General features: G+C 60.8%; 52 protein-coding genes and 1 pseudogene (1 of these 53 only partly in view). 28 read left to right on the top strand and 25 right to left on the bottom strand.

Annotation, left to right across the window (positions count from 1 at the left end; genetic code table 11):
• A protein-coding gene (locus DBR00_RS17930) for a HEAT repeat domain-containing protein (protein WP_108488624.1) crosses the window boundary here: on the top strand, positions 1-1,566 show its 3' portion. Its footprint begins 435 nt before the window's first position; the window shows 1,566 of its 2,001 coding nt (coding positions 436-2,001); its start codon lies off the left edge, out of view; the stop codon is at positions 1,564-1,566.
• Positions 1,567-1,932: 366 nt separating this feature from the next.
• On the opposite strand, the gene DBR00_RS17925 is transcribed toward DBR00_RS17930, so the two are convergent.
• The 13 genes from DBR00_RS17925 to DBR00_RS17860 form a co-directional block, all read right to left on the bottom strand.
• Positions 1,933-2,553, bottom strand: a complete 621-nt coding sequence (locus tag DBR00_RS17925; protein WP_108488625.1) for an L-2-amino-thiazoline-4-carboxylic acid hydrolase — start codon at positions 2,551-2,553, stop codon at positions 1,933-1,935.
• 34 nt (positions 2,554-2,587) lie between these two features.
• On the bottom strand, positions 2,588-3,130 hold the full coding sequence (locus tag DBR00_RS17920; RefSeq protein ID WP_108488626.1) for a DinB family protein: 543 nt from the start codon (positions 3,128-3,130) through the stop codon (positions 2,588-2,590).
• A gap of 28 nt (positions 3,131-3,158) precedes the next feature.
• Positions 3,159-3,467, bottom strand: a complete 309-nt coding sequence (locus DBR00_RS17915) for an NIPSNAP family protein (RefSeq protein ID WP_108488627.1) — start codon at positions 3,465-3,467, stop codon at positions 3,159-3,161.
• 71 nt (positions 3,468-3,538) lie between these two features.
• Complete coding sequence (locus tag DBR00_RS17910; RefSeq protein ID WP_108488628.1) at positions 3,539-4,513, bottom strand: endonuclease/exonuclease/phosphatase family protein; 975 nt, start codon at positions 4,511-4,513, stop codon at positions 3,539-3,541.
• Positions 4,514-4,662: 149 nt separating this feature from the next.
• Positions 4,663-5,832: a DUF418 domain-containing protein gene (locus DBR00_RS17905; RefSeq protein WP_108488629.1), complete on the bottom strand. Its 1,170-nt coding sequence runs from the start codon at positions 5,830-5,832 to the stop codon at positions 4,663-4,665.
• A gap of 578 nt (positions 5,833-6,410) precedes the next feature.
• Positions 6,411-6,617 carry a DUF2986 domain-containing protein gene (locus DBR00_RS17895; protein ID WP_108488630.1) on the bottom strand — a complete coding sequence of 69 codons (207 nt, stop codon included), beginning with the start codon at positions 6,615-6,617 and terminating at the stop codon, positions 6,411-6,413.
• Between the two features lie 139 nt (positions 6,618-6,756).
• A complete protein-coding gene (locus DBR00_RS17890; RefSeq protein ID WP_108488631.1) occupies positions 6,757-7,536 on the bottom strand; it encodes a BPL-N domain-containing protein in 780 nt (259 codons plus the stop codon).
• 269 nt (positions 7,537-7,805) lie between these two features.
• Positions 7,806-8,618, bottom strand: coding sequence for an effector binding domain-containing protein (locus DBR00_RS17885; RefSeq protein WP_108488632.1), 813 nt, complete (start codon positions 8,616-8,618; stop codon positions 7,806-7,808).
• A gap of 231 nt (positions 8,619-8,849) precedes the next feature.
• Positions 8,850-9,710 (bottom strand): glycine betaine ABC transporter substrate-binding protein, encoded by an 861-nt coding sequence (locus tag DBR00_RS17880; RefSeq protein WP_108488633.1) that lies wholly within the window; start codon positions 9,708-9,710, stop codon positions 8,850-8,852.
• 241 nt (positions 9,711-9,951) lie between these two features.
• A complete protein-coding gene (locus DBR00_RS17875; RefSeq protein ID WP_108488634.1) occupies positions 9,952-10,896 on the bottom strand; it encodes a choline ABC transporter substrate-binding protein in 945 nt (314 codons plus the stop codon).
• Positions 10,897-10,928: 32 nt separating this feature from the next.
• Positions 10,929-11,810 carry a proline/glycine betaine ABC transporter permease gene (locus DBR00_RS17870; protein WP_108488635.1) on the bottom strand — a complete coding sequence of 294 codons (882 nt, stop codon included), beginning with the start codon at positions 11,808-11,810 and terminating at the stop codon, positions 10,929-10,931.
• Positions 11,803-13,008 carry a glycine betaine/L-proline ABC transporter ATP-binding protein gene (locus tag DBR00_RS17865; RefSeq protein WP_108488636.1) on the bottom strand — a complete coding sequence of 402 codons (1,206 nt, stop codon included), beginning with the start codon at positions 13,006-13,008 and terminating at the stop codon, positions 11,803-11,805. The genes DBR00_RS17870 and DBR00_RS17865 overlap by 8 nt, the downstream gene beginning before the upstream one ends.
• A 798-nt stretch (positions 13,009-13,806) precedes the next feature.
• Positions 13,807-14,736 carry a choline ABC transporter substrate-binding protein gene (locus DBR00_RS17860; RefSeq protein WP_108489810.1) on the bottom strand — a complete coding sequence of 310 codons (930 nt, stop codon included), beginning with the start codon at positions 14,734-14,736 and terminating at the stop codon, positions 13,807-13,809.
• Between the two features lie 348 nt (positions 14,737-15,084).
• On the opposite strand from DBR00_RS17860, the gene DBR00_RS17855 reads away from it, so the two are divergent.
• Complete coding sequence (locus DBR00_RS17855; protein WP_108489808.1) at positions 15,085-16,464, top strand: L-serine ammonia-lyase; 1,380 nt, start codon at positions 15,085-15,087, stop codon at positions 16,462-16,464.
• A gap of 461 nt (positions 16,465-16,925) precedes the next feature.
• Positions 16,926-18,029: a GlxA family transcriptional regulator gene (locus tag DBR00_RS17850; protein ID WP_108489807.1), complete on the top strand. Its 1,104-nt coding sequence runs from the start codon at positions 16,926-16,928 to the stop codon at positions 18,027-18,029.
• A 385-nt stretch (positions 18,030-18,414) separates the two neighbouring features.
• Here the strand turns inward: DBR00_RS17850 and gbcB are convergent, their stop codons facing one another.
• Positions 18,415-19,515 (bottom strand): glycine-betaine demethylase subunit GbcB, encoded by a 1,101-nt coding sequence (gbcB, locus tag DBR00_RS17845; protein ID WP_108489806.1) that lies wholly within the window; start codon positions 19,513-19,515, stop codon positions 18,415-18,417.
• Positions 19,516-19,882: 367 nt separating this feature from the next.
• Here gbcB and gbcA point away from each other — a divergent pair, with 367 nt between their 5' ends.
• The 8 genes from gbcA to DBR00_RS17800 all read left to right on the top strand — a co-directional run bounded on the left by gbcA (position 19,883) and on the right by DBR00_RS17800 (position 30,479).
• Positions 19,883-21,175: a glycine-betaine demethylase subunit GbcA gene (gene gbcA, locus DBR00_RS17835; protein ID WP_108489804.1), complete on the top strand. Its 1,293-nt coding sequence runs from the start codon at positions 19,883-19,885 to the stop codon at positions 21,173-21,175.
• An 867-nt stretch (positions 21,176-22,042) separates the two neighbouring features.
• Positions 22,043-23,020: a dipeptidase gene (locus DBR00_RS17830; protein ID WP_108489803.1), complete on the top strand. Its 978-nt coding sequence runs from the start codon at positions 22,043-22,045 to the stop codon at positions 23,018-23,020.
• A 186-nt stretch (positions 23,021-23,206) separates the two neighbouring features.
• Positions 23,207-23,737 carry a DUF5943 domain-containing protein gene (locus DBR00_RS17825; protein WP_108489802.1) on the top strand — a complete coding sequence of 177 codons (531 nt, stop codon included), beginning with the start codon at positions 23,207-23,209 and terminating at the stop codon, positions 23,735-23,737.
• Between the two features lie 15 nt (positions 23,738-23,752).
• On the top strand, positions 23,753-25,813 hold the full coding sequence (gene dgcA, locus DBR00_RS17820; protein WP_108489801.1) for a dimethylglycine demethylation protein DgcA: 2,061 nt from the start codon (positions 23,753-23,755) through the stop codon (positions 25,811-25,813).
• A 171-nt stretch (positions 25,814-25,984) separates the two neighbouring features.
• Entirely contained in the window at positions 25,985-27,946 is a 1,962-nt protein-coding gene (dgcB, locus tag DBR00_RS17815; RefSeq protein ID WP_108538110.1) for a dimethylglycine demethylation protein DgcB, read from the top strand.
• Positions 27,947-28,109: 163 nt separating this feature from the next.
• Positions 28,110-29,333, top strand: a complete 1,224-nt coding sequence (locus DBR00_RS17810; RefSeq protein WP_108538093.1) for an electron transfer flavoprotein subunit alpha/FixB family protein — start codon at positions 28,110-28,112, stop codon at positions 29,331-29,333.
• A 95-nt stretch (positions 29,334-29,428) separates the two neighbouring features.
• A complete protein-coding gene (locus DBR00_RS17805; protein ID WP_108488764.1) occupies positions 29,429-30,202 on the top strand; it encodes an electron transfer flavoprotein subunit beta in 774 nt (257 codons plus the stop codon).
• Positions 30,203-30,227: 25 nt separating this feature from the next.
• Positions 30,228-30,479 carry a hypothetical protein gene (locus DBR00_RS17800; protein WP_090254976.1) on the top strand — a complete coding sequence of 84 codons (252 nt, stop codon included), beginning with the start codon at positions 30,228-30,230 and terminating at the stop codon, positions 30,477-30,479.
• Between the two features lie 42 nt (positions 30,480-30,521).
• On the opposite strand, the gene DBR00_RS17795 is transcribed toward DBR00_RS17800, so the two are convergent.
• On the bottom strand, positions 30,522-31,565 hold the full coding sequence (locus tag DBR00_RS17795) for a low specificity L-threonine aldolase (RefSeq protein WP_108538092.1): 1,044 nt from the start codon (positions 31,563-31,565) through the stop codon (positions 30,522-30,524).
• Positions 31,566-31,855: 290 nt separating this feature from the next.
• On the opposite strand from DBR00_RS17795, the gene glyA reads away from it, so the two are divergent.
• The 7 genes from glyA (at position 31,856) to fdhA (ending at position 40,964) form a co-directional block, all read left to right on the top strand.
• A complete protein-coding gene (gene glyA, locus DBR00_RS17790; RefSeq protein ID WP_108489270.1) occupies positions 31,856-33,109 on the top strand; it encodes a serine hydroxymethyltransferase in 1,254 nt (417 codons plus the stop codon).
• Positions 33,110-33,280: 171 nt separating this feature from the next.
• A complete protein-coding gene (locus tag DBR00_RS17785; protein WP_108538091.1) occupies positions 33,281-34,531 on the top strand; it encodes a sarcosine oxidase subunit beta family protein in 1,251 nt (416 codons plus the stop codon).
• A gap of 12 nt (positions 34,532-34,543) precedes the next feature.
• On the top strand, positions 34,544-34,870 hold the full coding sequence (locus DBR00_RS17780; protein WP_108485961.1) for a sarcosine oxidase subunit delta: 327 nt from the start codon (positions 34,544-34,546) through the stop codon (positions 34,868-34,870).
• The gene (locus tag DBR00_RS17775) at positions 34,867-37,887 is read left to right on the top strand and encodes a sarcosine oxidase subunit alpha (RefSeq protein WP_108485962.1); all 3,021 of its coding nucleotides are present in this window, start codon (positions 34,867-34,869) and stop codon (positions 37,885-37,887) included. The genes DBR00_RS17780 and DBR00_RS17775 overlap by 4 nt, the downstream gene beginning before the upstream one ends.
• Positions 37,880-38,512 carry a sarcosine oxidase subunit gamma gene (locus DBR00_RS17770; protein ID WP_108485963.1) on the top strand — a complete coding sequence of 211 codons (633 nt, stop codon included), beginning with the start codon at positions 37,880-37,882 and terminating at the stop codon, positions 38,510-38,512. Before DBR00_RS17775 ends, DBR00_RS17770 begins: the two co-directional genes overlap by 8 nt.
• A gap of 104 nt (positions 38,513-38,616) precedes the next feature.
• Positions 38,617-39,480: a formyltetrahydrofolate deformylase gene (gene purU, locus DBR00_RS17765; RefSeq protein ID WP_108485964.1), complete on the top strand. Its 864-nt coding sequence runs from the start codon at positions 38,617-38,619 to the stop codon at positions 39,478-39,480.
• Between the two features lie 284 nt (positions 39,481-39,764).
• Positions 39,765-40,964 (top strand): formaldehyde dehydrogenase, glutathione-independent, encoded by a 1,200-nt coding sequence (gene fdhA / locus DBR00_RS17760; protein ID WP_108485965.1) that lies wholly within the window; start codon positions 39,765-39,767, stop codon positions 40,962-40,964.
• A gap of 148 nt (positions 40,965-41,112) precedes the next feature.
• Here fdhA and DBR00_RS17755 read toward each other — a convergent pair whose 3' ends face one another.
• Positions 41,113-42,000, bottom strand: a complete 888-nt coding sequence (locus DBR00_RS17755; RefSeq protein WP_108485966.1) for an acyltransferase — start codon at positions 41,998-42,000, stop codon at positions 41,113-41,115.
• 178 nt (positions 42,001-42,178) lie between these two features.
• Between DBR00_RS17755 and DBR00_RS17750 the strand changes: the two genes are divergently transcribed.
• The 5 genes from DBR00_RS17750 to DBR00_RS17730 all read left to right on the top strand — a co-directional run bounded on the left by DBR00_RS17750 (position 42,179) and on the right by DBR00_RS17730 (position 48,458).
• Entirely contained in the window at positions 42,179-43,405 is a 1,227-nt protein-coding gene (locus DBR00_RS17750) for an HD-GYP domain-containing protein (RefSeq protein WP_108485967.1), read from the top strand.
• A 166-nt stretch (positions 43,406-43,571) separates the two neighbouring features.
• Complete coding sequence (locus DBR00_RS17745) at positions 43,572-45,602, top strand: methyl-accepting chemotaxis protein (RefSeq protein WP_108485968.1); 2,031 nt, start codon at positions 43,572-43,574, stop codon at positions 45,600-45,602.
• A gap of 139 nt (positions 45,603-45,741) precedes the next feature.
• Positions 45,742-46,440: a two-component system response regulator CreB gene (creB, locus tag DBR00_RS17740; protein WP_108485969.1), complete on the top strand. Its 699-nt coding sequence runs from the start codon at positions 45,742-45,744 to the stop codon at positions 46,438-46,440.
• Positions 46,440-47,873 (top strand): two-component system sensor histidine kinase CreC, encoded by a 1,434-nt coding sequence (gene creC / locus DBR00_RS17735; protein ID WP_108485970.1) that lies wholly within the window; start codon positions 46,440-46,442, stop codon positions 47,871-47,873. Before creB ends, creC begins: the two co-directional genes overlap by 1 nt.
• A gap of 147 nt (positions 47,874-48,020) precedes the next feature.
• Entirely contained in the window at positions 48,021-48,458 is a 438-nt protein-coding gene (locus DBR00_RS17730) for a CBS domain-containing protein (protein ID WP_108485971.1), read from the top strand.
• Between the two features lie 10 nt (positions 48,459-48,468).
• On the opposite strand, the gene DBR00_RS17725 is transcribed toward DBR00_RS17730, so the two are convergent.
• The 4 genes from DBR00_RS17725 to DBR00_RS17710 are packed head-to-tail and all read right to left on the bottom strand — an operon-like array spanning position 48,469 to position 50,537.
• Positions 48,469-48,978 carry a DinB family protein gene (locus DBR00_RS17725; RefSeq protein WP_218276635.1) on the bottom strand — a complete coding sequence of 170 codons (510 nt, stop codon included), beginning with the start codon at positions 48,976-48,978 and terminating at the stop codon, positions 48,469-48,471.
• The gene (locus tag DBR00_RS17720) at positions 48,975-49,232 is read right to left on the bottom strand and encodes a DUF2834 domain-containing protein (protein ID WP_108485973.1); all 258 of its coding nucleotides are present in this window, start codon (positions 49,230-49,232) and stop codon (positions 48,975-48,977) included. The genes DBR00_RS17725 and DBR00_RS17720 overlap by 4 nt, the downstream gene beginning before the upstream one ends.
• Positions 49,233-49,252: 20 nt before the next feature.
• Positions 49,253-50,086, bottom strand: a complete 834-nt coding sequence (locus tag DBR00_RS17715) for an alpha/beta hydrolase (protein WP_108485974.1) — start codon at positions 50,084-50,086, stop codon at positions 49,253-49,255.
• A gap of 10 nt (positions 50,087-50,096) precedes the next feature.
• Positions 50,097-50,537, bottom strand: coding sequence for a DUF2628 domain-containing protein (locus DBR00_RS17710; RefSeq protein ID WP_108485975.1), 441 nt, complete (start codon positions 50,535-50,537; stop codon positions 50,097-50,099).
• A 175-nt stretch (positions 50,538-50,712) separates the two neighbouring features.
• Here DBR00_RS17710 and creD point away from each other — a divergent pair, with 175 nt between their 5' ends.
• The 5 genes from creD to DBR00_RS17690 are packed head-to-tail and all read left to right on the top strand — an operon-like array spanning position 50,713 to position 53,361.
• Positions 50,713-52,062, top strand: coding sequence for a cell envelope integrity protein CreD (creD, locus tag DBR00_RS17705; RefSeq protein ID WP_108485976.1), 1,350 nt, complete (start codon positions 50,713-50,715; stop codon positions 52,060-52,062).
• A 46-nt stretch (positions 52,063-52,108) separates the two neighbouring features.
• Positions 52,109-52,411, top strand: coding sequence for a hypothetical protein (locus DBR00_RS17700; RefSeq protein ID WP_371920679.1), 303 nt, complete (start codon positions 52,109-52,111; stop codon positions 52,409-52,411).
• Positions 52,408-52,551 carry a hypothetical protein gene (locus DBR00_RS20690; RefSeq protein WP_158271578.1) on the top strand — a complete coding sequence of 48 codons (144 nt, stop codon included), beginning with the start codon at positions 52,408-52,410 and terminating at the stop codon, positions 52,549-52,551. Before DBR00_RS17700 ends, DBR00_RS20690 begins: the two co-directional genes overlap by 4 nt.
• Positions 52,548-52,814 (top strand): hypothetical protein, encoded by a 267-nt coding sequence (locus DBR00_RS17695; RefSeq protein ID WP_108485977.1) that lies wholly within the window; start codon positions 52,548-52,550, stop codon positions 52,812-52,814. Before DBR00_RS20690 ends, DBR00_RS17695 begins: the two co-directional genes overlap by 4 nt.
• A gap of 22 nt (positions 52,815-52,836) precedes the next feature.
• Positions 52,837-53,361: a hypothetical protein gene (locus DBR00_RS17690; RefSeq protein WP_108485978.1), complete on the top strand. Its 525-nt coding sequence runs from the start codon at positions 52,837-52,839 to the stop codon at positions 53,359-53,361.
• An 11-nt stretch (positions 53,362-53,372) separates the two neighbouring features.
• Here the strand turns inward: DBR00_RS17690 and DBR00_RS17685 are convergent, their stop codons facing one another.
• The 5 genes and pseudogenes from DBR00_RS17685 to DBR00_RS17670 form a co-directional block, all read right to left on the bottom strand.
• The gene (locus DBR00_RS17685) at positions 53,373-54,002 is read right to left on the bottom strand and encodes a glutathione S-transferase N-terminal domain-containing protein (RefSeq protein WP_108485979.1); all 630 of its coding nucleotides are present in this window, start codon (positions 54,000-54,002) and stop codon (positions 53,373-53,375) included.
• Positions 54,003-54,135: 133 nt separating this feature from the next.
• Entirely contained in the window at positions 54,136-55,794 is a 1,659-nt protein-coding gene (locus tag DBR00_RS17680) for a cation acetate symporter (RefSeq protein ID WP_108485980.1), read from the bottom strand.
• Entirely contained in the window at positions 55,791-56,102 is a 312-nt protein-coding gene (locus DBR00_RS17675) for a DUF485 domain-containing protein (protein WP_108485981.1), read from the bottom strand. The genes DBR00_RS17680 and DBR00_RS17675 overlap by 4 nt, the downstream gene beginning before the upstream one ends.
• Before the next feature lie 151 nt (positions 56,103-56,253).
• Positions 56,254-56,391, bottom strand: coding sequence for a hypothetical protein (locus tag DBR00_RS20745; protein WP_177480023.1), 138 nt, complete (start codon positions 56,389-56,391; stop codon positions 56,254-56,256).
• A 62-nt stretch (positions 56,392-56,453) separates the two neighbouring features.
• Positions 56,454-56,585 (bottom strand): annotated as a pseudogene (locus DBR00_RS17670) (PepSY domain-containing protein); the annotation flags it as partial.
• Between the last annotated feature and the right edge of the window lie 82 nt (positions 56,586-56,667).

Genomic DNA, 56,667 nt, shown 5'->3' with positions numbered 1-56,667 from the left:
TACGCCGCCGAGGCCATTGGCCAACATGCCGACGAGAGTTGGATAGCAGAGTTGCTAGAGGCCATCCGCGACCAGAAACGTGAAGAGCAGGAAAAGAAGAAAGATCTCTCAGAAGTCACCCGTACGCTATGCAAAATCATTATCGCCAAAGCTAGCTCCGCCAACCTTGACCTGCTGCTTAGCGGGTTGCAGGACAGCAACGGCACCTTGAGGGAAGCCTGTATCGAGGCCCTTGGGCGTGTAGGTGATAACTCCGCAGTACAACCGCTGCTGGAATTGCTTGAACTACCGCAAAGGGGCGTACGCTACCGATCAGGGGATCCCACAGCACATGATCTGCAATACGCCATAGTTCGTTCTCTGGGGCAGTTGGGCGACCTGCGTGCGGTGGCGCCGCTGCTGCAAATCAATACAGTGTTTTCGGCACAAGCATTGGGTCAGTTGCAGGCATACGAGGCGGTTCCCGAACTGGTGGCGGCCTTAGAGCTAGCCAAAGTGCCAAGCGATGCAAGTGACTTGGCCGAGGTGCTGACACAACTGGCTGGCCCCGGCGACCAGCAATGGCCGCGTATGGGCCTGCGCGCTGAGTCACTGAGGGTCCGTCGAGCAGCTGCTTTGGAGTTTTACCGCACAGCCCCCGATGATGCCGCCATCCATCTGCTGGAGATACTTGCGCAACTGGCGCCGAGCGATTCTATTGCAGTCGCTGCAGCGCTAGCTGAACTAGGCCGAGCGGAAGGCTTTCAGGGCCTGGGTCGGGCGCTCGATGACGACCCCCATCACTGGAATGCCAACGCAGTCGTCTATGCCTGCGAGCGCCTTATAGGGCCGCAGGTGCGGGTGCTGCTGTTAAGTCTGCTGCCGAGCATTCGCAACGAGTATGTGCAAACGCTGTGCTCTGCCCTAGCCACCCAGGGAGCCGAGGTTTTACCAGCGCTTATCAGCGCTGCGCAAGCCGCCAAGACCGATGTTCGTTACCGGTATGAGATGGCGATTTCAACATTTCGAGCCCCCGAGGTGGCCGAACTGCTCACCCCCCTGTTGATGCGTCACAACCCGTTGCGGGATGCCGCTTGGTTGGCTCTCTCTCAAACACCCAGCGCACAAACCACGGCGGCATTAAGCGCTGCCCTCAAGCAAGCTGATACGGCAGCCGATGCTCGCTTTATCACCAAGGTTCTGGCCCAGGTCGCCACCGCAGAAGCCATACCGGACCTATTGCTTGGGCTGGAACATGATGCAAACGCCGAGGAAATTTTCGATGCCTTGGGACGTCTGGCTAACGCTGAAGCAGTGCCCGCGTTGATCGAACAACTGACCAGTGGCAACAGCCTGCGCCGGAAAGGTGCGGCGACTGCGCTGGCGCAGATCGCCGATCACACTGCATCGTTACCTCTGTTTGAGTTATTGCTGACCGAGGAAAACCTGGAAGTGGTTGAGGCTGCAATGGCGGCCCTACTGCGCGTATGCAGGGTGGATGATGTTTGGCTACACGAGAACCTGAAAACACCTGGCACTCGTGCCTTTTTGGTGGTTTTAGCCGCTCAGTCAATTCACCACTCTTAAGGGGGATGGGCACTGCAAACGCCAACCTGTGTGACATCCGGAAAGAGGGTGCTGAGCGATTGACCGCTATTGGCCGATTCTGTTGAAAAAGTCGGTTTCTGAGAGAGCTACTTTTCGGCAGCTCAAAAACGCTCGATTTCGGCGTTGCTACGTAAAAATCAATACAGCTGCCTTCTGAGCGAACCAGATTTCAACGTCGCCCACACTCTTTCATGGGCAAAAATCGAGACGGGACTTTTTCAACAGAATCGGCCGGTTGTTGCCTGTCGCGACCGGCAGCAGTGGTTGTTCTCTGCCAGCTGCCGGTCAAATCCAATGCAAATGACTGGTCAGGTCGAATGCAAGTGGGTGGGTAAGTCTGTGCAATTACTCACGTGGCACGCTAAAACGGAAATCGCAGTGTGCGGCACCGCCGGCGAGGGTCTGCGTGCGTTGCAGGCTTACGCCCCAATCCTTGGCCATGCGGTAATCCAGACTGCACGCGGCAAAGTGGGTCAACTGCGGCGCACCCTGCTCACGCAGGTAACTGGCCAGCGGACACACCTGCACATCAAAGGCCACGCCAGCGGCGGCGGGCAGGTTTGTGCGGCGGAAAGGGCGGGTAAACACCAGGCTGAATAGCGCATCGAGCAGCCACTTGATGCGTGCCGGCAAGCGGCGGCTGCGCAGGCGCGACACCTTGAGCGCCAGGGCGCTGGCCGGGGTGAAGATCTGCCAGTTGATCTGCTCAATCCACTCGCCGGCCTGCTGCTGGCCAATGCCTTGCTCCTGCAGGGCGCGGTACAGCGCGCAATCCCACTGCATATAACGCAGCAGCAGATTCACTCCAGGCGAATGGCCTGCCCGCGAGCGTTGCATTTCTCCCTGTATTTCCAGGGTTCTGGCCCACACCGCTGACGCCGTGGCCGCAGGCAAACAAGCACCTGGCTGCGTCTGCGCCGCCCGGTGAAAGACGATGCGCGGGAGCAGCAGGGCGAGTGGCTTCATCGGTTGTCTTGGCTCTGGCGATTTGTTGAGCGCATTAGCGCGGCGCCACGTCGGCAATCAGCGCCAGTAAATCGGTCATGCCGATATCCTGCCCGGCCTGGAACAGCAAGGTGCTGGCCTGGCCGCGATGATGAGTCTGGTGATTGAAGAAGTGCAGCATCAGGCTGGCGTAAGGGCGATGCGCGGGCACGCCCTTCATATTGCCGTAGGCCAGCCCATGCTCCAGGTCCGGCTCGGTCAGCGCCGCTACCCAGTCGCTGATATGCCCATCCAGTCGGCTGCGCAATGTCTGCAACGAGGCGAGCGTGTCGAACAACAGCTGATCTAGCGCGACGGGCTGTTTCAGATCGTCCATTGCCTTGCGCAACTCAGCACACGCCGGGTGCTCGGCAAAGCGCTTGAGCCAGATGATATCGCCCACCGCAATATGGTTCAGCGTGCCGAGGATGGACGGGAAAAACGCCCCGCGATCCTCACTCAGCGCCTGCGGCGACAGCTTGCCGGCTGCGGCGTAGAGCTTGTCATTCATCCATGCGTTATAGCGGGCCAGTAACTGGAAATGGGCTAGTTGAGACATGGCGCTTAACTCGGCAATTAAGGTTCAGTCAGGCATCAAATACCGGGCGGAAAAAGGTGCGCTCGTTGCTGATGATGCACTGGGTCTCTTCCGCATAGTTAAAGGCCGCCAGGCACTCGGCGTCGGCAAAGGACTTGAGCCGGTATTGCTCGTACTCCGCCAGGCTGGGGAAGCTGAACATCGCCAGGCCAATATTGTTGGCCCCTTCCGAGGGCAGAAAGTAGCCGTGATGCGTACCGCCAAACTTCGCCACCAGGGCAATCCACAGCTTGCCGTAGTGCTCGAATTCCTCAAGTTTGCGCGGGTCGAGCACATAGCGGATATGACAGGTGATCATGCTGGTCCCTCAATGATTGGATTGGATTGCTGTGTGGCTGCAGGCGATTAGGCAAGGTAAACCTGTCGCCTTTATTTCTCTAGCGTCGGCACCAGGCGAACCAGCACCGGCAAATGATCCGAGCCCAACTGTGGGCCTACTTGGCGCGACACGACCGCCCAATGTTGCGTGACCAGCACCTGGTCGATAGGCAACCCGACCACGCCCTGCAGAACGGCCGGCCAGGTCGCGGCCAAACCGCTGGCGCGGCGCAAACCCAATTGCGCCAGCCCGCTGAAGGCCGACGACCAAGGCGTGGCATTCAGGTCGCCAGCTAATACCGTCGGTACGGCGCGGGCTGCAGCTTGCTTGGCCAGGGCTGCCAACTTGGTGTTACGCACGCTGTGATACTGCGGCGAAAGCGGCGGCATGGGGTGCAGAGCGATAATCCCGATCGGCTGGCCGTGCCACTGCAGCTGCGCCTCGATATGGGCAATGCCCTGCGCATCTTCGATCACCTCTACCTGCTGCAGCGGATGGCGCGACAGTACGGCGATACCAAAGGGGTTGTCCTGGGCAACGATGTGTTGATAGGGGTAATCGCCGAGGGCGTGCAAGCCTTGCGCATAGGCCGGGGAAACCTCCAACACCACCACCACATCCGGCTCTTCCTGGGCCAGCCAGGCGGCCAATGCCTGAGTGTTGCGGCTATCTAGATGAACATTGGCACTGGCCACGGCAAATACCTGGGCCTGCGGATCGCCAGCCGGTGCTGGTGCGGATGCCGTCAGCCAGGGCAGCGGCAGCGCCAACAACAACACGGCCCAGCGCTTATCACGGCAACAGGCCAGTCCGGCAAACACCACTAACCCGAGCAAGAACAGCCACTGCCAATGGCTGACCAGGTCGATCAACCAGGCCAGCGCACCTGCGGACCCCGCGAGAAGATTCGAGAGCCACGGCAGTAGCAGGCCGAGCAGGCAAAGCAGCGCCAGCGTATTAACGCGTCTGGCCCTGAAGGCGCTGCGGTTTGGCTTGGGCTTATCGGGTGTGCGCGTTGTGGCCATGTTCGGATATGCGTGTTCCCGGCAACTTATTAGGGATCATGGTTGAAGTGGCCTTGCCGCAGAAACGACTTGGTCTGAACGGACAATATTGATCCGGTTCATCGGCGGCGTGTCGCCTCCACCGCTTTAACCGAGTATTCGGCGGTATTTCAATTGCGTCGCCAAGCAGGAATCGCCGCAATGGTTATTGCGCGCAGCACCCATTCTCCTGGCCCATATAAATGATGTTTCAACCACCAGCGGCTGAATAGCAACTGAATGGCGAAAACAAAAGGCACAATCACAAGAACGATTAACGGCGAGAGTCGATCAATCAATCCAAACCCGTATCCGGTAAACAGGATGCCAAGGAGTAGGGATTGCCCAAGATAGTTCGTTAGCGCCATTTTCCCCATGGGGGCAAGTGCTTGCTCAATACGCTGCCCTGGCTTTGTCCGGAACAGCATGACTGCTGCCACTACGTAGGACGCTGTGAGTAAAGGTGCCGTCAACTGACCGAGCCCGAAGGCGATGATTTCATAGGCACCGCCGGGAGCGTAGGTTGTTGCCAGCGCGTAAGTGAGTGCTCCGACGATTCCAATTGGCAAAGCAACCAGAAAGATCCGCTGTGTGTGCATGTTGTATAGAGCAGGATTCTCGAAAAAACGGATACGGCCTGCCGCGAGGCCAAAGAAAAACATGGCCATTGCACTTGGACCCTGCAGCATAAACAGGGTCGCAATCGTCTCCAGCAAGTGAGTTGCGTGGTAGTTAAGCGTCGCCATCGCGTCACCAGTGAATGCAGCCCGTTTCGCGTTGGCACTGGTGAGGTCTGCGTCCATCACTGCGGCCTGAGTCATTGCAGCGATCCCGAGCAGTATCCATAGCACGCCCATGGTCACGACTAACACGACGCCGATCTTCGCCGCACGACCAGGTGGGAAACCCCGACAGGCTAAAAGTATCAACCCTAATAGTGCGTAGATAGAGAGTATCTCGCCGTAGTAGAGGCAGGCTCCGTGCACTAGACCGATTGCGAGCAGTCCGCTCTGGCGCCGCAGCATTCGTGGGAAGAATGCGCGTTCAGCCCGTTCGGCTGATGCCATTTGTAGGGTAAAGCTGTAGCCAAATAGAAAGGAAAATAATAAGTAGAATTTGGTTTCAAAAAACAGCGAGATGGAAAAACGAACCGCTTGATCAACCCCTGATACATAAACGGGATTGGACTGTGTTGTGGTGTAGTAGGGGTCGGCGAAAGCCCATATGTTCACCGCAAGAATTCCGAGTAGGGCGAATCCCCGCAACGCGTCGATATTAAGAAGGCGGTTTGATTGTTCCAATTCGAGTTACCCTGCAAGTTTGTATTTATGCTTAAACATGTTCTGTGCTTATGCATTAGTAATTAATATGTACAACAATGGCACACTAAAACAGATGCGTCACACAGGGCATTGGCCAGTAAAAAATAAAATTAGGTGCGTATTTATCTATGTCTGCGTTGAGACGGGAGCCTTACAGGCTATTTTCCTTCTTTCGGTATTTGGCGTTTGAGGGGTGGTTGGCATGATGCTAGAACGCTAGACAAAGCAGAACTCAATCTCATCGGTCTCGACTTCAAATAAGGCCGAGTGCTCAACGTTTGCAGGTACGTGATGCCCCGTCACCGACGTAATCCGGATCGTTTGCTTATTCATACCCAAAATCAATTCGCCGTGCGTAATCACGCCATGGTTATTGGTGTGGGTATGCGGTGGGATGAATGTTCCGGCGGGGGGAGGTACATACAACGGTGCTGCCATTTGCCTCAAGCTTACAGGCGTCAAAGCGGCCGTCGAATAAGAGCAGTTGTTTGACTATTTTTGGGTATTGGCCTGGCATATGAGCATTCTTCCTTGTGGTTCATCACGGCGTATTGAGTTTATGGCTGTGGCGCGTCTTCGCTTGGAGCGGTTAAATCCGACACCGCTGGCTCGGGCGTAATGATTGAGTCAGGCTTGGCTTCCTCAGCCAGTTTTAAGCGGTCGGCTTTGCTGATGTAGGTGGTTTTTTTCTTCGGAGCTTTTTTCGCGTTGGCCTTTTTTGCATGGGCTTCCAGCAGTTGTTTGATTTTCTTGCGACGGTTCATGGGGTAGGCCGTTTAGAGGGTTAAGCGTGCGGCGTTTAGGTGTTGAGCCCACGGCTACTGATGCCGCAGGAACCCACGTTCTGGTGTTCAGCCATTTTGCATGCTGACGCGTTGCAATACGGCTGTTCACCCTAGCCGGCTAACGCTGATCGATTGATACGGGCTGATCTGAAAGCAGTGCTTTCAGTAACGCTTCAGCCAAATGGGTGTTGTCTTGCATCGTGTGGCCGTTAAACGCCTCGCTTTTCCAACTGCTGGGCGCTTCGGGGTGCGGGCCTGAAACGGCCACTTTGCCGTGACCGTAGGCGTTCACGAGCGCTGCTGGCTGGCCGTTTTGATAGCGAGCGATAATCTGGGTGAACTCAGCGTCTGGTTGCAGCGTAAATTCGGGCCCTGCCTGATAGTACATACGGCGCGTTTCGCCCAGCCAGGTGATGGGGTAAATCTTGGGCGCAAAGTCTTCGTCATGCGCATCAGATTCTGCAGGGGTAAGACCCAAGGCTGGGAAAAAGTCACCTTCATCATGCCAGCCGGCAGATGCTAAAAACGCCCCGCCACAGACGCCCAAGTACCTTCCGCCGTTTTGCAGGTATGTCTTTAAAGCTTGGCGCGTAGTGGGTGTAAAAGCTTCAAGCAATGGCTGCACATCATCATCCGTCCCGCCCAGGATAAAAACACGGGCATTATCCAGCAGCGTTGGCAATGCGTTCAGGTTGCTCACGTACTGGATCTTCAGGCCGCTCTTACTTGCAATGTCGGCAATCGCCTCTGTGCTGTCGGGGTCTGCACCTGCGCCGTTATAGATCAATGCATAGTTCCCACGTGCAGTGGGTTGAGCGGCAGCCGCTTCGACGAGCGTAGGCAGGATGAAGGTCGTTAAAAGTGCAGCTGAGCAGAGCATCCCTTTGAGTAAGCGCATTCAACAAATTCCCTGTTGGTTAACGTGCAAGTGGTTTATACATATGACTGCTTAACGCATTTTGTAGATGTTTATGGCTTTATGCTAAACAACATCCCCTTGATGTGCGTCTATCTTGCGGCCCGTACCGGAGGGTGTGATACACCGCGGTCCAATCTTATCCCGCCGCCCATTTACAAATCACATCCCATCGACACAACTGTTGCCGGTTCAGTGTTCACCGTTCGCGGCGTCATAGCGACAGCTCGAGCCTGTCTCTGTGTGGGCCGTCAGTTTTTGAGTGGGATATAGATCTCGGTCACACTGTTCGGATCCATGGGGCCTAGGAAGCGCTCACCACTGTATTCGAACTCCACGCCCTCGTCTGGCTGCATTCCGGCAGATGGCAGCCATTCACTGTAAGCAGCACGGAAGGTTTCTGGCAGCGTAGCGACTATGCCGTGATGCTCGATCCTCGCGTAGTGACGAGAGGGTATCTGCACTTCCACCATGCCGGCCACTAGCGGTGCGTCGGCACCCACCGGCAAACCCGCGATATAACGCCATTCGCCGTCATCCAGGGGCTGGCAGACTCCAAAAGTCCCGACCGGATCTTGTAGGCGATCGATCTCTGGCTCTCTCGGTACGAAGCGCTCCCACATTTGGCCGATAGTGCCCTCGTTGTGCTGTTGCCAGCTCATGCCCATGATTCGCAATGCCGGATAAACGACTCGCTCAGGCGTTTGCATCCCGGGTATGCAACGCTCTGGCTGAGCCAGGTAGCGAGTGAGCTGGTCAAGTACCTGCTGGTCGCGGGCGATTGCACCTTTGAGTTTGCGGGCATGTGCCTCCAGGGCCTCACGGAGGCTTACGACACAGTCCAGTCGGCCACTATTCGCCAGTATGCGAATATCCTCCAGCGGCATACCAATTTGTTTGAGCCAAACAATGCGACCCAGGGTAATGATTTGTTCGGGCTGGTAATACCGATAGCCATTGTCGCGTCCGGTAAGGGCCGGGGTGAACAAACCAATGCTGTCATAGTGGCGAAGTGTCTTGGTCGTAAGCCCGTGACAACGTGCCATTTGTCCGATGGTAAGCATGGAGCCTCCTGTTTCTACTGGTAAAAACCTAGCGTATTGCTTGCCCTAGGGGAAAGCTCAAGCGCCTCCAGTTCTGCCGCTCGTCAACTAATACGTGTGCGACTCAGGTCGAATGCAAATAGGTACTCAGTCCATGCAATGGTGCAGGCCACAGCACCTTTTCCTGCAGCCCTAATGCGCCCACAAAAAAGCGGGCCGTAGCCCGCTTCTTTATAGCCGTGCAGCTTGGGCTTATTTAAGCCACTCGGCGACGCGCTCTGGGTTTTTGCTGATCCAGGCTTTGGCCGCGTCTTCCGGTTTGGCGCCTTCGCGGATGGCGAGCATGACGGCGCCGACTTCTTCACCGCTCCAGGAGAATTTCTTCAGAAAGGCAGCAGCTTCCGGGGCTTTGCTGTTGATGCTGGGGTTGGCGACGGTGTCGACGTGTTCGTCATCACCGAAGACTTTTTTCGGGTCTTCGAGGAAGCGCAAGTTCCATTTGGCGAACATCCAGTGCGGGATCCAGCCGGTGACGACAATGGCTTCCTTGTTCTTCTCGGCGCGGGTCAGGGCGGTGGCCATGGCGGGGCCGGAGCTTGGCATCAGTTTGATGTCGCTGAGGGCGTATTCCTTGATCGCTTCTTCGGTGCGGCGCATCACGCCGGCGCCGGCGTCGATGCCGGTGATTTTGCCGTCGAAGTCCTTGGCGTAGGTTTGCAGGTCGGCGATGGTTTTGGCGGGTACGTAGTCCGGCACGATCAGGCCGATTTTCGCCCCGGCGTAGTTGGTGCCGAGCACTTCGACTTTGTCTTTGAGTTTTTCAAAGTATTCGCCGTGGGTGGCGGGCAGCCAGGCGGAGAGTGTGGCGTCGAGGTCGCCGCGGGCTACGCCCTGCCACATGATGGCCGGCTCGACGGCTTTCAGCTCAACGCTGTAGCCCAGCTTGCTGTGCAGGATTTCCCCGGCGACATGAGTGGCGGCGACGCTGTCGTCCCAGCCGTTGACGTAGCCGATGTTCAGGGTGGCTTTGTCAGCTGCCATGGCGCTGCTCATGCCGAGTACCAGGGCGGCGACGCCGAGGTTTTGCAGGCAGAGGTTCTTCAGGTTTCGCATAGGGTGTGCTCCGTCAGTGAGAGTGGCAGTTCAGTGAGTTACTGGCGCGTTCTTCTTGCGGGCCTAGCTGGGTAAACATGCGGGTATTGCGTGTCGGTCGTCCTGGCTGGTTGTGTGCTGCGAGGTAAATCGCGGGTGCAGCAAACCCGGCGATGGCCGTGTGGCCTCGCGGGTTGCGTTGTTAAAAAGGTGAGTCAGCTAACCGCGCCGCCCGCCGTTGTGCGGCGGCGCGGTGCTTGGCTTACAGGCCGAGGTGTTTCTTCACGGCAGCCAGGCCGTCTTGGCCGTCATAGGTGGTAACACCGGCCAGCCACTGGTCGAGGATTGCCGGGTTGGCTTTGAGCCAGTTTTTCGCCACTTCGGTGGGGTTCTGTTTTTCCAGAACCTTTTCCATCAACTGGCTTTCGATTTCCACGGTGAACTGCAGGTTGTTCAGCAGTTTGCCGACGTTGGCGCAGCGCGCTTCGTAATCTGGCGGTACCACGGTGAAGACCTTGGCAGCGCCGAAGTCAGGGCCGAACACGTCATCGCCGCCTTCCAGGTAGGTGATGTCGAACTGGGTGTTCATCGGGTGTGGTGCCCAGCCGAGGAATACGGCGGGTTCTTTCTTTTTCACTGCGCGCTGCAACTGGACAAGCATGCCGGCTTCGCTGGACTCGACCATCTTGAATTCGCCGAGGCCGAACTGGTTGCTTTTGATCATGCCGTCGATCAGCAGGTTACCGTCGTTGCCAGGCTCGATGCCGAAAATCTTGCCGCCCAGTTGGTCTTTGAACTTGGCGATGTCGGCAAAGCTTTTCAGTCCGGCTTCTGCGGCGTAGGTCGGGACGGCGAGTGTGTACTTGGCGCCTTCAAGGTTGGCCTTAGGCAGTACTTTGACGCCGCCATCCTTGGTGAAGGGCTCGATCACGGCGTCCATCGAGGGCGCCCAGTAGCCGAGGAAGGCGTCGATCTGACCGCTTTTTACCCCGGTGAAGGCGATAGGCACGGAGGCCATGATCTTGCGGGTCTGGTAACCCAGGCCTTCGCTCAGGGTCATGGCGACACCGGTGGTGGCGGCGATGTCGGCCCAGCCGATTTCGGCGAAGCGCACCATCTTGCAACTTTCCGGCTCCTGCGCCCAGGCGCTTTGCAACATGGCCACGGAGAGCAGGCCGACACCTGCGAGCTGTTTAATCGTTTTCATCTTCGACTCCCTGTGATGGCAAAAGCTAAGGCTTACTGACGTTGAAGTTTGCCGCTGAACCAGCCGAACACGCTGCGGCGTTTGGCGGTTTGCGGGGTCCCGAAACTCTCCGTGATGCGGTCGAGAATGATCGCCAGCAGCACCACGGCCATGCCGCTTTCGAAACCGAGGCCGATGTCCAGGCGCTGAATACTCGCCAGTACGTCGTTGCCCAGGCCGCCCGCACCCACCATCGAGGCAATGATCACCATGGACAGGGCCATCATGATGGTTTGGTTGACCCCGGCCATGATCGATGGCATCGCGTTAGGCAGCTGGACTTTGAAGAGTAGCTGACGCGGCGTGCAGCCGAAGGACTGACCGGCTTCGATGATTTCCTTGTTGACCTGGCGGATACCCAGGTTGGTCAGGCGCACCGCGGGCGGCATGGCGAAAATCACCGTGGCGATGATCCCCGGCACGCGGCCGAGGCCGAACAGCATGGCGGCAGGAATCAGGTAAACGAACGCCGGCATGGTCTGCATAAAGTCGAGAATCGGCCGGATGATGGTCGCCACGCGCTCGCTGCGCGCCGCCCAGATGCCCAGGGGAATGCCCAGTAGCAGGCTGATCAGGGTGGCGGAGAAGGTCAGGCCGAGGGTGACCACCGTCTGTTCCCAGAAGCCGGTGAGTACAATCAGGACAAAGGCGACAGCTGTGAAGATGGCGAATTTGTAGCCGATACGCCACAGGCCCAGACCGACGAAGATGGCAATCAGCAACCAGGCCGGTGGCAGCATCAGCAGCCATTCGATGCCTTCTGAGAAGCCGTTGACCACTGAGCCGATGCTGTCGAAGCCATCGCTGTAGTTGTCCAGCAGGTGTTGGACCACGTCATTGACCCAGCTACCCAGGTCGAGCTGTTTCTCACTCATGGAACTCTCCCTGCAGGCGGGTCAGCAGCCGGCCCTTGCTGATGGCTCCGCTGTAGCGGCCATTGCTGTCGACCACGGGGATCGGCCCTTCGTTGTCCACCAGGCGACCAATAACCTGGTCCAGTGGCAGGTCTTCAGGCACAGGCAGGATCTGTTTGAGCACGCTGCTGTCAAGGCTGCAGGTGCTGCCGCCATCCACCAGCAGGGCGATTTTTTCCAGGCTGATGGAGCCCTGAAAGGTGTGCTGTTCATCCACCACAAAGGCGTAGTGCTTATCCAGCGCTTGCAGTTCCTGGCAGACCTTTTGTGCATCCGGTGCTTTGCCGTTGTGCACGTAGATGGGCACGCTGTCAGCCATGAGCTGGCCGGCGGTGAGGTAGCGGTTGGTGTCGACGGTGTTGAAGAAGTTGCGCACGTAATCGTTGGCGGGGTTGTCGATCAGCTCTTGCGGGGTGCCGACTTGAATCAGTTTGCCGCCTTCCATGATGCCGATGCGGGTGCCAATGCGCATGGCCTCCTCGATGTCGTGCGAGACGAAGATGATGGTGCGGCGATCGGTCTTTTGCAGTTCCAGCAGCACGTCCTGCATCTCGCGGCGCTTGAGCGGGTCAAGGGCGGAGAAGGCTTCGTCCATGATGATCATTGACGGGTCAACCGCCAAGGCGCGTGCTAGGCCAACGCGTTGCTGCATGCCGCCGGACAGCTCGCTCGGCAGCTTGTGGGCAAAGGTGTCGAGGCCGACTTGTTTGAGCACTTGCATGGCGCGCTCTTCGCGTTCTTTTTTACCTTTGCCGGCCACTTCCAGACCGAAGGCGGCGTTGTCCAGTACGGTGCGCGAGGGCATCAGGGCGAAGGACTGGAAAACCATGCTCATGTCGCGGCGGCGCAGGTCAATCAGTTGCGCCTTGGGCAGTTTGGCGACGTTCTGCCCGTCGATGTAGACATTGCCGCCGCTGGGTTCAACCAGGCGGTTGATCAGGCGGATCAGGGTGGATTTGCCAGAGCCGGAGAGGCCCATCAGCACGAAAATTTCACCTTCCTCGACGCTGAAGGACACGTCGCTGACGCCGATAACCGCGCCTTTTTCCGCAAGAATCCGCTCCTTGCTCCAGCCCTGCTTGAGCAGTTCGATGGCTTCTTGTGGCTCTGCGCCGAACACCTTGTAGAGGTTTTCGACGACGATTTTTCCAGACTGCATGGGATGATTCCCCTTCAGTAGACATCCAGATCAGTGCTGCGGAACCGCGCCTACGCCAGCTGGCGTACGTACGGTGATGCCGACTGTTCTTGCCTGTGTGGGTTTACTGGGTTCCGGGGTTGGGGCCGTGCCTTGCCGCGCAACACATTCGGGGCGCTCAGGCACAACCGCTGCAGCGCTCCAGTTGCCTTGCGGGCAATGGACGCTAAGAGGGCGTACTGTCGAGTCAACCTTGCTGTGTCGTGCTGCAAACCGCGTTCCAAACCCTCTGGCAGTGTTACGAAGCCCCATCCTTGGGTTTTACACACCTCGACCCGAGGTGCGCGTACATCCGAAATTTCTTGTTGGGCTGGCGCCCGTTTGGGACAAGCCAGCACTTATATATTCTTCGGTCCGGGGCTGTGGGCGCCCGGTCTGTCGACTCTGCGGCAAGCTACTGAAACTACTGCGCTCGGTTATAGGGCGTTGGATTCAGCCTCAAAATGTTCATGTACAACTCGTACACTCCACTTTCTCGGCTGATTCCGCCTTGCCTAACCTTCGCTCGCTACGTTTCAACAACCTGCCGGAATCTGACAGCGACGAAATCGGCTGACTCAACGATATAGTCTTCGGCCTGTCGCAATTGTCGGTTTGCGACCCTGACGTGTTGCGCGGCGACAGACGCTTTAAAAACCATAACAGACTTTTTTGCCCCCTGGCCAAGGCTGCAAGCCGCGCCGGGTCTGGTTTGCCATCGTTGAGTCGGCCACAACCAGGATGACCCGTGGGCTGTGGCGTGATCGAGAAAACTGTAAATCAGTCATTTGCGGCAAGGCTCGGCGGCGCTTTGGGCAGTTGTCCGTCGCGTTGTTTGACGCCCTGCAGCCAGCTGGCCAGCACCTGCGGATTGGCCTTCAGCCAGGCTTTGGCCTCGCGCCGCGGGTTGGTGTTCTTATTCAGGATCGCGCCCATCAGGTGGCTTTCCATCTCCAGGCTGAAACGCAGGTTCTGCAGCAGTCGGATTACGTTCGGGCACTGCTCGCCAAGGCCGGCACGCACATTGGTGTAGACCGTGGCGCCGCCATAATTGGGGCCGAAGAACTCATCGCCACCATCCAGGTAATACAGTTGCAACTGGTTGTTCATCGGGTGCGGCGCCCAGCCGAGAAACACCACCCACTGTTTGAGGTGCTCAGCGCGTTTGACCTGGGCCAGCATGCCGTTCTCGCTGGATTCCACCAGGCTGAAGCCTTGCAGGCCGAACGCGTTCTTGTCGATCATCTGCTGGATCAGCTTGTTGCCGTCGTTGCCCGGTTCGATACCGTACACCTTGTTGCCCAATTCTTTACTGAAGCGCGCAAGATCGGCGAAGTTTTTTACGCCGCCGTCATAGGCCGCCTGATTCACCGCCAGGGTGTATTTGGCACCGATAAGGTTGGCGCCGAGTGTCTTTACCGAGCCGTTGGCGGCGTAGGGCTTGATGTCGTTTTCCATGCTCGGCATCCAGTTGCCGAGGAATACATCGATCTTGCCATCCTGCATGGCCTGGTAGGTGTCCGGCACGGACAGGCGTTTAACCTGGGTGCGGTAGCCAAGGTCGCTGAGTACCTGGCGGGTGACGGCGGTGGTCACGGTGATGTCGGTCCAGCCGACATCGGCGAAGCGGATCACGTCGCATTGCGCCGGTTCCACGGCCTGGGCCATGAGTGGTGTGCTCAGAGCAGCCGCCAGCAGGCAGCCGCGCATATTCAGTGTCATCAAGCCTCTCCCGATTACGGTGGCAGGGCGCGCCTGTGAAGGCATGCAGTCGGCCACGGGGTGGGCAGGGCGAGCAGCGGCTTGCCGGTCCATGGGCGCGGCGATCATGCCGACAGATTTCCTCCGCTGCCTATGCGTGAAGTCGCAACTAGAACGCTGCTGTCGTGATTGGCTGCGGCGGCGGTTGAAGGTGGGAAGCTGTTAGCGGCGCTGCGACCGCTCGCCATGTGGCAGGTGCGCTGACGGATTTAGGCATGGGCGGGTCGGTGTGAGGTGACGGCCTGCTAGCGAAATCCTGATCATGGCCTGTACGTAGCATCAGTGCAGGAGAGTGTCGTGGCTATCAGCGTGTTTGACTTGTTCAAGATCGGCATCGGGCCGTCCAGTTCGCATACCGTCGGGCCGATGCGGGCGGCGGCGCTGTTCAGCGCTGCACTGGGCGAGCGGCGCCTGCTGGAGCGCACGGCACGCTTGCAGGTACGCCTGTATGGTTCGCTGTCGGCCACCGGTGTTGGCCATGGCAGCGACCGCGCGGTGATCATGGGGCTGATGGGCGAGTGGCCAGATCTGGTCGATCCGAGCACGATCGAACCACGTATTGCGGACCTGTTGGCCAGCGGCCAATTGTTACTTGGCGGGCGCGTCAGCATCGCCTTCGACTGGGCGCGTGACATGCTGCTGCTCGACGAAAACCTGCCCTATCACCCCAACGCCATGACCCTCAGTGCCTTTGCCGCCGATGGCAACCTGCTGCACGAAAACACCTATTACTCGGTGGGCGGCGGTTTTGTGGTGGACGCCGAGCAGGCCGCCAGCGGCCAACTGGATCAGGATCACACCGCGTTGCCGTACGACTTCGATAGCGCTGAGCAACTGTTACAGCTCTGCCAGCAGCACGGTCTGCGCGTCTCCGAACTGATGATGGCCAATGAAAAAGCCTGGCGCAGTGAGGCGGAGATCCGCAGCGGGCTGATGCGCCTGTGGCAGGCGATGCGTGACTGCGTCGAGCAGGGCCTGAAGCATGAGGGCATCTTGCCCGGCGGACTCAACGTCAAACGCCGCGCTGCCAAGCTGCACCGCAGCTTGCAGGAAATGAGTAAACCCAACGTGATCGGCTCCACGCTCAGCGGCATGGAGTGGGTCAACCTGTTTGCCCTGGCGGTGAATGAGGAAAACGCCGCCGGCGGGCGCATGGTCACCGCGCCGACCAATGGTGCGGCCGGGATCATTCCGGCCGTGCTGCATTATTACGTGCGCTTCAGTCCGGCGGTCAGTGAGGCCCATGTGGTCGACTACCTGCTGGCAGCAGCGGCCATCGGCATTCTGTGCAAGAAAAACGCATCCATCTCCGGCGCAGAAGTCGGTTGTCAGGGTGAGGTTGGTTCAGCCTGCGCCATGGCGGCGGCCGGGTTGGCGGAAATTCTCGGTGCGACGCCGGGTCAGGTGGAGAACGCCGCCGAGATCGGCCTGGAGCACAACCTTGGCCTGACCTGCGACCCGGTCGGTGGTCTGGTGCAGGTGCCATGCATCGAGCGCAACGCGATTGCTGCAGTGAAGGCAATCAACGCCGCGCAGATGGCCCTGCGCGGCGACGGTGAGCACTTTATCTCGCTGGATCGGGTGATCCGTACCATGCGCGACACCGGCGCCGACATGCATGACAAGTACAAGGAAACCTCGCGCGGCGGGCTGGCAGTGAGCGCGGTGGAATGCTGAGGCGGTGATTCTGCGGCCGCCCTCGCGGCGAGGGCGGCGTGTCCAATTGAGTGCGTACAGCGTGTCGCGCTCAATTATGGTGCGTGGCTGTTCGGCGCGGCGGAAAAGGGCAATGCAGCGCTGCTGAATACGGCCTGACCGTTGGTCCGTTACCGCACTGTTTTTACTCTGCGTAGCGGGGTGACAAAGCACCTGCTCGGCAGTGCTACCGAAATGCTCAAGCGCCCGCCGACCGGGCGTTTACGGTCGTAATCAGAATGCTTCTGTCGCTCCTGCCAACGCCTAGTGGCACTAGCCTTGGGTAACGGCTGATATTTTTAATTGAACGCCCAATCAATTTAGGCACGGCCTTTGCGTTATGCAGCCTGTCAGTCTGGTGCCATGCAGTCCCAGAATCATAAGAAGAGCCACCCTACAGAGGGGCTCACTACCGTGCTTTGCTTCGCGTGAGGGTTTACCTGATGTCACAGTTCACTCAAGGGGCACAACCCCAGAGCCGTGCTCCGCAATCCATCGGCTTTCTCCTGCTCGACAACTTCACCCTGATTTCCCTGGCGTCGGCCGTCGAGCCGCTGCGCATGGCCAACCAGCTGTCCGGCAAGGAGCTTTACCGTTGGCACACCCTCAGCCAGAGCGGTCAACCCGTCTGCGCCAGTGATGGTCTGCAGATTACCCCGGACGCAGGCCTGAGCAACGCGCCGCGCCTGGATGCAGTGATCGTCTGCGGTGGCGTGGACATCCAGCACAGCGTCACCCGCGAGCATGTGCAGTGGTTGCAGAGCCAGGCGCGTCATGGTGCACAACTGGGCGCGGTGTGCACCGGCAGCTGGGCGCTGGCCAAGGCCGGGCTGCTCGACGGTTTCGATTGCAGCGTGCACTGGGAGTGTTTGGCCTCGATGCAGGAAGCCTTCCCCCGCGCCGGCGTCAGTACCCGCCTGTTCTCGATTGACCGCAACCGCCACACCAGCTCCGGCGGCACCGCACCGATGGACATGATGCTGCACGTGATCGGCCGCGAGCATGGCCGCGAACTGGCAGCGGCGATCTCCGAGATGTTTATCTACGAACGCATCCGCAACGAGCAGGATCACCAGCGCGTGCCGCTCAAGCACATGCTCGGCACCAACCAGCCGAAGCTGCAGGAAATCGTTGCGCTGATGGAAGCCAACCTGGAGGAGCCGATCGACCTCGATCAGCTGGCGCTGTATGTCGATGTGTCGCGCCGCCAGCTGGAGCGCCTGTTCCAGAAATACCTGCACTGCTCGCCGTCGCGCTACTACCTCAAGCTGCGGCTGATCCGTGCGCGGCAGCTGCTCAAGCAGACCAGCATGTCGATCATCGAAGTGGCCTCGGTGTGCGGCTTTGTCTCCACCCCGCATTTCTCCAAGTGCTACCGCGAATACTTCGGCATCCCGCCCCGCGACGAGCGCGCCGGTCAGCAGGGCAGTAATGTGGTGGCACTGCTGCCGATGCCGGAAGACCTGATGCGCCCTTCAACGTCCTCGGCCATGGCCGCGTTGACGCGTGCGCAGGGGGAGTCGACGTTTGCCAGCGTCAGGCTTTAAGAGTCTGTTTACGATCTGCTGCGCGTCGGCCCTACGGCGTTAAAAACAGACTCGGAAAGCCGCTTGTGGCTAACGCGCTTTAGCGCGATCCGAAGGGCGAGTGAAACGAGTAATGCTCATGTACAAAAGTACACTCCGCTCCTCGCCTGTTTTGACCCGCCGGAGGCTGTTACTAACGTAGCGCCTTGTATGGCTCTAGCTCGCGAGAACTTGAGGTTCTGAGTCGAGAGCGTAGGGTGGGAGGCGCTTTAGCGGCGAGCTTTTAATCGCTCGTCGCGGCTAAAGCGGAGTGCCGCCCAGCCCCTCCCACAAAACAAAAACGCCGCACTGGCCTTGAAGGCGAGTGCGGCGTTTTGCTGCATGCGTGGTGGTCGATACGCGTTGCTCAGTACTCGATCGCCACATCGCCCTGCGGCACGCTGCAGCAGGAGAGGATGTAACCCTCAGCGACGTCGTCGTCGGTAATGCCGCCGTTGTGTTCCATGCTCACTTCGCCGGCGGTTTTCAGCACTTTGCAGGTGCCGCAGATGCCCATGCCGCAGGCTTTGGGGATGTGCAGGCCAAGTTTGGCGGCGGCGGCGTGGACGGTTTCGCCCGGGTCGACGCGGATGCTCTTGCCGGTGCTGGTGAACGCCACCTGATGCTGTTCGGCGGCGGGTACGGGGGGCGCTACGGCAGCTTCTGCAGCCAGTTCCTTGACCTCGGCACGCACCTCGGGCGGTGTCGGGCCGAAGGCCTCTTCGTGGTAATGCGCCATGTCGAACTGGTTGGCTTCAAGCAGGCGCTTGACCGCGCTCATGTAGGGCGTCGGGCCGCAGCAGAAGATTTCCCGCTCGAGATAATCCGGGGCAATCAGCTCGAGCATCTTCTGGTTGAGGTAGCCGCGATAACCGGCCCAGGCCTCGCCCAGGCCGTGCTTTTCACAGATCAGGTGCAGGCTGAAGTTGCTGATCCGCGCGGCCATGTGTTCCAGCTCGCGGTGGTAGATGATGTCCTTCGGCGAGCGTGCGCTGTGCACGAACACCATGTCGACATTGGCGTTGGTGTCGTAGAACCAGCGCGCCATCGACATCACCGGCGTGATGCCGACGCCGCCGCTAAGGTAAAGCACCTTCTCGGCGGGGAAATCGATGGCATTGAACAGCCCGACCGGGCCGTGTACCGGCAGTTCCTGACCTTCCTGCAGATTGTCATGCAGCCAGTTGGAAACCTTGCCGCCGGGCACGCGCTTGATGGTGATGGAGAAACTGTAGGGCACCGACGGCGAGCTGGAGATGGTGTAGGAGCGCATCACCGGCTGGCCTTCGATTTCCAGTTCCAGGGTGACGAACTGCCCCGGCTTGAAGAAGAACAACACCGGCTGGTCGGCCATAAAGCAGAAGGTGCGCACGTCCCAGGTTTCCTGGATGACTTTGACGCAGCGCACCAAATGGCGGCCATTGCTCCAAGTCTGTGTGGTGACGGGGTTGAGGAAGTCGTTGGACATGGCTTTTCTCGCGCACAGCGGCCCGTTGGCAGGCCTGTTGAAATCGATTGTGCGCATCGACCGACGCGCTCATTTATCTGTCAGCGACATTTACATGCTTATCGCGACCTGGCCCATGGTGCGGGGTGTGTCGCGTCGGAAACGGATGTGACCATGTCGTCCATGGATAAGGTTTGGCCCTGCCTCAGCGCCACACTGAAAACCAGCCGAATTATAAGGTTAAGAGCGAATGCCCCGATCACGCACGCGCCCTCGGCAGGCGCCGAGCGGGGCCATGCCGCCACCTTGCGTGAGGGTCAGCAGACCCCTGCTGAATTAGCCACTTTTACGGCCGTCGTCGCAGGCGACGGCCATTGAGGAGTAACCGATGGACGTCACTTCCCCCCTGAGCCTGGGCGACCCGCTGGAGCCCGCACGCAAGGCCACCGCCGAAATGCTGCAAAGCCGCGAGCGCACCTTCTCGCTGCCGCAACCCTTCTACAGCGATGAGCGCCTGTTCAAGATCGACATGCAGGAGATCTTCCACAAGGAATGGCTGATCGCCGGCATGACCTGCGAGATCCCGGCCAAGGGCAACTTCCTCACCCTGCAGATTGGCGACAACCCGATCATGGTGATTCGCGGTGCCGATGGCGTGGTGCATGCGTTCCATAACGTGTGTCGTCACCGGGGTTCGCGTCTGTGCACCAGTGACAAAGGCAAGGTGGCCAAGCTGGTCTGTCCTTATCACCAGTGGACCTACGAACTTGACGGTCGCCTGCTGTTCGCCGGCACCGAAATGGGCGCGGATTTCGACCTCAAGGACTACAGCCTGAAACCGGTCAACTGCAAGGTGGCAGGCGGCTATATCTTTATCTCCCTGGCGGAGAACCCGCCGGCCATCGACGAATTCCTCAGCACCCTGGCTCACTATATGGAGCCCTACGACATGGAAAACACCAAGGTGGCGGTGCAAACCACCTTGATGGAAAAAGCCAACTGGAAGCTGGTGATGGAGAACAACCGCGAGTGCTACCACTGCAACGGTTCGCACCCGGAACTGCTCAATACCTTGTTGGAGTGGGATGACGTCACCGACCCGCGCGCCACTCAGGCGTTCAAGGATCAGGTGGCCGAATGCACGGGGCGCTGGGACAAAGACAACATTCCCTACGCCCATTCCAGCTTCGGTCTGCGCAACCGCATCGTGCGCATGCCGTTGCTCAAGGGCACTGTGTCGATGACCATGGACGGCAAGCAAGGCTGCAAGAAACTGATGGGCCGCATCACCGACCCGGACCTCGGCTCGATGCGCATCCTGCACCTGCCGCACTCGTGGAACCACTGCATGGGCGATCACATGATTGTCTTCACCGTCTGGCCGATCAGCGCCCAGGAAACCATGGTCACCACCAAATGGCTGGTGCACAAGGATGCCGTGGAAGGTGTCGATTACGACGTGGCCCGCCTGCGCCAGGTGTGGGACGCGACCAACGACCAGGACCGTCGCCTGGCCGAAGAAAACCAGCGTGGCATCAACTCCACCGCCTACCAGCCCGGCCCGTACTCGAAGACCTACGAGTTTGGCGTGGTCAACTTTATCGACTGGTACAGCGAGCGCGTGCTCAACAACCTTGGCGCGGCGCCAGCGCCTTACCTGAAAGGGGTTGCCGCCGAGTAACGGAGCTGGCGGGTTGGTCGCCCGCCGGAACGGCTCCACACTGAGGCCTTCATGGCCACTTTGTTGCCCGCAGTCTGCTGCGGGCATTTTTTTAGCCCCGCCAATGTGCGCCATTACCTGCGCACAAGTGTTACCGCTCAGCCAGCAACGGGAACACAAACGAGTAGCAGCACCCCAGAATGGTGACTGCTTGTGTCAGTTTTGCTGCCTGGCATTTCCATATCGCATTGATTTATAAGTTATTTTTAAAGTTGGCACGCTGAATGCTTTGTTTCCTGCACAAAAACAATAACAAACATCAGCAGAACTATCGTACCGACTCAAGGCACAACAAAAACAAGAGTACCCACGAGTCGCAAACAGATTTTTTTGGAAAGGGTATGTGATTCGGGTTTTCCCGCAACCAGGCCGAAAAGAATAAAACTACCTTGAGGTAGCTCGGTGTGCCGGTTGGATCATTGCAGGGGTTTTGGCAATGGCGATTGCTGTATCAGTACCCAAAAAAATACGTTTGCCCTTGGTTCCACTTGGAATCACCGAAAGCGATGACGCAACAAACAGCGATAAAACAACAATAACAGTCGCCCAATAATAAAAATAAAGCACACACCCAATTAGAGGGGAGCCTAGGCTCCCCTTTGTGCTTTCTGCGGTTTCGTTTTCCTTCCTCTCGCGACCTTTCCGCACGCCAGGCCGTGCAGTCGGTTGGGCGCTCGCTCGGTGGCTTACTCGTAGGCGACCCCGCTTTGACGCTTTCGGCAATACCCCGGTCGCTTTTGCACCGGGTCGCCCGAGCCCCCAGGGATATGCTCAGTCCAAAGCGCCAACAACGGGTTTGGCGACACCGCTAAAAAAGGGGACTGCCTGATGAGCCCAGCCGAATTACACGCCGACAGCATCGTTATTGACGGGCTGATCATCGCCAAGTGGAACCGCGACCTGTTCGAGGACATGCGCAAAGGCGGCCTGACCGCCGCCAACTGCACCGTGTCGGTGTGGGAAGGCTTCCAGGCGACGGTGAACAATATTGCCGCCAGCCAGAAGTTGATCCGCGAAAACAGCGACCTGGTGATGCCGGTGCGCAGCACTGCCGACATTCGTGCGGCCAAGGCGCAGGGCAAGACCGGCATCCTCTTCGGCTTCCAGAACGCCCATGCGTTCGAGGACCAGATTGGCTATGTCGAGGTGTTCAAGCAGCTCGGCGTGGGCATTGTGCAGCTCTGCTACAACACCCAGAACCTGGTTGGCACCGGTTGCTACGAGCGTGACGGCGGGCTGTCCGGCTTTGGCCGCGAGATCGTTGCCGAGATGAACCGCGTCGGCATCATGTGCGACCTGTCCCATGTAGGCAGCAAGACCAGCGAGGAAGTCATCCTTGAATCGAAAAAGCCGGTCACCTATTCCCACTGCCTGCCGTCGGGCTTGAAAGAGCACCCGCGCAATAAGTCCGATGCCGAGCTGAAATTTATCGCCGACCACGGCGGCTTCGTCGGCGTGACCATGTTTGCGCCGTTCCTGGCCAAAGGCATCGACTCGACCATCGACGACTACGCCGAAGCCATCGAGTACGTGATGAATATCGTCGGCGAAGACGCCATCGGCATCGGCACCGATTTCACCCAAGGTCACGGCCAGGACTTCTTCGAGTACCTGACCCACGACAAGGGCTACGCCCGCCGCCTGACCAGCTTCGGCAAGATCATCAACCCGCTGGGCATCCGCACCGTCGGCGAATTCCCCAACCTCACCGAAACCCTGCTCAAACGCGGCCATTCCGAGCGCGTGGTGCGCAAGATCATGGGCGAGAACTGGGTGCGCGTACTGGCAGACGTCTGGGGCGAGTGATGAATACCTCCGGAGCCTACTGCGCCCACCGCTAGCTGCGTCCTCGCGACAAGCTCGCCGTACATGCGTACTGCTCTCGCTTGTCGCTGCGGGTCTCCTTGCTCTCGGTGTGCTCGCTACGGCTCCACAGGCATTCATCGGCACCTTTCAAATACGCAAGAAAACGAATTCTGGAGCACTGAACACATGGCCACCCACGCACCCGAAATGCCTATCCAGGTCGACGACGAAACCGGCGTCTGGACCACTGACGCGCTGCCGATGCTGTATGTGCCGCGGCATTTCTTCGTCAACAACCACATCGGTATCGAAGAGGTATTGGGCGCTGAGGCCTATGCCGAGATCCTCTACAAGGCTGGCTACAAGTCCGCCTGGCACTGGTGTGAGAAAGAGGCCGAATGCCACGGATTGTCCGGCGTGGCGGTGTTCAAGCACTACATGAAGCGCCTGTCGCAACGCGGCTGGGGGCTGTTCGAGATCGAAGCCATCGACCTGGTCGCCGGTACCGCCTCGGTGAAGCTCAAACACTCGGCCTTTGTGTACGTCTACGGCAAGTGCGGGCGCAAGGTCGATTACATGTTCACCGGCTGGTTTGCCGGCGCCATGGACCAGATTCTCCAGGCCCAGGGCAGCGCGCTGCGCACCGTGGCCGAGCAGGTCTATGGCGGTTCTGAAGAGGGCCACGACGATGGCCTGTTCACTGTCAAACCTCTGTAAGGCGGAGCACTCACCATGGCTTTCGAGGCAATGTTCCAGCCGATTCAAATCGGCAAGCTGACCATCCGCAACCGCGTGCTCAGCACTGCGCACGCCGAGGTGTATGCCACCGACGGCGGCATGACCACTGAACGGTATGTGCAGTACTACGAAGAGAAGGCCAAGGGCGGCATCGGCCTGGCGATCTGCGGTGGCTCCTCGGTGGTGGCCATCGATAGCCCGCAGCAGTGGTGGAGTTCGGTCAACCTGTCCACCGACCGGATCATTCCGCACTTCCAGAATCTCGCCGACGCCATGCACAAGCACGGCGCCAAGATCATGATCCAGATTACCCACATGGGCCGTCGCTCGCGTTGGGATGGCTTTCACTGGCCGACCCTGATGTCGCCATCGGGTATCCGCGAGCCGGTGCACCGCGCCACCTGCAAGACCATCGAGGTCGAAGAAATCTGGCGGGTGATCGGCAACTACGCACAAGCTGCACGCCGCGCCAAAGAAGGCGGTCTGGACGGCGTTGAGCTGTCCGCCGTGCACCAGCACATGATCGACCAGTTCTGGTCGCCGCGCGTCAACAAGCGTACTGACGAATGGGGCGGCACCTTTGAGGGCCGCATGAAGTTCGGCCTGGAAGTGCTCAAAGCCGTGCGCAAGGAAGTCGGTGACGACTTCTGCGTCGGTATGCGCATCTGCGGCGACGAATTCCACCCCGACGGCTTGTCCCATGAGGACATGAAGCAGATTGCGGCCTATTACGACGCCACCGGCATGATCGACTTTATCGGCGTCGTCGGCTCGGGCTGCGACACCCACAACACCCTGGCCAACGTCATCCCGAACATGAGCTACCCGCCGGAGCCCTTCCTGCATCTGGCCGCCGGGATCAAGGAAGTGGTCAAGGTGCCGGTGCTGCATGCACAGAACATCAAAGACCCGAATCAGGCCACGCGCATTCTTGAAGGCGGCTACGTGGACATGGTCGGCATGACCCGCGCGCATATCGCCGACCCGCACCTGATCGCCAAGATCAAGATGGGCCAGGTCGACCAGATCAAGCAGTGCGTCGGTGCCAACTACTGCATCGACCGCCAGTATCAAGGCCTGGACGTGCTGTGCATCCAGAACGCCGCGACCAGCCGCGAGTACATGGGCCTGCCGCATATCATCGAGAAAACCACGGGGCCCAAGCGCAAGGTGGTGATCGTTGGTGGCGGCCCGGCCGGGATGGAAGCGGCGCGTGTTGCTGCCGAGCGCGGCCACGACGTGACCTTGTTTGAGAAGAAAGACAGCCTCGGCGGGCAGATCAGCCTGGCCGCCAAAGCGCCGCAGCGTGATCAGATGGCCGGCATCACCCGCTGGTTCCAGCTGGAGCTGGCGCGCCTGAACATCGACCTGCGTCTGGGCACCGGTGCCGACGAGGCGAGCATCCTCGACCTGCGCCCGGATATCGTCGTGCTGGCCAACGGCGGCCATCCGTTTCTGGAGCAGAACGAGCACTGGGGCGCGGCGGAAGGCCTGGTGGTGAGCAGCTGGGACATCCTCGATGGCACGGTAGCCCCCGGCCATAACGTGCTGGTCTACGACACCATCTGCGAGTTCACCGGCATGTCGGTGGCCGACTTTATCGCCGAGAAGGGCGCGAAAGTGGAGATCGTCACCGACGACATCAAACCGGGCGTGGCCATCGGCGGCACCAGCTTCCCGACCTATTACCGCAGCCTGTACCCGAAAGAAGTGATCATGACCGGCGACCTGATGCTGGAGAAGGTCTACCGCGAAGGCGACAAGCTGGTGGCGGTGCTGGAGAACGAATACACCGGCGCGAAAGAAGAGCGGGTGGTCGATCAGGTGGTGGTGGAAAACGGCGTGCGTCCGGATGAGCGCCTCTACTACGCCCTCAAGGACGGCTCGCGCAACAAGGGCCAGATCGATGTGGAAGCGCTGTTCGCGATCAAGCCGCAACCTTGTTTGGCTGAGAAGGGCGACGGCTACCTGCTGTTCCGCATCGGCGACTGCGTGGCCCAGCGCAACACCCACGCGGCGATCTATGACGCGCTGCGCTTGTGTAAGGATTTCTAAATCAGGGTTCGGGGGATCGCTTCGCTCATCCCTCGGTGCCACTTAACGGCTGAAGCGCTGTGTCCTGTGTAGGGTGGATAACGCTCTGCTTATCCACCGCAGGTCGCGCGCCATTGAATACGGTGGATGGCTTCGTCCATCCACCCTACGGATCATCTGAAGGGTGCGGCCATGCTGAACACCATCCTGCCCATTCTGTTGTGCGCCGCGCTGGCGTTGGCGGTGATGGGGGCTATTAAACGCTTTCTGATGTGGCGTCGCGGTCGCCCGGCCCAGGTCGACTGGCTCGGTGGCCTGCTGGCCATGCCACGCCGCTATATGGTTGATCTGCATCATGTGGTGGCACGCGATAAATACATTGCCAACACCCACGTGGCCACGGCAGGCGGCTTTGTCCTGGCGGCGGTGCTGGCGATTCTGGTGCACGGGTTTGGCCTGCAGAGTCGCATCCTCGGCTTTGCGCTGTTGGCGGCCACCGCGCTGATGTTCGGCGGCGCGCTGTTTGTCGCCAAGCGTCGTCTTGACCCGCCGTCACGGCTGTCGAAAGGCCCGTGGATGCGTTTGCCGAAAAGCCTGCTGATGTTTGCCGGCAGCTTCTTTATCGCCACGCTTCCTGTTGCCGGCATCCTGCCGGATGGCTTTGGCGGCTGGGTACTGGCGCTGCTGCTGACCGTCGGCGTGGCCTGGGGTGTGTCCGAACTGTTCTTCGGCATGACCTGGGGCGGGCCGATGAAACACGCCTTCGCCGGTGCCCTGCACCTGGCCTGGCACCGCCGCTCAGAGCGCTTTGGCGGTGGTCGCTCGACCGGCTTGAAGGCACTCTATCTGGACGATCCTAAAGCCCCGCTGGGTGTGGAAAAGCCTACGGATTTCACCTGGAACCAGCTGCTCGGCTTCGACGCCTGCGTGCAGTGCGGCAAGTGCGAGGCGGCCTGTCCGGCCTTTGCTGCCGGCCAGCCGCTGAACCCGAAGAAGCTGATTCAAGACATGGTGGTCGGCCTGGCCGGTGGCACCGACGCCAAGTTTGCCGGTTCGCCTTATCCGGGTAAGCCGATTGGCGAGCACAGCGGCGGCCCCCATCTGCCCATCGTCAATCTGCATGGTAAGGCCCTGGTCGATGCCGAGACGCTGTGGTCCTGCACCACCTGCCGCGCCTGCGTCGAGGAATGCCCGATGATGATCGAGCACGTCGATGCCATCGTCGACATGCGCCGCCATCTGACCTTGGAAAAAGGCGCGACGCCCAACAAGGGCGCCGAGGTGTTGGACAACCTGATCGCCACCGACAACCCCGGCGGCTTCAACCCCGGTGGTCGGCTGAACTGGGCAGCGGATTTGAACCTGCCGCTGATGAGCGACAAACAGAAGGTCGATGTGCTGTTCTGGGTCGGCGACGGTGCCTTCGACATGCGCAACCAGCGCACCCTGCGCGCCTTTGTCAAAGTGCTGAAAGCCGCCAAGGTCGACTTCGCTGTGCTCGGTCTGGAAGAACGCGACAGCGGCGACGTGGCGCGCCGTCTGGGTGATGAAGCGACCTTCCAGCAGCTGGCCAAACGCAATATCGCCACCCTGGCCAAGTACCAGTTCACGCGCATCGTCACCTGCGACCCGCACAGTTTCCATGTGCTGAAAAACGAATATGGCGAGCTGGGCGGTCGCTATTCGGTGCTGCACCACAGCACCTATATGGATGAACTGATCAGCGCCCAGAAACTCAACCTCGGCCAACACAAAGGCGGCTCGGTCACCTACCACGACCCGTGCTACCTGGGCCGCTACAACGGTGAGTACGAAGCGCCGCGTAATGTGCTGAATGCCATCGGCATCGAAGTTAAGGAAATGCAGCGCTCGGGCTTCCGTTCCCGTTGCTGCGGCGGTGGCGGCGGTGCGCCAATCACCGATATCCCCGGCAAGCAGCGGATTCCCGATATGCGCATGGTCGATATCAAAGAGACCGCCGCTGAGCTGGTCGCCGTGGGCTGCCCGCAGTGCACCGCGATGCTCGAAGGCGTGGTCGGCCCGCGCCCCGAGGTCAAGGACATTGCCGAGCTGGTGGCCGATGTATTGATCGAGGGTGTGGTCGAGGCGAAGCAGCCTGTGCAGGTAAAACCCGAGCGGGCGGAGGTGCAGTGATGAAGGTACACGCCGGTTGTAGGTTGGCGTTGAGCGCAGCGAAGCCCAACAGGGCGCACGTAGCGCGCGGCTCGATGTTCTCTCTCGCGCACGCGTGTTGGGCTTCGCCGCTGCGCGCCTCAACCCAACCTAGGTTTCGTCAACACCTCGCGGAGTCCTGTGCATGAGCGACCTGATCCGCCGTGATCCACGCGCAGAGTGGATTGCCCGTAATCGCTTGCACCCACTGCACGCTGCGTTGCAGAAGGTCGAATCCAGCTGGATGGGGCCAAATGGTGTCATCCGTAAGAACCCGCATGGCGTCGGCTTTATCGGCCCCAATGGCCTTAAGCGCATCGACCGCTCGGGCACTCAACAGGGCGGTAGCCAGAAACGCAGCACGGCCAGTGCCGTGGTGCAATTGCCGCTGCATGTGATCGAGCAACCGGCGTTCTATATCGCCGTGGTGCCGGACATGGTCGGCGGCCGCCTGAGCAGCCATGACAAGGACCTGCTCGGCCTGGCGCACAAGCTCGCCGGTCGCGATGGCGCGGTGGTGGCGGTGATCTTTGGTGAACACAAGGAAAGCGCCTTCGACAGCAACGGTGTGGATCGTCTGCTGCAGTTCGCCGATGACGCGTTCGACGGCTACGCCCCGGAAGCGCGGGTGCTGGCCCTCGGTGCGCTGGAGCGGCAATTGTCGCCGCGGCACTGGTTGCTGCCCGACAGTCGCAGCGGTGGTGGTGAGCTGGGTCGGCGCTTGGCTGCCAAGCTCGGCGAACGCCCGGCCACGCGGGTTTGGCAGGTGGCCGAGGGCATGGCCAGCGGGCGTGCGGGGGCCGGACGGGAAGATTTGGTGCAACAAGCGCCACGCTTGATTCTGGCAGCGGTGGAATGCGCCGAGCCGGTCAGCGAAACCCGCCATGAAGTGCGGCCGCTGGCGCTCAGTGAAGCGCTGGTCAGCCACTTGCCACGGATTCAGGATTTGGGCGCGGTGGCGGTTGATCCCGCGCAGATCCCCATGGCCGAGGCCGAATTTATTCTCTCCGGCGGCAATGGCGTGAAGGACTGGGCGCTGTTCCATCAGGCCGCTGCGGCGCTGGGCGCGACCGAAGGCGCCTCACGGGTGGCGGTGGACGATGGCTTTATGGGCCGTGAACGCCAGGTCGGCGCGTCCGGCATCTGGGTCACCGCGCGGGTGTATGTGGCGGTGGGGATTTCCGGGGCGATCCAGCACCTGCAAGGCATCGGTGCCTGCGACAAGGTGGTGGCGATCAACCTCGACCCAACCTGCGACATGATCAAACGCGCTGATCTGTCGGTGATCGGCGAATCCGCCGCGATTTTGCAGGCATTGATTGAGTTGGTTGCAGCCTACCGGCAGGGGGCAGAACGCAATGTGGCGTAACCAAACAGTAGGGTGGATGACGCTTCACCCATCCACCCTTGCCCACACCGCGATGGTGAAAGAAAACAGCGTCTTCCACCCTACGGAGCTGCGCCATGACTGATTTGCAGGTCGTTACGCTGGTTTCTGTCGGAGCGCATCCCACCTCAGGCCGGCCACGCCGCGCCGAGCAGGATGCCCGCGCGGTCGAGCTGGGGCTGCGTCTGGCCGGTGAGCGGTTGCAGGTGCTGCATGCCGGCGATCCCCAGCAGGAAGCACTGCGTGCTTACCTGGGCATGGGCCTCAATCAGATCAAAATTTTTGAACAGCCAGCGCACAGCGATGCGCTGCCGGTGCTCGCCGACTACCTGGCTGACTCCAGCGCGCAGTTGGTGCTGACCGGCAGCCAGGCGGAAACCGGCGAAGGTTCCGGCATGTTGCCTTACCTGTTGGCGGAACGCCTCGGCTGGCCGCTGGTGGTTGGGCTGGCGGCGGTGGAGCAGGTCAGCAATGGCGTGGCGCAGGTGCTGCAAGCCTTACCGCGCGGTCAGCGCCGGCGCTTGCAGGTGCGGTTGCCGTTTGTCGCCAGCGTGGATAACGCTGCGCCCATCGCCCGGCAAAGCGCCTTCGGCCCGGCGCGGCGGGGCCTGTTGACCGCTGAAGAGGTGGCGCTGGTGGCCGACCCGCTGTTTGCCAACGCGCAATTACAACCGGCGAAACCGCGGCCCAAACGCCTTAAGGTGATCAAGGCCAAGACCGGCGCCGAACGCATGAAAGCCGCTACGGCCAAAGCGTCGGGCGGCGGCGGGCAGGTGCTCAAGGATGTCTCGCCACAGGCTGGTGCCGAGGCTATCTTCAAGTTGCTGTTGGAAGAAGGCGTGCTGCGCTAGCACGCCACCATTGGAGGAATGGATCATGATGCACGCCGACCTGATCGATCAGGAGGACCTACGCGAACGTCTGGTGGCGCTGGGGTTGTCGATTCCACCTGGCGTCACCGCCGAGCAGGCGTGCGAGCATGCCGTCAGCGGGCTCAGCCCGGAGCGCGCGCTGGCCCTGCGCAGGCTGGTGGAGGAGTTGCTGGGTGGCAGCGCCACGCTGTTGCCGAATGTGCGTGAGGCGATCTCGCGCACCTTGCTGCCCGCGCTGGTTCCCCGTCCTTCCTGAGGGTCTGATGCAGGCGTCAGCGGCCGTCTGTGAGCGTCTTGCTTAGCTGGCCGTCATCGCCTGACGAATATCCCCCGCCAACTGGCGCACCCGTGCTTCGTCGGTGTCCCAGGAGCACATAAAGCGTGCGCCGCCGGCCCCGATAAAGGTGTAGAAGCGCCAGCCCTGGCCGCGCAAGGTTTCCAGCGCGGCTTCCGACATCTGCAAAAACACGCCGTTGGCCTGCACCGGGAACATCAGGCTGACCCCCGGAATATCACTGACCAGTCCGGCGAGCAGTTGCGCGCAGCGGTTGGCGTGCTGGGCGTATTTCAGCCAGGCATCGTTCTGCAGGATGCCGACCCAGGGCGCGGACAGGTAGCGCATCTTCGAGGCCAGCTGACCGGCCTGCTTGCAGCGGTAGTCGAAGTCGACCGCCAGGTCCTTGTTGAAGAACAGAATCGCCTCACCCACCGCCATGCCGTTCTTGGTGCCACCAAAACACAGCACGTCCACACCGGCTTTCCAGGTCAGCTCGGCGGGGCTGCAGCCGAGAAAGGCGCAGGCATTGGAGAAGCGCGCGCCGTCCATGTGCAGGTGCAGGCCCAGTTCGCGGCACACCGCGCTGATCGCCCGCACTTCATCGGGGCTGTAGACCGTGCCGACTTCCGTGGCCTGAGTCAGGGTCACCACCCGTGGCTTGGGGTAGTGGATGTCCAGGCGTTTGCGGGCAATGTCGCGGATGGCTGCAGGGGTCAGCTTGCCGTTTTCGGTCTTGGCCAGCAGCAGTTTGGAGCCATTGGAGAAGAACTCCGGCGCGCCGCATTCGTCGGTTTCGACGTGGGCGGTCTCCGAGCAGATCACGCTGTGGTAGCTCTGGCACAACGACGCCAGGGCCAGGGAGTTGGCCGCCGTACCGTTAAAGGCGAAAAACACTTCGCAGTCGGTTTCAAACAGGCGGCGGAAGTGGTCGGCGGCACGCGCCGTCCACTCGTCATCGCCGTACGCACGCTGGTGGCCCTGATTGGCTTCAGCCATGGCGGCCCAGGCTTCCGGGCAGATACCGGAGTAGTTGTCGCTGGCGAATTGTTGCGAGAGATCGGGCATGGGAGCTTCCTTGTGGGCGCTAACGCTAAGCCGTTTGGGATGCGTCTACTGTATCCGCGGTCACGCCTGCGTGCAGATACGGGGGCGACATCCTCGGCCATGCAAGCGAAGCCGCAACGTGCTGTCTTCTGCTCGCCTACGCAATTGCGACGCGTGCATGTCGCAAACGCAATCCCCCGTGGCGCGCCTAGGCATCTGGCGCTGCGGGGTGAGTCATACCATCGGTGGCAACTGGGGTTCGTTCCCCGATCGACCAGATGCGCCGCAGTGGCTGCCGCAGGAGATTCGCGATGTTCAGCAAGCACGACCAGATTCAAGGCTACGACGATGAATTGCTCCGCGCCATGGGCGCCGAAGAGGCGCGTCAGGAACACCACATCGAGCTGATCGCCTCGGAGAATTACACCAGCAAGCGCGTGATGCAGGCCCAAGGCAGCGGGCTGACCAACAAGTACGCCGAAGGCTATCCGGGCAAGCGTTACTACGGCGGTTGCGAGCATGTCGATGTGGTCGAGCAGTTGGCGATTGACCGCGCCAAGGCGCTGTTCGGTGCCGACTACGCCAACGTCCAGCCGCACTCGGGCTCATCGGCCAATAGCGCGGTGTACCTGGCGCTGATCAATGCCGGCGACACCATCCTCGGCATGAGCCTGGCCCACGGCGGCCACCTGACCCACGGTGCCAAGGTGTCGTCCTCGGGCAAGCTGTACAACGCCGTGCAGTACGGCATCGACACCGCCACCGGCCTGATCGATTACGACGAAGTCGAGCGCCTGGCTGTGGAGTTCCAGCCGAAGATGATCGTTGCCGGCTTCTCGGCCTACTCGAAAACCCTGGATTTCCCGCGTTTCCGTGCCATCGCCGACAAGGTCGGCGCGCTGCTGTTTGTCGACATGGCCCACGTCGCCGGTCTGGTGGCCGCCGGTCTGTACCCTAATCCGCTGCCGTATGCCGACGTGGTCACCACCACCACCCACAAAACCCTGCGCGGCCCGCGTGGTGGCTTGATCCTGGCTCGCGCCAATGCGGAGATCGAGAAAAAGCTTAACGCGGCGGTCTTCCCCGGTGCCCAAGGTGGCCCGCTGATGCATGTGATCGCGGCCAAGGCGGTGTGCTTCAAGGAAGCCATGGAGCCGGGTTTCAAGGACTACCAAGAACAGGTGATCAAAAACGCGCAGGCCATGGCCAAGGTGTTTATCCAGCGCGGCTACGACGTGGTTTCCGGCGGCACCGACAACCACCTGTTCCTGGTCAGCCTGATCCGTCAGGGTCTGACCGGCAAAGACGCCGATGCCGCCCTGGGCCGTGCCGGCATCACGGTCAACAAGAACGCCGTGCCGAATGATCCGCAGTCGCCGTTTGTCACCTCGGGCCTGCGTATCGGCACCCCGGCGATTACCACACGCGGTTTCAAGGAAGCGCAGAGCATCGAGCTGGCCGGTTGGATCTGCAACATCCTTGACCACCTCGGCGATGCCGATGTTGAGGCGCAGGTGGCGACCTTGGCGGCAGGGCTGTGCGCCGATTACCCGGTTTATCGCTGACGCGTGTGGCGGTTTTGGTGGATCGGTAAAGCGTGATCCACCCTACGGCCTGATTGATTTGTAGGGTGGATGTCGCCTTTTACATCCACCGTTGCGGCCGAGGGGATGGATAAAGGCAGATCCATTTCACGGGCGACAGAGATTGCAGTACCCCGATTTCAGGAGCATCCCATGCAACGTTATTCCGGCTTCGGCCTGTTCAAGCACGCGTTCAGCCACCACGAAAATTGGCAGCGCATGTGGCGCAACCCAACGCCCAAGCCGGTGTACGACGTGATCATCGTCGGCGGTGGCGGCCATGGTCTGGCCACGGCCTATTACTTGGCCAAAGAGTTCGGCGTGAAGAACGTCGCGGTGATCGAGAAGGGCTGGCTGGGCGGCGGCAACACGGCGCGCAACACCACCATCGTGCGTTCCAACTACCTGTGGGATGAGTCGGCGCACCTGTATGAGCATGCGATGAAGCTGTGGGAAGGCCTGTCCCAGGACCTCAACTACAACGTCATGTTCAGCCAGCGCGGCGTCTACAACCTCTGTCATACGCTGCAGGACATGCGCGACTCCGAGCGCCGCGTCAGCGCCAACCGCCTCAATGGCGTGGATGGCGAACTGCTGGATGCCAAGCAGGTGGCCGCCGAGATTCCGTACCTGGATTGCAGCAAGAACACCCGTTACCCGGTGCTGGGTTCTACCGTGCAGCGCCGTGGCGGCGTAGCCCGTCACGATGCCGTAGCCTGGGGCTATGCCCGCGCCGCCGATGCACTGGGCGTGGACTTGATCCAGCAGACCGAGGTGATCGGTTTCCGCAAGGAAAACGGCGTGTGCATCGGCGTGGAAACCAACAAGGGCTTTATCGGCGGCAAACGCGTGGGCGTGGTTACGGCCGGTAACTCCGGGCACATGGCCGGCTTGGCCGGTTTCCGCCTGCCGCTGGAATCCCATCCGCTGCAGGCGCTGGTGTCCGAGCCGATCAAACCGATTATCGACAGCGTGATCATGTCCAACGCCGTGCACGGTTACATCAGTCAGTCCGACAAGGGCGACCTGGTCATCGGTGCCGGCATTGACGGCTACAACGGCTACGGCCAGCGCGGCTCCTACCCGACCATCGAGCACACCCTGCAGGCCATCGTCGAGATGTTCCCGGTGCTCTCGCGGGTGCGCATGAACCGCCAGTGGGGCGGCATCGTCGACACCTCGCCGGACGCCTGCCCGATCATTTCCAAGACCCCGGTGCCCAATCTTTTCTTCAACTGCGGCTGGGGCACCGGCGGCTTCAAGGCCACGCCGGGTTCGGGCCACGTTTTCGCCGCCAGCCTGGCCAAGGGCGAAATGCACCCGCTGGCCAAGCCGTTCTCCATGGACCGTTTCCACACCGGCGCATTGATCGACGAGCACGGCGCTGCTGCCGTGGCTCACTAAGAGGGCTTCCCCATGTTGCATATCTTTTGCCCTCACTGCGGCGAACTGCGCTCCGAAGAGGAATTCCACGCCAAGGGCCAGGCGCACATTCCGCGCCCGCTGGACCCGGCTGCCTGCACCGATGCCGAGTGGGGCGAGTACCTGTTCTTCCGCGATAACCCGCGCGGCATCCACCACGAGCTGTGGGTGCATGCCGCCGGCTGCCGCAAGTACTTCAACGCCACCCGTCACACGGTGACCTACGAAATTCTCGAAACCTACAAGATCGGCGAGAAGCCCAGCGTCACCGCTGCTGGCACTGCTGAGAAAAAGGCCAGCGACCAAGGAGTAACGGCATGAGCCAGGTCAATCGTCTTGCCAGCGGCGGCCGCGTTGATCGCAGCCAGCCTTTGACATTCAGCTTCAACGGGCAGAGCTATCAAGGCTTTGCCGGTGACACCCTGGCCGCCGCGTTGCTGGCCAATGGCGTGGATATCGTCGGGCGCAGCTTCAAGTATTCGCGGCCGCGCGGCATCGTTGCCGCCGGCGCGGAAGAGCCGAACGCCGTGCTGCAGATTGGCAGCACCGAAGCGGCGCAGATCCCCAACGTGCGCGCCACCCAGCAGGCGCTGTATGCCGGTTTGGTCGCCAGCAGCACCAACGGCTGGCCGAGCGTGAACACCGACCTGATGGGCATTCTCGGCAAGGTCGGCGGCAAGATGATGCCGCCGGGGTTCTACTACAAAACCTTTATGTACCCGCAGAACCTCTGGCTGACCTACGAGAAATACATTCGCAAGGCCGCCGGTCTTGGCCGCGCGCCGACCGCCGTGGACCCGGACAGCTACGACTACATGAACCAGCACTGTGACGTGCTGGTGGTCGGCGCTGGCCCGGCGGGCCTGGCCGCCGCGCTGGCGGCTGCGCGCAGCGGTGCACGGGTAATCCTGGCCGATGAGCAGGAAGAGTTCGGCGGCAGCCTGCTCAGCACCCGCGAAACCCTCGACGGCAAACCGGCCGCCGACTGGGCCGCGCAGGTGATTGCCGAATTGTCCGGCATGTCTGGCGTGACCCTGTTGCCGCGCTCGACGGTCAACGGTTACCACGACCACAACTTCCTCACCATTCACCAGCGCCTGACCGATCACCTTGGTGAAATCGCGCCACTCGGTATGGTTCGTCAGCGCATGCACCGCGTGCGAGCCACACGTGTGGTGCTGGCCACCGGTGCCCACGAACGGCCGCTGGTGTACGCCAACAACGACGTGCCGGGCAATATGCTCGCCGATGCGGTGTCCACCTACGTGCGCCGTTATGGCGTGGCACCGGGCAAGCAGCTGGTGCTGTCGACCAACAACGATTACGCCTACCGCGTGGTGCTCGACTGGCTGGATGCCGGCTTGCCGGTGGTGGCGGTGGCCGATGCGCGCAGCAACCCACGCGGCAGCTGGGTGGAAGAGGCGCGCGCACGGGGTGTGCGTATCCTCACCGGCAGCGCCGTGGTCGAAGCCGCCGGCAGCAAGCGCGTGACCGCTGCGCGCATCTGCGCCATCGATGTGCAGAGCCATAAGGTCAGCAGCCCGGGTGAGGTGCTCGACTGCGATTTGATCGTCAGCTCCGGCGGTTACAGCCCGGTGGTGCACCTGGCCTCGCACCTGGGCGGCCGGCCGACCTGGCGTGAAGATATTCTGGCCTTTGTGCCGGGCGAGGGCGGCTTTCAGAAGCGCCTGTGCGCCGGTGCTGTAAATGGTGTGTTCAGCCTGGGTGATGCCCTGGCCGATGGTTTCGAGGCCGGTGTTTCAGCCGCCGCCGAAGCCGGTTTTAAAGCCGTTGCCGCCAGCCTGCCGCAGGTGGCCGTGCGCATGGAAGAGCCGTCCCTGGCGCTGTTCCAAGTGCCCCACGACAAGCCGACGGCGCGTGCGCCCAAGCAGTTTGTCGACCTGCAGAACGACGTCACCGCTGCCGGTATCGAACTGGCGACGCGTGAAGGCTTCGAGTCGGTCGAGCACGTCAAACGCTACACCGCGCTGGGCTTCGGCACCGATCAGGGCAAGCTGGGCAATATCAACGGTCTGGCAATTGCCGCCCGTTCGCTGGGCATCAGCATCCCGCAGATGGGCACCACCATGTTCCGCCCGAACTACACGCCGGTGACCTTCGGCGCGGTGGCCGGTCGTCACTGTGGCGCGCTGTTCGAGCCCAAACGTTACACCGCGATGCAAAGCTGGCATCTGCAAAACGGTGCCGAGTTCGAAGACGTGGGCCAGTGGAAACGCCCCTGGTACTTCCCTAAAACCGGTGAAGACCTGCACGCCGCCGTGGCCCGCGAGTGCCTGGCGGTGCGTAACGCGGTCGGCATTCTCGATGCCTCGACGCTGGGCAAGATCGACATTCAAGGCCCGGATGCCCGCGAGTTTCTCAACCGCGTGTACACCAACGCCTGGACCAAACTGGATGTGGGCAAGGCCCGTTACGGCCTGATGTGCAAGGAAGACGGCATGGTCTTCGACGACGGTGTGACCGCCTGCCTGGCCGACAACCACTTCCTGATGACCACCACCACCGGCGGTGCCGCACGGGTGATGGAATGGCTGGAGATTTACCACCAGACCGAGTGGCCGGAGCTGAAGGTGTACTTCACCTCGGTCACCGACCACTGGGCGACCATGACCCTGTCCGGCCCCAACAGCCGCAAGCTGCTGGCCGAGGTCACCGACATTGATCTGGACAAAGACGCCTTCCCCTTTATGAGTTGGAAGGAAGGCCAGGTCGGCGGCGTGCCAGCGCGGGTGTTCCGCATCTCCTTCACCGGTGAGCTGAGCTACGAAGTCAACGTGCAGGCCGACTACGCCCTGGGCGTGTGGGAAAAAATCATCGAAGCCGGCCAGAAGCATGGCCTGACGCCTTACGGCACCGAAACCATGCACGTGCTGCGAGCTGAGAAGGGCTTCATCATCGTCGGTCAGGACACCGACGGTTCGGTCACCCCGGACGACCTCAACATGGGCTGGTGTGTCGGTCGCACCAAGCCGTTCTCGTGGATCGGCTGGCGCGGCATGAACCGCGAAGACAGCCTGCGCGAAGACCGCAAGCAGCTGGTCGGGCTCAAACCCGTCGACCCCAACAAGGTGCTGCCGGAAGGCACGCAACTGGTGTTCGACCCGAAACAGACCATCCCGATGCAGATGGTCGGCCACGTCACCTCCAGCTACATGAGCGCGGCGTTGGGTTATTCCTTCGCCATGGGTGTGGTCAAGGGCGGCCTCAAACGCACTGGCGAGCGGGTGTTTGCACCGCTGGCCGATGGCAGCCTGATCGAAGCCGAAATCGTCAGCTCCGTGTTCTATGACCCGAAAGGGGATCGCCAGAATGTCTAATTTGATCAACGTCTATCAGCAACGCCCGGCTGCGGCGCATGCCGAATCGCCTCTGTTCCACGCCGGCCTTGCACAGCTGGCGGGTAAAGGCTCTACCAGCGCCGGGGTGACGGTGCGCGAGAAGAAATTGCTCGGTCACCTGACCCTGCGCGGAGACGCCAAGGACTCAGCCTTTGCCGGTGGTGTGCACAAGGCGCTGGGGCTGGAGCTGCCGTCGGCGCTGACAGTGGTAAGCGCCGGCGACACCTCACTGCAATGGTTGGCGCCGGATGAGTGGCTGCTGATTGTGCCGAGCGGTAGCGAGTTCGCGGTCGAGCAGAAGCTGCGCGAGGCGCTGGAGGGCCAGCACATCTCGATCGTCAATGTCAGCGGCGGGCAGACCCTGCTGGAACTGAGCGGGCCGAAGGTGCGTGAAGTGCTGATGAAGTCCACCAGCTATGACGTGCACCCGAGCAACTTCCCGGTCGGCAAGGCGGTGGGCACCCACTTCGCCAAGTCGCAACTGGTGATCCGCCACACCGGCGAAGACACCTGGGAACTGCTGATCCGCCGCAGCTTCTCCGACTACTTCTGGCTGTGGCTGCAGGACGCCAGCGCCGAATACGGCTTGGCGATCAAAGCCTGACAGCAACAGACATCCTGTGGGAGGGGCTTTAGCCGCGACTGCTTTTCGCGGCTAAAGCGGAATGCCGCCCAGCATCTCCCACGAGTTCTACCGAGGGACTGACCATGAGCCGCACCCCCGACACCTGGATTCTCACCGCCCACTGCCCGAGCGTGCTCGGCACGGTGGATGCGGTGACACGCTTTCTGTTCGAGCAGCGCTGCTATGTCACCGAGCACCACTCCTTCGATGATCGCCTGTCGTCGCGCTTTTTTATCCGTGTGGAATTCCGCCAGCCGGATGACTTCGATGAGCAGGCCTTTCGCGCCGGGCTAAATGATCGCCTGAGCGCTTTCGGCATGCAGGTCGAACTGACCCCGCCGGGCTATCGCGCGAAAGTGGTGCTGATGGTCAGCAAGGCCGACCATTGCCTGAATGACCTGCTCTACCGCCAGCGTATCGGCCATCTGGCCATGGACGTGGTGGCGGTGGTGTCCAACCACCCGGATCTGGAGCCGCTGGCACGCTGGCACGACATCCCCTATTACCACTTCCCGCTCGACCCGGCAGACAAGCCCGCGCAAGAGCGCAAAGTGCTGCAGGTGATCGAAGACACGGGCGCCGAGCTGGTGGTGCTTGCCCGTTATATGCAGGTGCTGTCGCCCGAACTGTGCCGCCAGCTGGATGGCTGGGCGATCAATATTCACCACTCGCTGCTGCCCGGTTTCAAAGGCGCCAAGCCCTATCACCAGGCCTATGAGAAGGGCGTCAAGCTGGTCGGCGCCACTGCCCATTACATCAATAACGACCTCGATGAGGGGCCGATCATCAGCCAAGGCGTGGAGCTGGTGGATCACGCTCATTACCCCGAAGACCTGATCGCCAAGGGCCGCGACATCGAGTGCCAAACCCTGGCCAAAGCCATCGGCTATCACCTTGAACGCCGCGTGTTCCTTAACGATGGCCGCACGGTGGTGCTCCACGCCTAACCCTGGGCTCAAGGCTGTAGAAACGGCCCATGCCCGCGATGTTTATGGCCTATCGCGGGCATGGCCCGCTCCTACGATCGAGTGATGGATATCGCAGGGGTGTAGCCCGGATGTAATCCGGGAGTGGCGAGTGCCACACAGATTCTCCCCGGATTGCATCCGGGCTACGGGTGATGCCGACTGCCAAGTTCTCGGCCCACTCGGCAACAGACACAAACTCCAGTACAAGGCTGCGCGACCGTTGGCTGCGCCTTTGTATTCACAACAAGAAAGGAGAAATACGTATGTCTGGTAATCGTGGCGTCGTCTATCTCGGCGCTGGCAAGGTCGAAGTGCAGAAAATCGACTATCCAAAAATGCAGGACCCGCGCGGTCGCAAGATCGAGCACGGGGTCATCCTGCGTGTGGTCTCCACCAATATCTGCGGCTCCGACCAGCACATGGTCCGCGGCCGCACCACGGCGCAAACCGGCCTGGTGCTGGGCCACGAAATCACCGGCGAGGTGATCGAGAAGGGCCGCGACGTGGAAAACCTGAAAATTGGTGATCTGGTCTCGGTGCCGTTCAACGTCGCCTGCGGTCGCTGCCGTTCGTGCAAAGAGCAACACACGGGCGTGTGCCTGTCGGTCAACCCGGCACGTGCTGGCGGTGCTTATGGCTATGTCGACATGGGCGACTGGACCGGTGGTCAGGCCGAATACGCCATGGTGCCGTACGCCGACTTCAACCTGCTGAAACTGCCGGATCGCGACAAGGCCATGGAGAAGATCCGCGACCTCACCTGCCTGTCCGACATCCTGCCCACCGGCTACCACGGTGCGGTGACGGCGGGCGTTGGCCCTGGCAGCACGGTGTATATCGCCGGTGCGGGCCCGGTCGGTCTGGCTGCGGCTGCCTCGGCACGCTTGCTCGGTGCGGCCGTGGTGATTGTCGGTGACGTCAACCCGGTGCGCCTGGCCCACGCCAAGGCAGTGGGCTTCGAGATTGCCGACCTGTCGCAAGACACCCCGCTGCACGAACAGATCGCCGCGCTGCTGGGCGAGCCGGAAGTCGATTGTGCGGTGGATGCGGTGGGCTTCGAGGCCCGTGGCCACGGCCATGCAGGCGTGCAACACGAAGCGCCGGCCACGGTGCTCAACTCGTTGATGGGTGTGGTGCGCGTGGCCGGCAAGATCGGCATTCCCGGTCTGTATGTCACCGAAGATCCGGGCGCGGTGGACGCCGCTGCCAAAATCGGCAGCCTGAGCATCCGCTTTGGCCTCGGCTGGGCCAAATCCCACAGCTTCCACACCGGCCAGACCCCGGTGATGAAGTACAACCGCCAGTTGATGCAGGCGATCATGTGGGACCGTATCAATATCGCCGAAGTGGTGGGCGTGCAGGTCATCAGCCTGGACGACGCGCCGCGTGGTTACGGCGAGTTCGATGCCGGCGTGCCGAAGAAATTCGTGATTGATCCGCACAAGCTGTTCAGCGCGGCTTGATCAGCGGTCATTAAACCGTCGCGGCTAAAGCGGATGCCGCCCAGCCCTTCCCACAGGGCTTTATCTTTGGCTAAAACGGTGTGCTGCCCAGCCCCTCCCACAGATTTGCAGTGCTCTTGTGGGAGGGGCTTTTGCCGCGCCAAAAACCTCACAGCTCCGCGCGAATCTGCGCAATCCGCGCATCCTTGTCTTCCCAGAGTGTGTTCACCCAGTTCTGCACATACTGGCGGAAGATTGGGTCGTTTTCGTAATCGCCCTGCCACAGTGCCGGGTCCAGCTCGCGGGTCTGGATATCGACGATCACCTTGTCCACCTGTCCGCTGATCAGCGCCCAGAAACCGGGAGTGCGGGTGCCGGGGTACACCAGGGTCACGTCCAGCACTTTATCCAGCTGCTCACCCAATGCCGCCAGCACAAAGGCCACGCCGCCGGCCTTGGGCTTGAGCAGGTATTGGAAGGGTGAGCCCTGTTGCGCCTGCTTGGCCGGGGTAAAGCGGGTGCCTTCGAGGTAGTTGACCACGGTCACCGGCAGGTCCTTGAACTTCTCACAGGCCTGCTTGGTGATTTCCAGGTCCTTGCCCAGCATGTGCGGGTGCTTGGCCAGAAACGCTTTGGAGTAACGCTTCATAAAGGGGTAATCCAGCGCCCAGAAGGCCAGCCCAAGGAAGGGCACCCAAATCAGCTCCTGCTTGAGGAAGAACTTGAAATACGGTGTTTTGCGGTTGAATGCCTGCACCAGCGCTGGAATATCCACCCAGGACTGATGGTTGCTGATAACCAGGTAGGAGGTGCTTGGGCGCAGGTCAGCGCTGCCGCGAATATCCCAGCGCACGGGCAGTAGGGCGGCAAAGATCAGCTTGTTGATCTCCGCCCAGGTTTCCGCCACCCACATTACGCCGCGCGAACTGGCCGTTTTCAGGGCCTTGCCTGGCAGGACGAACTTGCCTAGGGCGATCAGCAGCAGCGGGACGATCAGGGCCAGCGTATTGAGCAGCAGCAGAATGAGGACACTTAGCCCTGTGATCAGGGGGCGCATGGCAACTCCTTGTGTGCGCGAGAGCGGCAATGATAAGCACTCGTGTCATAGCTTCCAAGCCCGTCCCAGGCGGCCTGCAGCCTATTGCCATTAACTGGCGTGGCCATAACAATGCATTCTGACTGGTCAGCTAAACTGACTGCTAAGCCTTAGTTTTGACCTCATTTGAGTGCAGTCCATGTTGAAGTGCATTGCGGTGGCCGACGTGCGAGTCGGTATGTATATCCACGAGTTTTGTGGCGCATGGATGGACCACCCCTTCTGGAAGTCTAAGTTTCTCCTCAACTCTGAAAAAGACCTGCAACGCATCAAGAGCAGCAGCATCAGCGAGTTATGGATTGATGTCAGCAAAGGCCTGGATGTTGAAGACGGCACCGCCAGCGTAAGCCCTGAAGAGGTTGCCGCCGAAGCCGAGGCCAACCTGCTGGCTGCGGTGCAGAGCACGCCGGTCAGCCTGGCCGTCTCGATGGATGACGAGGTTCGCCGTGCGGCCAAGCTGTGTGCCAATGCCAAGGCCGCGGTGATCAGCATGTTCAGTGATGCGCGCATGGGGCAGGCGCTGCAGTTTGAGCAGGCGGGCGAACTGGTCGAGGAAATTTCCGACTCGGTCATGCGTCATCCGAATGCCCTGATCAGCCTGGCACGCCTGAAAAATGCAGACGAGTACACCTACATGCACTCCGTTGCGGTGTGCGCCCTGATGATTGCGCTGGCGCGTCAGTTGGGATTGAGCGAGGGCCAGGTCCGTGAAGCCGGATTGGCGGGCTTGCTGCATGACATCGGCAAGATGGCCATCCCCAACGAAGTGCTGAACAAGCCCGGCAAGCTGACCGACAGTGAATTTGCCACGGTGCGTAACCACCCTGAGGCAGGCTCACGCATGTTGCTGGAAAGCAAACAGGTCAGTGCCCTGGTGCTCGATGTGTGTTTGCACCACCACGAAAAGATCGACGGTACGGGCTACCCTCATCGTCTGGAGGGTGAGCAGATCAGCCTGTATGCGCGCATGGGGGCGGTCTGTGATGTGTATGACGCCATTACCTCTGACCGGCCCTACAAGCGCGGTTGGGACCCGGCCGAGTCGATCCGCAAGATGGCCGAGTGGAAGGGCCATTTCGACCCTGTAGTGTTTCAGGCCTTTGTTAAAACCGTGGGCATTTACCCGGTCGGTTCGCTGGTGCGTCTGGAGAGCGGACGCATTGGTGTGGTCCTGGAGCAGCAGGCCAAGTCCTTGCTGGCGCCCAAGGTCAAGGTGTTCTTTTCTGCCAAATCGAAAACCCCGATCCCCCAGGAAGTGCTCGACCTCAACAAGCTGGTGGGCCGCGACAAAATTGTCGGGCGTGAGTCAGCCGAGAACTGGGGGTTCCGCAACGTCGATGAATTGTGGAGCGGCATCACGGGCTGATACCTCGGGGTGCCAGGCATGTTGTCATCGGCTGTGAGCCCCCGGTCACTCAACTATGCTCACCGCAGCATGAGATTTTATTGCCAGGTAATCAGGCGTGTTTTTTGCCTTGTGTATGCAATTGCCACGCTATTGACGCTGGCGTGCTCTACAGGCTGAGGTGTGTATGACTGGAGTACTCAAACCCGGTATGCGTTTGCTGGAACGGTTCAGCTTCGCCCGCAAATTTCAGTTGGTGTTTGTCTTGTTTGCCTTGCCACTGATGTTCTCCCTTTGGGTGATCAGCAGCAACTTCAAGTATCGGCTCACGTTTATTGACAGTGAGCTGGAAGGGATCAGTGCGTTGCAGCTGATGGCCGGTGTGCAGCAGGAGTTGATTGATCAGCGCACCTTGCTGTCACGCTGGAAGGGCACCGATAAACCGGCCGAAGCCCTGTTGCGTGCTCGCACCGATGAACTGGACAATGCCTTGTTGAAGCTCGATGAGCCGCTCAAGTCTGCCTTATACGGGGATCATGCCCGCCAGCACTTGCAGAGTCTTAATAACGAAAAGGCCGGGCTGTCCGTGGATGTGTTGGGCAAATTGGCATTACCCGATGCGCTGGAGAGTTATCAGAAGGGGTTGCTAAATCTGTTGGCCCTGCGTGAACAGGTGGCCACTGACAGCGGCCTGATTCTCGATCCGCATATCGACACGTACCTGATGATGGAGCAACTCACCTACACCTTGCCGCGCCTGCTTGAGCAATTGGGCAGCTTTGCCAGCCAAGGCTATGGTGCGGTGGTGTCAAAGCATTTCACGCTGCAGAGTCGGGTATTGATTCGCGATTTGCGTCGCAATCTGGATGAGTCACGCAGCCAGTTGCGCAAGGCCCAGTCGACCCTGGGTATTGAAGCGCCCCAGGCGATGCGCCAGATGAAAGCTCCTTATGACGAAGCGCTGCAAGGCTACGAAGCCTTCCTGGCAGGCATTGACCGTGACATGTTCGAGTCCAGCCCGATGGCGCTGACCCCAGAGCAGTTTGTGCAACGCGTCAGTGAACTCGAAACGCAGCTGCGTGATCTGCAACGTGCGCTTTATACGCAGTTCGCGCTGAGCCTGGGCGAGTACCGGCACAAAGCGTTGGTCGGCATGATTGAAGTGATCATTGTGTTCAGCCTGCTGACCCTGCTGGCGCTCTATGTGCTGTTCTGTCTCAACGCTTCGATTCGGCGCGGCACCGCCGGCATTATCGAGGCGGCTGAAGGCTTGCGTGATGGTGATCTGCGTGTACGCATGCAGGTGTATGGTTTAGACGACCTGGCCAACATTGCCCAGGCCCTGAATACCGCGGTTGGCCAGTTGCGTGGATCCATGCTCGGGGTCAATCAACAGAGCCAGCAGCTGGGAAGCACCGTGCAGGTGCTTAATGGTGAGGCGCGCAACGCTTTGCAGTCGGTTGAGCAGCAGCGTTCGCAAATGAGCCAGATTGCCGCCGCCGCCACGCAGATGGCGGCTACCGCGCAAAGTGTGGCGCAGAGCTGTGAGCAGGCGGCGGTTGAGGCCAGCCAGACCCGCGAAATCGCCAGCCAGAGCAACCAACGCAGCGCCCGTACCAGCCAGAGCATGCGCCAGCTCAGCATTCGTCTGGGCGACAGCGCCACCACGCTGCAACAGTTGCGTAGCCAGACCGAGCAGATCACCCGGGTGGTGGATGTGATCAAGGGGATTGCCGAGCAAACCAACCTGCTGGCGCTCAATGCGGCGATCGAGGCTGCTCGTGCCGGTGATCAAGGGCGTGGTTTTGCCGTGGTCGCCGATGAAGTGCGCTCACTGTCGCAGCGCACGCAGAACTCCACCGCCGAAATTGCCGATACCGTTGCTAATCTGCACCGTGTGGTGGGGCAGTCGGTCACCCAGATGGAAGATGCCGTGCGTCAGGCTGAAGGCGATGTCGGCAGCGTGCTGGCCATGGGCGAGGATCTCAGCGCGATTGTTGAATCGGTGCAGCTGGTGACCGATCGCCTGGCCCAGATTGCTACGGCGGCGGAACAACAAGCGGCCACGGCCGATGAAGTCAACGACAGCATTCAGCAGGTCGATCAGGCCGCCAACGTGTTGCTTGAGGGGGCCCAGGCTGTCAGCACGGCGGCCGAGCAGTTGGGGCAGGGTAGCCGGGTGTTGGCACAGAACACGGCACGCTTCAAGCTGGACTAAAGCAGATCGGCCCATGTTCGCGCTGCACTTGTCTATTTAGGCGCGCGTATGGGCCTGCAGCGCGCCCAGCCTAGGCTGCCCTTGACGCTTTGCACAGCCTGCCGCAGGCTCCCCGCCGAGTTGTTACGAGCAGGACGCCATGCCGCATATTCTGATTGTCGAAGACGAAGCCGCGATCGCCGACACCCTGATCTTTGCCCTGCAAAGCGAAGGCTTCACCACCACCTGGCTGAGCCTCGCCGAGCTGGCGCTGGCCGAGCAACAACGCAACCCTGCGGATTTGCTGATTCTCGATGTCGGCCTGCCGGATATCAGCGGTTTTGAGGCTTGCAAGCGCCTGCGCCGGTTCTCCGAGGTGCCGGTGATGTTTCTCACTGCGCGCAGTGAAGAGATTGATCGTGTGGTCGGTTTGGAAATCGGTGCCGACGATTACGTGGTCAAACCCTTCAGCCCGCGCGAGGTGGCCGCAAGGGTTAAGGCCATCCTCAAACGCATGGCCCCGCGTGAAGCGCCGGCCGTCAGCCCGGTTGTGAACGTGATCAGTGGGCCGTTTCAGGTGGACAGCGAACGGGTACAGATTCATTACCATGGCCAGTTACTGAGCCTGACGCGCCATGAGTTTCGCCTGCTACAAAGCCTGCTGGCGCAGCCTGAACGGGTGTTCTCCCGCGAGCAATTGCTTGATGGCCTGGGCGTGGCCGCCGATGTTGGCTACGAGCGCACCATCGACAGCCACATCAAGAGTCTGCGCGCCAAATTGCGTCAGGTGGCCGCTGCGGCAGAGCCGATCCAAACTCATCGTGGCCTGGGTTACAGCTATTCGCCGAGGCACGCCTGATGCCCTTGGGGATTCGCATCTTTCTCGTGTACTTCCTCTTTGTTGGCCTGGCCGGTTGGTTTGTGCTGAGCACGGTGATGGACGAAATCCGCCCCGGCGTAAGGCAAAGCACCGAAGAAACCCTGGTCGATACCGCCAACCTGTTGGCGGAGATTCTGCGTGATGAGGTTAAGGCAGGCAGCCTGCAACAGAGCCGCCTGCCCGCGCTGCTGCAAGCCTACGGTCAGCGTCAGCCCAAGGCGCAGATCTGGGGTGTGGAGAAAACCCAGGTCAACCACCGCATCTATGTCACCGATGCCAAGGGCATGGTGCTGCTCGACTCGACCGGCGCAGCCGTGGGGCAGGACTATTCACGCTGGAACGATGTGTTGCTGACCCTGCGCGGTGAATACGGCGCACGCTCGACCAAGGAAGACCCGAACGACCCCGACTCCTCGGTGATGTACGTCGCCGCGCCGATCAAGGATGGCGAGCGCATCATCGGCGTGGTCTCGGTGGCCAAGCCCAACCGCACCCTGCAGCCCTATATCGAACGCTCCGAACAGCGCCTGGCCTGGCTCGGCGGCGGCCTGATTGTGCTCGGTCTGCTGGTCGGTGCACTGCTGTCCTGGTGGCTCAGTGGTGCATTGCGCAAGCTGACTCGCTACGCCCAGGCGGTCAGCGCCGGGCAACGTGCCGAACTGCCCAGCGTGCGCGGTGGCGAGCTGGCGCAACTGGCCGAAGCCATTGAACGCATGCGCACCGAGTTGGAAGGCAAAGCCTACGTCGAACGTTACGTGCACACCCTGACCCACGAGCTGAAAAGCCCGCTGGCTGCGATTCGTGGCGCAGCCGAGTTGCTCGACAGCGAGATGCCGACGGCGCAACGGCAGCGTTTCGTGGCCAATATCGAGCAGGAAAGCGCGCGTATGCAGCAACTGATCGAGCGCCTGCTGCACCTGGCTCAAGTCGAACAACGCCAGGGCCTCGAAGAGCAAGTGGCAGTGCCTTTGCGCGCGCTGGTCGAGTCGCTGTTGCAGGCACAAATGGCGCGCATCGCAGCCGCCGGTCTGCAGATTGAAAACACCATCGGCGCTCAATTAAGCGCCTGCGGCGAGGCCTTTTTGCTGCGCCAGGCACTGGCCAATCTGCTGGATAACGCGCTGGATTTCACCCCGTCGGGCGGGCTGATTCGCTTTAGCGCTCAAGCCCTTGGCGGGCAGGTCGAGTTATGCCTGTTCAACCAGGGCGAGGCGATTCCCGATTACGCCCTGGCGCGCCTGAGCGAGCGGTTCTACTCGCTGCCGCGCCCCGGCAACGGTCGCAAGAGCACCGGTTTGGGGCTGAACTTTGTTGAGGAAGTTATGCAGCTGCATGGCGGCACGCTGCACATTGGCAATGTCGCGGGAGGGGTTGAAGCACGTCTGCGACTGCCGGCATCATCGGGCAACTGACGTACAGCTTGGCACTGACTTTGCTCGTTTGTAATGGTTGCGCTGAGCGCACACAGATGCTCTGATCGGGCTGTCGGGTTGCCAGGCAACACTCGCCCCGCGCACTATCCTCAGAGTCTCAATAAGAAACAGAGCAGGAGCCGCCGCATGAGAACAGTTGCCGAGATTCTTCGTAACAAACCCCAGGCTGCCGTCTACAGCGTGACCCCCAGTACCTCGGTTTTGGACGCGGTTAAGCTGATGGCCGAGAAGGGCATTGGTGCTTTGGTGGTGCTGGATGAGAAAGGCCGTTTGGCCGGTATCGTCAGTGAGCGCGACTATGCGCGCAAAGTCGCGTTGCTGGAGCGTTCTTCGTTTGATGTGGCGATCAGCGAAATCATGACCGCCGATGTGCTGACCGTCACCCCGCGTGACACATCAAGTTACTGCATGCAACTGATGACCGACCGCCACCTGCGGCATCTGCCTGTACTGGCTGACGGCGAGCTGATTGGTCTGTTGTCGATTGGTGACTTGGTCAAACACACCATTGCTGACCAGGCCAGCCTGATTCAGCAGCTGGAGCAGTACATTCGCGGCGGTTGATTCTCCCGTCTCATTGCTGTTTCCGCCGCTGCGGCTGGTCCTCATGCAGAAAGCGCGTGTAGATATCGCGCGGCGGCGCCAGTTGCAGCTGCGCCATGATCCGGCCGACCGCGCCACGGTGGTAGCCGCCATGGGTGACGATATGCGCGAGCATTTCCTCGCGGCTCATGCAGCCGGCATCGCCATCAACAAACGTGAAGCTCAGGCGTTCGGCCAACTGTTCGGCGCTTAGTCCTGCGGCATAGTCCAGATACCAGCGATCAGTTTCCTCCACCGCCTGTTGCAGTGCTGACAGCGTGGGCGTTTCGTGGGTGTTGGTAGCGCTGTAGCGGTGCTCGATGCCCTGCAGATTGGCGACAAAGATCCGTTCGACCACATGGATGTGGTTGAGAATGCGCAGGGCCGCGTGCAGTTCGCTGTGCTGGGTAATGGGGTCAAGGCGTTGTAGTTCCGCAAAGAGTTCCTGGTTGGCCCAGGCCTTGTAGCGCAGCAAGGAGCTGAGCAGTGCGTGGCTACTCACTGGCATTCTCCGTTTGCTGTATCCGTGTGCGGCCAGGCGCGGAGCACCAAGTAAAGTAAGAGACCGACTGACACAAAAACTGCCGTCAGGGTGAAGAATGGCGCCAGGTAGGCCAACGATTTGCCCCGCGCGCGACCGTCGCGGTAGATCCACACACCGGCCAGCGCCGCAAGGATATACAGATCGATCACCCCCTGAACGGTGTCGGCGCTGAGTGTCAGCAGGTTGATCAGCGGCAGTGCGAGTGTGCTCATGCTCCATCCTTGGCGGGTGTTCAGCGGGGTAGAGGTTGGTCTGCTCGGCCTTGCACGCAGGCCATCGCGGCTGCGGCGTTTTCCAACAGGCACGTGTAATGAGCTTGGCCGTCGCAGCGGGTAAAGGCTGTGACCACAGGCAACTGCTGCTGCAGGTAAATGGACATGGCAATCGGTGCCCAGTTGTCAGCTTCGCCATGCCACAGGTTGACCGCGGCCGTGACGTTACGCAACTCGGCGGCCCAGGGCTCGACATACAGGTGGATGTCCCGTGCGTAAGAGTGGATGCCGTGTCGGAAGCAGTCGCGCTGGATTGTTTTCAGCCAGTCCACTGTAGCGCTCTGGCGCAGCAGCTCGCGGTCCTTGCCGCCGGCACCGGCGAACAGCAGATTGAGCAACAAGCGCGGGCTGACATTCGCCAGCAGTGCCTGGTAGCTGGCAAAGGCGCGAAAGAGTCGTGGGGAATGCTGCGCCCAGCCAAAGGTGTAACGCCCGGCGCCCATGCCGACGCGGTTGCTGGCCACTTCCCAGGGGGCGGCGGCGGAGAGCAGGTGAACGGCGGCCACCTGCTCGCCCAGGCGTGCAGCGACACGCAACGCCAGGCAGGCGCCGATGGAGAAGCCGAGCAGGTGAATCGGCTGGCCTGCCGCGTGCTGCATGACCTGTTGCGCCAGCTGTTGCAGGTAGTCCTCGCGGTCGAGTTCGCCCGGCAGGTTGCGCGCCACCACCAGCAGCTTGATGCCCTGCGTCAAGGCGGCTTGATGCAGCATCGCCGCTTCGACCGCTGCGCCTGGCACACCATGAAAATAGAACAGTGGTCGCCCATGAGGACTGCCATATACCCTGGGGATCATGCGCGGACCTCTACCACCAGCCGTTATCGTTTAGCAGCATCTTCTTGTAGTAATCGATATTGGCGCGTACGGCGAATACCGCACCAATGCCATAGCCCAGCGCGTTGGCGATCTTGCTGTAACCGAGGTAGTCCAGGCCGATGCCGAGGGTGATAACCACCACTGCGCAGACCAGGAACAGTGCCAGGCCCTTTTTCCACATGCCCTTGATGGCGTAGTAGATCGGCCCAAAGAAGAACGCCAGAAAGTTGAAGCTGAAGGCCATGCGCCGCTCCTCGGCGGGCAGCTGCTTGAACTTGGGCATCTTGATGCCACCGGCATGGTGGATCGCGCTAAAGCGCTGTTTCCATTTATCCGAGATGGGGAGTGCGGCGATCTGCTCGTCGGATACCCGTGATTCTGCGTCGACGACGCTGGCTTGCGGGCTGGCGTAGGGGTTGTGCTGGGTCATGGCCGTTCATCCTTACTTGGCGATCAGCGGCACGCTACGCATTTCCCTGACGGCTGTCTATTGGCCTGCTTTGCAGCTGTGCGGTATCTCCACACACTCTCCATCTGCTCTCCATAAAGCCACCATTTGCGCCGCCCAGACTCTGCCTACCTTAACCGTCGCGGAGAGTTGCACCATGAGCCGTATCCTGGGTTTCAAGCTGGGCGCCATTGCCCTGCTGATTTTGTTGTTGCTGGTGCCGTTGTCGATGATCGGCGGGCTGGTGAGCGAGCGGCAGTACCAACGCGCCGAGGTGCTGCAGGACATCGCGCGCAGTTCCAGCTACCGCCAGCAGCTCACCGGGCCGATTCTGGTGATGCCTTACACCAAGGTATGGAACCAGTGGAAGACCCACGCCAAGACCGGCGAGCGTTACCTGGAAGAGCAGAAGAGCCGGGGGCGCCTGTACTTCCTGCCGGAGCGTTTTGTGCTCAATGGTCAGGTCAGCACCGAGGAGCGTGCGCGCGGTATCTACAAGGCGCTGTTGTACCGCAGCGACAACCAGATCAATGGCGCCTTCAAGTTGCCGGCGCGTCTGGGGCTGGGCGATGAGCTGGGTCTGTATCAGTTCGATCAGCCGTTTCTCTCGGTCGGCATCAGCGATATCCGCGGGATCAGCAATGACCTGCAGCTGCGCTTCAACGGCATGACCCTGAGCTTCGCCCCCGGCAGCGCCGAGGAGCGTTTCGGTGCCGGTGTGCATGCGCCGCTGCCGCCGCTGGATACCCAGGGCGGGCAAACCCTGGAGTTCGCCTTCGACCTGAAATTGCAGGGCACTGAGCAGTTGAGCATCACCCCGGTGGGTCGCGATAGCCGAGTCGAGCTGACCTCCGGCTGGCCTCACCCGAGCTTTGTCGGCGAATACCTGCCGAGCAGCCGTGAAGTGACAGACAAGGGCTTCAAGGCGCACTGGCAGACCAGTTTCTTCGCCACCAACCTGGAGGAAGCACTGGCCGACTGTGTTCGCGGTGACAGCTGCAATGCCCTGACCGCACGCCACTTCGGCGTGAGCTTTGTCGACCCGGTGGACCAGTACCTGAAAACCGAGCGGGCGATCAAATACGCGCTGCTGTTTATCGGCCTGACCTTCGCCGTGTTCTTCCTCTTTGAAGTGCTCAAACGTATGGCGGTGCACCCGGTGCAATACGCCCTGGTCGGCATGTCGTTGGCGTTGTTCTACCTGCTGCTGTTGTCGTTGTCCGAGCACCTGAGTTTCGCCACTGCCTACGGTATTTCGGCGCTGGCCTGTGTGGCGCTGATCGGTTTCTACGTCAGCCATGTGTTGCACAGCGCTGTGCGTGGCGGTGCCTTCGGCCTGTTGCTGGCGGCGTTGTACGGCTTGCTGTTCGCCCTGTTGAGTGCCGAGGACTACGCGCTGCTGATGGGCTCGATCCTGGTGTTCGGCGTGCTGACCGGCGTGATGGTGCTGACCCGCAAACTCGACTGGTACGGCGTAGGCAAAGCCAGCCCGGCTAGCAGCCTTTGATCAACCCGGGCGCAGTCCAGGCTGCGCCCATCTTGGAGAGCCAATCATGATGCGTTTACTGGTGCAGTTTGCCGCATGCAGCACCCTCGGCCTGGCGGTCGCGTTACTGGTGCTGTTGGGTTTGATGTTCTGTGGTCAATTTGGCGTGATCGATACGCTGATACTCAGCGGCAAGCCGCTGGCGCTGCTCAGCCTGCAACTGCCGCAAGGCTTCTGGTTCGAACTGACCGGCCTGAGCGACGCGGCGCAGAACGCTACGCTGCAATCCTTTCTCAGCCTGTGTGCAGGGCTCGGGCAAATCGGCCTGCTGCTGGCCGCCGTTTTTTTTCGCCTGTGGTACGTACGATGAGCGGGCATATCGGTTTGCGCGAAGAGTCGCGCGCCGGGCACCTGCTGGCGCGGCGGATTGCCCGCTTGTTTGCCCCGGCGGTGTCGACACGACGTTCATGCGTGCGTCTGCCAGTGTTGCCTGCAGGTTCGCCGCGATGAGCCGGTGCTGGGGCGTTCTGCAAGGGCTGCTGATGGGGCAGCAGGCGGGTTATCTGTTGGCGCTGTTGCTCGGGGCTCTGCTGCCGTCCTGGCCGTTCAATACGCTGTTCACCCCGCTGGCGCTGCTTGGCTTGTGGTTGCAGCGGTTGTCTTACCGCTGGCTGGCTACGGCTGATCGTGAGGCTTACGTCGGCGCCGCGGGCCTGGGTGGGCTAAGCATGGCTGGCCTGTGGCTGTTCTATTTCTATGCGGGAGCCTGGTGAGGTGACGACGCATCGGTTATCCATGGAGTCGAGCAAACGTGGGTTGAAGGCCCTGTATCGCGGCACGGTGTATGGCTTGCAGCTGTTGATCTGGCTAATGCTGGGGCTGTACCTGGCCTATAAGCTGTTTGAGCGACAGCACATGGTCGATGTACTGCCGGCATCGCTGGAGCCGACTTCGGTGTTATTGATCGATGGTGAAAGCGGCGTGCGCGAAGGTTGTGGGGTCGCAGTGTGGCGCATGTCGGCGCACACCCGTTGGGCCTTGCACCAGGACGCGCTGGGGTTTCTCGCTCAGGCCCGGCAGGCCCGTGGCTATAGCGAGCCTTATTACCGCTTCGAGCCCTGGCAGCCGAGCCCGGTGCCGGACGAGCTAAATGCTGATGGCGGCTGGCTGTCCTTGGCCTGCGCCTCACCCAGTGAGCGCCTGGAGCAGCTGATCAATGTGGCGATGCAGAGCCCAGGCAGTTTCTACAGCATCAAGCCCGAGGGCATCCTGCTGTTGATTCCGGCCCAGGGCCTGATCGTTTTTGGCTACTACGGTTGAGCCGACGTGGCTCATTGCTGAGGGACGGTCGCCTGCATCGACGGCAACTGACTGACGTCGGCATACCAGCCGGCCAGTTGTGGGTAGCGTTCACGCCAGTTCAGCTCGGGCTGGCGCAGGTCGAGGTAGCCGAAGACGCAGGCCAGGGTGATGGCGGCGATATCGAAGTGGCTGGCCAGCTCGGCAACCGCCTCGCTTTCAAACTGCTGCAGGGCGCGTTCGATTTTCTCCTGCTGCGCGGCCTGCCATTGATCCCAGCGTTTTTCTTCGGGGCGCAGAAAGGTTTCGTAGCGGATCAGCACGGCGGCATCAAGGACTGCATCGGCCAGTGAGGCCAGGGTCAGGCGCCGCCAGCGGGCCGGGCCATCGTGCGGGATCAGGGGTTCGCCGACATGCTGGCGGTCGAGGTAGTCGAGTATCACCCGGCTGTCGTGCAGCACCGAGCCGTCAGCCAGACGCAGGGCGGGAATCTTGCCGGCCGGGTTGCCGGCATTAACCACACTGCTGGGGCTGGTTGGGCTGAGTTGCACTTCTTCTAGTTGCACGCGGCCCAGCTGGCCAGTCTCGTGCAGCAGCACCATGACTTTGCGCACAAAGGGCGAGGTGGCGGTGTAGAACAGGGTCATGCTCGGGTTGGACATTGTGGGTTCCTGAAGTGTGGGGTGGCTGCGCATGGTAATGATCGTAGAAGTTGTAGCCTGGAGTGAACCACGTACGGCGCGCAATAAAAAGGGCAGCCCTGAGGCTGCCCTTTTTGTACTGCATCACCCCTGTTTAGTGGGCGCTGGCACCGCTGGCACCCAGGCCCGTTTGCGAGCGTACGAACTGTGGGATAAAGCGGGCACGGGCATCGCCGGCCGCCACAGATTTATCCGTCACCGAGAAGAACCAGATACCGATGAAGGCGATGGCCATCGAGAACAGCGCTGGGTACTCGTAAGGGAAGATCGCCTGAGCATTACCCAGCACCTGCACCCAGACGGTTGGGCCGAGGATCATCAGGGTCACTGCGGTGACCAGGCCCATCCAGCCGCCGATCATGGCACCACGGGTCGTCAGGTTCTTCCAGTACATGGAGAGAATCAGCACCGGGAAGTTGCAACTGGCCGCGATGGAGAAGGCCAGACCGACCATGAAGGCAATGTTCTGCTTCTCGAAGGCGATGCCCAGGCCGATGGCCAGGACGCCGAGGGCCACAGTGGTGATCTTCGATACGCGCAGCTCATCCTTCTCGTTGGCTTTGCCTTTCTTCAGCACGCTGGCGTACAGGTCGTGGGACACCGCCGAGGCACCGGCCAGGGTCAGACCGGCTACCACCGCGAGGATGGTGGCGAAGGCCACGGCCGAGATAAAGCCGAGGAACCAGCTGCCGCCCACGGCGTTGGCCAGGTGCACCGCCGCCATGTTGTTACCGCCGAGCAGAGCGCCGGTGGCGTCCTTGAAGTCCGGGTTGGTGCTGACCAGCAGGATCGCGCCGAAGCCGATGATGAAGGTCAGGATGTAGAAGTAGCCGATAAAGCCCGTGGCGTAGAACACCGACTTACGCGCTTCCTTGGCATCGCTCACGGTGAAGAAGCGCATGAGGATGTGCGGCAGGCCAGCGGTACCGAACATCAGCGCCAAGCCGAGGGAGATTGCCGAAATCGGGTCTTTCACCAGGCCGCCGGGGCTCATGATCGCCTCGCCTTTGGGGTGCACGGCAATGGCTTCGCTGAACAGCCGGGCGAAGTCGAAGTCGACGTGTTTCATCACCATCAGGGCCATGAACGAGGCACCGGAAAGCAGCAGTACGGCCTTGATGATCTGTACCCAGGTGGTCGCCAACATGCCGCCGAACAGCACGTACAGCACCATCAGGATGCCGACCAGGATCACCGCCACGTGGTATTCCAGGCCGAACAACAGTTCGATCAGCTTGCCGGCACCGACCATCTGTGCGATCAGGTAGAACGCGACGACTACCAGCGAACCGCTGGCGGACAGGGTACGAATCTGCGTTTGCCCGAGGCGGTAGGAGGCGACGTCGGCAAAGGTGTACTTGCCAAGGTTGCGCAGGCGTTCGGCGATCAGGAACAGGATCACCGGCCAGCCGACCAGGAAGCCGATCGAGTAGATCAGGCCGTCATAGCCAGAGGTGAATACCAGCGCGGAAATACCCAGGAACGAGGCCGCCGACATGTAGTCGCCGGCGATCGCCAGGCCGTTCTGGAAGCCGGTAATGCTGCCGCCCGCAGTATAGAAGTCGGAAGTCGAGGTGTTGCGCTTGGACGCCCAGTAGGTGATGTACAGCGTTGCGCCAACAAAGGCGAGGAACATCACAATGGCCGAGGTGTTCAGTGGCTGGCGCTGGACATCGCCTTCCAGCGCCCCAGCGGCCCACAGAGCAGGGGCCAGCGCCATCAGACCGATGGCCGTGAGAATGCGTGCGATCATTTCTGCACCTCGTCGAGTACGGCCTGGTTGAGGGTGTCGAATTCACCATTGGCGCGTTGCACGTAGATACCGGTCAGCACGAAGGCCGAGAGGATCAAACCGACGCCCATGGGAATACCCCAGGTAATCGGTGAGTCGGCACTGATACGCGTGCCGAGCAATTGCGGCTCGAAGGCGATCAGCAGGATAAAGGCCACGTACAGGCCGAGCATGATGGCTGAGAGTGTCCAGGCAAAGCGTTCGCGCTTGGCGACCAGTTCCTGGAAGCGCGGATTTGATTGAATCCGCGCGTAGCTGTCGTCGTGCATTATTGTTGTCCTCCGACGTTGGGGTGATGAGCCTACTCTAGGCTCACGCCGGCGGAGTGACAGACGACCTTAGTCGTAGCTTTCAGTGTTCTAGACCAAGGTCGTAGCCCACAGAACATGGGCCTCAGCGTCGCAGCCGTGGCCCACCCCCTCATACGGCGGGCAAGCCGAGGCCCCGCCAGGCCGCAGCATCCCAGCCGCTATCACCCAGCCGCGCACTGATCAGGCCGATGGCGCCAAGCAGGACAATCAGCAGTGGCAGGGCCAAGGTCGACTGACGCCAGTGCACGCTGTGGCCTCCGAGCGCTCAGGTTGTGTGGTCGGAGTTCGCCGGCGAACCCAGCAGCGTTACAGGCCGCTGCCGAGCCCGATGATGGTCAGCATATCCAGCCCCGCCCTGAGAATTCCCATTGGCATGTCGCCGTAGTCGCCCAAATGCAGCGGCTGCGACATCGACAGCGCATCCATGTACCAGGGCCGTTGGTCGCTGGCATTTCAACCGCCCCGCCGCTGCGCGCATCGAGCATCAACGTGTGCGAGGCATTCGGCTCGGTGCCGGCGGTAA

Source organism: Pseudomonas sp. HMWF032 (genome assembly GCF_003060885.1).
Taxonomy (GTDB): domain Bacteria; phylum Pseudomonadota; class Gammaproteobacteria; order Pseudomonadales; family Pseudomonadaceae; genus Aquipseudomonas.
The sequence above is the reverse complement of the archived record's forward strand: the minus strand, read 5'-3'. Positions and strand labels throughout refer to the sequence as shown.

What these genes read in the sequence shown, in the direction of transcription:
- DBR00_RS17810 (WP_108538093.1), top strand. Translation starts at nt 28,110, where the DNA reads ATGAGCGACCTGATCCGCCGTGATCCACGCGCAGAGTGGATTGCCCGT.
- DBR00_RS17690 (WP_108485978.1), top strand. Translation starts at nt 52,837, where the DNA reads ATGGAGTCGAGCAAACGTGGGTTGAAGGCCCTGTATCGCGGCACGGTG.
- DBR00_RS17675 (WP_108485981.1), bottom strand. Translation starts at nt 56,102, where the DNA reads ATGCACGACGACAGCTACGCGCGGATTCAATCAAATCCGCGCTTCCAG.
- creD (WP_108485976.1), top strand. Translation starts at nt 50,713, where the DNA reads ATGAGCCGTATCCTGGGTTTCAAGCTGGGCGCCATTGCCCTGCTGATT.
- gbcA (WP_108489804.1), top strand. Translation starts at nt 19,883, where the DNA reads ATGGACGTCACTTCCCCCCTGAGCCTGGGCGACCCGCTGGAGCCCGCA.
- gbcB (WP_108489806.1), bottom strand. Translation starts at nt 19,515, where the DNA reads ATGTCCAACGACTTCCTCAACCCCGTCACCACACAGACTTGGAGCAAT.
- creC (WP_108485970.1), top strand. Translation starts at nt 46,440, where the DNA reads ATGCCCTTGGGGATTCGCATCTTTCTCGTGTACTTCCTCTTTGTTGGC.
- DBR00_RS17745 (WP_108485968.1), top strand. Translation starts at nt 43,572, where the DNA reads ATGACTGGAGTACTCAAACCCGGTATGCGTTTGCTGGAACGGTTCAGC.
- DBR00_RS17800 (WP_090254976.1), top strand. Translation starts at nt 30,228, where the DNA reads ATGATGCACGCCGACCTGATCGATCAGGAGGACCTACGCGAACGTCTG.
- dgcA (WP_108489801.1), top strand. Translation starts at nt 23,753, where the DNA reads ATGGCTTTCGAGGCAATGTTCCAGCCGATTCAAATCGGCAAGCTGACC.
- DBR00_RS17770 (WP_108485963.1), top strand. Translation starts at nt 37,880, where the DNA reads ATGTCTAATTTGATCAACGTCTATCAGCAACGCCCGGCTGCGGCGCAT.
- DBR00_RS17685 (WP_108485979.1), bottom strand. Translation starts at nt 54,002, where the DNA reads ATGTCCAACCCGAGCATGACCCTGTTCTACACCGCCACCTCGCCCTTT.
- DBR00_RS17875 (WP_108488634.1), bottom strand. Translation starts at nt 10,896, where the DNA reads ATGAAAACGATTAAACAGCTCGCAGGTGTCGGCCTGCTCTCCGTGGCC.
- DBR00_RS17850 (WP_108489807.1), top strand. Translation starts at nt 16,926, where the DNA reads ATGTCACAGTTCACTCAAGGGGCACAACCCCAGAGCCGTGCTCCGCAA.
- DBR00_RS17715 (WP_108485974.1), bottom strand. Translation starts at nt 50,086, where the DNA reads ATGATCCCCAGGGTATATGGCAGTCCTCATGGGCGACCACTGTTCTAT.
- DBR00_RS17920 (WP_108488626.1), bottom strand. Translation starts at nt 3,130, where the DNA reads ATGTCTCAACTAGCCCATTTCCAGTTACTGGCCCGCTATAACGCATGG.
- DBR00_RS17755 (WP_108485966.1), bottom strand. Translation starts at nt 42,000, where the DNA reads ATGCGCCCCCTGATCACAGGGCTAAGTGTCCTCATTCTGCTGCTGCTC.
- DBR00_RS17730 (WP_108485971.1), top strand. Translation starts at nt 48,021, where the DNA reads ATGAGAACAGTTGCCGAGATTCTTCGTAACAAACCCCAGGCTGCCGTC.
- DBR00_RS17880 (WP_108488633.1), bottom strand. Translation starts at nt 9,710, where the DNA reads ATGCGAAACCTGAAGAACCTCTGCCTGCAAAACCTCGGCGTCGCCGCC.
- DBR00_RS17700 (WP_371920679.1), top strand. Translation starts at nt 52,109, where the DNA reads ATGATGCGTTTACTGGTGCAGTTTGCCGCATGCAGCACCCTCGGCCTG.
- DBR00_RS17795 (WP_108538092.1), bottom strand. Translation starts at nt 31,565, where the DNA reads ATGCCCGATCTCTCGCAACAATTCGCCAGCGACAACTACTCCGGTATC.
- DBR00_RS17785 (WP_108538091.1), top strand. Translation starts at nt 33,281, where the DNA reads ATGCAACGTTATTCCGGCTTCGGCCTGTTCAAGCACGCGTTCAGCCAC.
- DBR00_RS17890 (WP_108488631.1), bottom strand. Translation starts at nt 7,536, where the DNA reads ATGCGCTTACTCAAAGGGATGCTCTGCTCAGCTGCACTTTTAACGACC.
- DBR00_RS17870 (WP_108488635.1), bottom strand. Translation starts at nt 11,810, where the DNA reads ATGAGTGAGAAACAGCTCGACCTGGGTAGCTGGGTCAATGACGTGGTC.
- fdhA (WP_108485965.1), top strand. Translation starts at nt 39,765, where the DNA reads ATGTCTGGTAATCGTGGCGTCGTCTATCTCGGCGCTGGCAAGGTCGAA.
- DBR00_RS17805 (WP_108488764.1), top strand. Translation starts at nt 29,429, where the DNA reads ATGACTGATTTGCAGGTCGTTACGCTGGTTTCTGTCGGAGCGCATCCC.
- glyA (WP_108489270.1), top strand. Translation starts at nt 31,856, where the DNA reads ATGTTCAGCAAGCACGACCAGATTCAAGGCTACGACGATGAATTGCTC.
- dgcB (WP_108538110.1), top strand. Translation starts at nt 25,985, where the DNA reads ATGCTGAACACCATCCTGCCCATTCTGTTGTGCGCCGCGCTGGCGTTG.
- purU (WP_108485964.1), top strand. Translation starts at nt 38,617, where the DNA reads ATGAGCCGCACCCCCGACACCTGGATTCTCACCGCCCACTGCCCGAGC.
- DBR00_RS17680 (WP_108485980.1), bottom strand. Translation starts at nt 55,794, where the DNA reads ATGATCGCACGCATTCTCACGGCCATCGGTCTGATGGCGCTGGCCCCT.
- DBR00_RS17825 (WP_108489802.1), top strand. Translation starts at nt 23,207, where the DNA reads ATGGCCACCCACGCACCCGAAATGCCTATCCAGGTCGACGACGAAACC.
- DBR00_RS17885 (WP_108488632.1), bottom strand. Translation starts at nt 8,618, where the DNA reads ATGCTTACCATCGGACAAATGGCACGTTGTCACGGGCTTACGACCAAG.
- creB (WP_108485969.1), top strand. Translation starts at nt 45,742, where the DNA reads ATGCCGCATATTCTGATTGTCGAAGACGAAGCCGCGATCGCCGACACC.
- DBR00_RS17750 (WP_108485967.1), top strand. Translation starts at nt 42,179, where the DNA reads ATGTTGAAGTGCATTGCGGTGGCCGACGTGCGAGTCGGTATGTATATC.
- DBR00_RS17915 (WP_108488627.1), bottom strand. Translation starts at nt 3,467, where the DNA reads ATGATCACCTGTCATATCCGCTATGTGCTCGACCCGCGCAAACTTGAG.
- DBR00_RS20690 (WP_158271578.1), top strand. Translation starts at nt 52,408, where the DNA reads ATGAGCGGGCATATCGGTTTGCGCGAAGAGTCGCGCGCCGGGCACCTG.
- DBR00_RS17865 (WP_108488636.1), bottom strand. Translation starts at nt 13,008, where the DNA reads ATGCAGTCTGGAAAAATCGTCGTCGAAAACCTCTACAAGGTGTTCGGC.
- DBR00_RS17910 (WP_108488628.1), bottom strand. Translation starts at nt 4,513, where the DNA reads ATGGCCACAACGCGCACACCCGATAAGCCCAAGCCAAACCGCAGCGCC.
- DBR00_RS17895 (WP_108488630.1), bottom strand. Translation starts at nt 6,617, where the DNA reads ATGAACCGTCGCAAGAAAATCAAACAACTGCTGGAAGCCCATGCAAAA.
- DBR00_RS17695 (WP_108485977.1), top strand. Translation starts at nt 52,548, where the DNA reads ATGAGCCGGTGCTGGGGCGTTCTGCAAGGGCTGCTGATGGGGCAGCAG.
- DBR00_RS17925 (WP_108488625.1), bottom strand. Translation starts at nt 2,553, where the DNA reads ATGAAGCCACTCGCCCTGCTGCTCCCGCGCATCGTCTTTCACCGGGCG.
- DBR00_RS17830 (WP_108489803.1), top strand. Translation starts at nt 22,043, where the DNA reads ATGAGCCCAGCCGAATTACACGCCGACAGCATCGTTATTGACGGGCTG.
- DBR00_RS17775 (WP_108485962.1), top strand. Translation starts at nt 34,867, where the DNA reads ATGAGCCAGGTCAATCGTCTTGCCAGCGGCGGCCGCGTTGATCGCAGC.
- DBR00_RS17860 (WP_108489810.1), bottom strand. Translation starts at nt 14,736, where the DNA reads ATGCGCGGCTGCCTGCTGGCGGCTGCTCTGAGCACACCACTCATGGCC.
- DBR00_RS17780 (WP_108485961.1), top strand. Translation starts at nt 34,544, where the DNA reads ATGTTGCATATCTTTTGCCCTCACTGCGGCGAACTGCGCTCCGAAGAG.
- DBR00_RS17710 (WP_108485975.1), bottom strand. Translation starts at nt 50,537, where the DNA reads ATGACCCAGCACAACCCCTACGCCAGCCCGCAAGCCAGCGTCGTCGAC.
- DBR00_RS17720 (WP_108485973.1), bottom strand. Translation starts at nt 49,232, where the DNA reads ATGAGCACACTCGCACTGCCGCTGATCAACCTGCTGACACTCAGCGCC.